Source organism: Paraburkholderia phosphatilytica (assembly GCF_003443895.1).
In the GTDB taxonomy this organism is placed as follows: domain Bacteria; phylum Pseudomonadota; class Gammaproteobacteria; order Burkholderiales; family Burkholderiaceae; genus Paraburkholderia; species Paraburkholderia phosphatilytica.
In genome coordinates, this window is sequence record NZ_QQOA01000021.1 from 57,087 (window position 1) to 114,757 (window position 57,671).

General features: G+C 66.6%; 50 protein-coding genes and 1 riboswitch (2 of these 51 cut by a window edge). Of the genes, 30 read left to right on the forward strand and 20 right to left on the reverse strand.

All coding sequences use genetic code 11. From position 1 onward, the window contains the following. The 4 genes from DVS29_RS21790 to DVS29_RS21805 form a co-directional block, all read left to right on the forward strand. Positions 1-433 carry the 3' portion of a CHRD domain-containing protein gene (locus DVS29_RS21790; protein ID WP_118182568.1) on the forward strand. The gene continues 2 nt to the left of window position 1, outside the view, so 433 of the gene's 435 nt are visible here — the last part of the coding sequence; the start codon is cut by the window's left edge — 1 of its three bases falls inside, at position 1; the stop codon is at positions 431-433. Positions 434-769: 336 nt separating this feature from the next. Continuing rightward, positions 770-2,161 (forward strand): cytochrome c, encoded by a 1,392-nt coding sequence (locus DVS29_RS21795; protein ID WP_118182631.1) that lies wholly within the window; start codon positions 770-772, stop codon positions 2,159-2,161. After that, positions 2,158-2,649 carry a (2Fe-2S)-binding protein gene (locus DVS29_RS21800; protein WP_118182569.1) on the forward strand — a complete coding sequence of 164 codons (492 nt, stop codon included), beginning with the start codon at positions 2,158-2,160 and terminating at the stop codon, positions 2,647-2,649. Before DVS29_RS21795 ends, DVS29_RS21800 begins: the two co-directional genes overlap by 4 nt. Next, positions 2,646-4,907: a xanthine dehydrogenase family protein molybdopterin-binding subunit gene (locus DVS29_RS21805; protein ID WP_240655731.1), complete on the forward strand. Its 2,262-nt coding sequence runs from the start codon at positions 2,646-2,648 to the stop codon at positions 4,905-4,907. The genes DVS29_RS21800 and DVS29_RS21805 overlap by 4 nt, the downstream gene beginning before the upstream one ends. Positions 4,908-4,924: 17 nt before the next feature. Here the strand turns inward: DVS29_RS21805 and DVS29_RS21810 are convergent, their stop codons facing one another. Further along, a complete protein-coding gene (locus DVS29_RS21810; protein ID WP_118182570.1) occupies positions 4,925-6,859 on the reverse strand; it encodes a potassium transporter Kup in 1,935 nt (644 codons plus the stop codon). 406 nt (positions 6,860-7,265) lie between these two features. Here DVS29_RS21810 and DVS29_RS21815 point away from each other — a divergent pair, with 406 nt between their 5' ends. From DVS29_RS21815 to DVS29_RS21830, 4 genes are read left to right on the forward strand one after another with little or no spacing between them, the layout of a single operon-like run. Then, complete coding sequence (locus DVS29_RS21815; protein WP_118182633.1) at positions 7,266-8,342, forward strand: LLM class flavin-dependent oxidoreductase; 1,077 nt, start codon at positions 7,266-7,268, stop codon at positions 8,340-8,342. 40 nt (positions 8,343-8,382) lie between these two features. Next, entirely contained in the window at positions 8,383-9,195 is an 813-nt protein-coding gene (locus tag DVS29_RS21820; protein WP_118182571.1) for a class II aldolase/adducin family protein, read from the forward strand. Further along, entirely contained in the window at positions 9,195-9,800 is a 606-nt protein-coding gene (locus tag DVS29_RS21825; RefSeq protein ID WP_118182572.1) for a cysteine dioxygenase family protein, read from the forward strand. The genes DVS29_RS21820 and DVS29_RS21825 overlap by 1 nt, the downstream gene beginning before the upstream one ends. Continuing rightward, positions 9,797-11,410: a rhodanese-related sulfurtransferase gene (locus DVS29_RS21830; RefSeq protein WP_118182573.1), complete on the forward strand. Its 1,614-nt coding sequence runs from the start codon at positions 9,797-9,799 to the stop codon at positions 11,408-11,410. Before DVS29_RS21825 ends, DVS29_RS21830 begins: the two co-directional genes overlap by 4 nt. Before the next feature lie 15 nt (positions 11,411-11,425). Here DVS29_RS21830 and DVS29_RS21835 read toward each other — a convergent pair whose 3' ends face one another. Continuing rightward, entirely contained in the window at positions 11,426-12,337 is a 912-nt protein-coding gene (locus DVS29_RS21835; RefSeq protein WP_118182574.1) for a LysR family transcriptional regulator, read from the reverse strand. 214 nt (positions 12,338-12,551) lie between these two features. Between DVS29_RS21835 and DVS29_RS21840 the strand changes: the two genes are divergently transcribed. From DVS29_RS21840 to DVS29_RS21850, 3 genes are read left to right on the forward strand one after another with little or no spacing between them, the layout of a single operon-like run. After that, positions 12,552-13,469 (forward strand): ABC transporter substrate-binding protein, encoded by a 918-nt coding sequence (locus DVS29_RS21840; RefSeq protein WP_118182575.1) that lies wholly within the window; start codon positions 12,552-12,554, stop codon positions 13,467-13,469. A 37-nt stretch (positions 13,470-13,506) separates the two neighbouring features. Next, the gene (locus DVS29_RS21845) at positions 13,507-14,739 is read left to right on the forward strand and encodes an acyl-CoA dehydrogenase family protein (protein WP_118182576.1); all 1,233 of its coding nucleotides are present in this window, start codon (positions 13,507-13,509) and stop codon (positions 14,737-14,739) included. Positions 14,740-14,755: 16 nt separating this feature from the next. Continuing rightward, positions 14,756-15,865, forward strand: coding sequence for an LLM class flavin-dependent oxidoreductase (locus tag DVS29_RS21850; protein ID WP_118182577.1), 1,110 nt, complete (start codon positions 14,756-14,758; stop codon positions 15,863-15,865). 59 nt (positions 15,866-15,924) lie between these two features. On the opposite strand, the gene DVS29_RS21855 is transcribed toward DVS29_RS21850, so the two are convergent. The 6 genes from DVS29_RS21855 to DVS29_RS21880 all read right to left on the reverse strand — a co-directional run bounded on the left by DVS29_RS21855 (position 15,925) and on the right by DVS29_RS21880 (position 21,875). Further along, positions 15,925-16,962, reverse strand: a complete 1,038-nt coding sequence (locus DVS29_RS21855) for an ABC transporter substrate-binding protein (protein WP_118182578.1) — start codon at positions 16,960-16,962, stop codon at positions 15,925-15,927. A gap of 117 nt (positions 16,963-17,079) precedes the next feature. Continuing rightward, positions 17,080-17,931 (reverse strand): ABC transporter ATP-binding protein, encoded by an 852-nt coding sequence (locus DVS29_RS21860; protein ID WP_118182579.1) that lies wholly within the window; start codon positions 17,929-17,931, stop codon positions 17,080-17,082. Further along, positions 17,925-18,989, reverse strand: coding sequence for an ABC transporter permease (locus DVS29_RS21865; RefSeq protein ID WP_118182580.1), 1,065 nt, complete (start codon positions 18,987-18,989; stop codon positions 17,925-17,927). The genes DVS29_RS21860 and DVS29_RS21865 overlap by 7 nt, the downstream gene beginning before the upstream one ends. 24 nt (positions 18,990-19,013) lie before the next feature. Then, a complete protein-coding gene (locus DVS29_RS21870; RefSeq protein WP_118182581.1) occupies positions 19,014-20,048 on the reverse strand; it encodes an ABC transporter substrate-binding protein in 1,035 nt (344 codons plus the stop codon). Between the two features lie 131 nt (positions 20,049-20,179). Next, on the reverse strand, positions 20,180-21,583 hold the full coding sequence (gene otsA / locus DVS29_RS21875) for an alpha,alpha-trehalose-phosphate synthase (UDP-forming) (protein ID WP_118182582.1): 1,404 nt from the start codon (positions 21,581-21,583) through the stop codon (positions 20,180-20,182). A 7-nt stretch (positions 21,584-21,590) separates the two neighbouring features. After that, on the reverse strand, positions 21,591-21,875 hold the full coding sequence (locus DVS29_RS21880) for an HU family DNA-binding protein (RefSeq protein WP_118182583.1): 285 nt from the start codon (positions 21,873-21,875) through the stop codon (positions 21,591-21,593). 247 nt (positions 21,876-22,122) lie between these two features. Here DVS29_RS21880 and DVS29_RS36955 point away from each other — a divergent pair, with 247 nt between their 5' ends. From DVS29_RS36955 to DVS29_RS21905, 6 genes are all read left to right on the forward strand, one after another. Beyond that, positions 22,123-22,581, forward strand: a complete 459-nt coding sequence (locus tag DVS29_RS36955; RefSeq protein ID WP_124800676.1) for a hypothetical protein — start codon at positions 22,123-22,125, stop codon at positions 22,579-22,581. A 155-nt stretch (positions 22,582-22,736) separates the two neighbouring features. Then, complete coding sequence (locus DVS29_RS21885; RefSeq protein WP_118182584.1) at positions 22,737-23,699, forward strand: TauD/TfdA dioxygenase family protein; 963 nt, start codon at positions 22,737-22,739, stop codon at positions 23,697-23,699. A 195-nt stretch (positions 23,700-23,894) separates the two neighbouring features. After that, entirely contained in the window at positions 23,895-24,293 is a 399-nt protein-coding gene (locus DVS29_RS21890; protein ID WP_118182585.1) for a VOC family protein, read from the forward strand. Between the two features lie 18 nt (positions 24,294-24,311). Beyond that, entirely contained in the window at positions 24,312-24,926 is a 615-nt protein-coding gene (locus tag DVS29_RS21895) for a twin-arginine translocation signal domain-containing protein (protein ID WP_118182586.1), read from the forward strand. 13 nt (positions 24,927-24,939) lie between these two features. Beyond that, on the forward strand, positions 24,940-26,520 hold the full coding sequence (locus DVS29_RS21900) for a GMC family oxidoreductase (RefSeq protein WP_118182587.1): 1,581 nt from the start codon (positions 24,940-24,942) through the stop codon (positions 26,518-26,520). 138 nt (positions 26,521-26,658) lie between these two features. Further along, positions 26,659-26,997, forward strand: coding sequence for a ribbon-helix-helix domain-containing protein (locus tag DVS29_RS21905; protein ID WP_118182588.1), 339 nt, complete (start codon positions 26,659-26,661; stop codon positions 26,995-26,997). Between the two features lie 3 nt (positions 26,998-27,000). Here the strand turns inward: DVS29_RS21905 and DVS29_RS21910 are convergent, their stop codons facing one another. The 4 genes from DVS29_RS21910 to DVS29_RS21925 form a co-directional block, all read right to left on the reverse strand. Then, positions 27,001-28,251: an SAM-dependent methyltransferase gene (locus DVS29_RS21910; protein WP_118182589.1), complete on the reverse strand. Its 1,251-nt coding sequence runs from the start codon at positions 28,249-28,251 to the stop codon at positions 27,001-27,003. Between the two features lie 108 nt (positions 28,252-28,359). After that, complete coding sequence (locus DVS29_RS21915; RefSeq protein ID WP_118182590.1) at positions 28,360-29,142, reverse strand: DUF1295 domain-containing protein; 783 nt, start codon at positions 29,140-29,142, stop codon at positions 28,360-28,362. A 66-nt stretch (positions 29,143-29,208) separates the two neighbouring features. Next, positions 29,209-29,979, reverse strand: a complete 771-nt coding sequence (locus DVS29_RS21920) for an anti-sigma factor (RefSeq protein ID WP_118182591.1) — start codon at positions 29,977-29,979, stop codon at positions 29,209-29,211. Then, positions 29,976-30,575, reverse strand: coding sequence for a sigma-70 family RNA polymerase sigma factor (locus DVS29_RS21925; RefSeq protein WP_118182592.1), 600 nt, complete (start codon positions 30,573-30,575; stop codon positions 29,976-29,978). Before DVS29_RS21925 ends, DVS29_RS21920 begins: the two co-directional genes overlap by 4 nt. Positions 30,576-30,899: 324 nt before the next feature. Here DVS29_RS21925 and DVS29_RS21930 point away from each other — a divergent pair, with 324 nt between their 5' ends. Beyond that, positions 30,900-31,730: a cation diffusion facilitator family transporter gene (locus DVS29_RS21930; RefSeq protein ID WP_118182593.1), complete on the forward strand. Its 831-nt coding sequence runs from the start codon at positions 30,900-30,902 to the stop codon at positions 31,728-31,730. Between the two features lie 84 nt (positions 31,731-31,814). On the opposite strand, the gene uvrA is transcribed toward DVS29_RS21930, so the two are convergent. Next, positions 31,815-37,772, reverse strand: coding sequence for an excinuclease ABC subunit UvrA (gene uvrA, locus DVS29_RS21935; protein WP_118182594.1), 5,958 nt, complete (start codon positions 37,770-37,772; stop codon positions 31,815-31,817). Positions 37,773-38,051: 279 nt separating this feature from the next. On the opposite strand from uvrA, the gene DVS29_RS21940 reads away from it, so the two are divergent. Then, positions 38,052-38,225, forward strand: a complete 174-nt coding sequence (locus DVS29_RS21940; RefSeq protein ID WP_118182595.1) for a type II toxin-antitoxin system HicA family toxin — start codon at positions 38,052-38,054, stop codon at positions 38,223-38,225. 66 nt (positions 38,226-38,291) lie between these two features. Continuing rightward, the gene (locus DVS29_RS21945) at positions 38,292-38,711 is read left to right on the forward strand and encodes a type II toxin-antitoxin system HicB family antitoxin (protein WP_118182634.1); all 420 of its coding nucleotides are present in this window, start codon (positions 38,292-38,294) and stop codon (positions 38,709-38,711) included. Between the two features lie 42 nt (positions 38,712-38,753). Here DVS29_RS21945 and DVS29_RS21950 read toward each other — a convergent pair whose 3' ends face one another. Continuing rightward, positions 38,754-39,689 carry a LysR family transcriptional regulator gene (locus DVS29_RS21950; RefSeq protein WP_118182596.1) on the reverse strand — a complete coding sequence of 312 codons (936 nt, stop codon included), beginning with the start codon at positions 39,687-39,689 and terminating at the stop codon, positions 38,754-38,756. Positions 39,690-39,818: 129 nt separating this feature from the next. On the opposite strand from DVS29_RS21950, the gene DVS29_RS21955 reads away from it, so the two are divergent. The 3 genes from DVS29_RS21955 to DVS29_RS21965 all read left to right on the forward strand — a co-directional run bounded on the left by DVS29_RS21955 (position 39,819) and on the right by DVS29_RS21965 (position 41,939). Continuing rightward, positions 39,819-40,559 carry an SDR family oxidoreductase gene (locus DVS29_RS21955; protein ID WP_118182597.1) on the forward strand — a complete coding sequence of 247 codons (741 nt, stop codon included), beginning with the start codon at positions 39,819-39,821 and terminating at the stop codon, positions 40,557-40,559. A gap of 58 nt (positions 40,560-40,617) precedes the next feature. Next, a complete protein-coding gene (locus DVS29_RS21960) occupies positions 40,618-40,830 on the forward strand; it encodes a tautomerase family protein (RefSeq protein WP_118182598.1) in 213 nt (70 codons plus the stop codon). A 134-nt stretch (positions 40,831-40,964) separates the two neighbouring features. Further along, on the forward strand, positions 40,965-41,939 hold the full coding sequence (locus tag DVS29_RS21965; protein WP_118182599.1) for an aldo/keto reductase: 975 nt from the start codon (positions 40,965-40,967) through the stop codon (positions 41,937-41,939). 31 nt (positions 41,940-41,970) lie between these two features. On the opposite strand, the gene DVS29_RS21970 is transcribed toward DVS29_RS21965, so the two are convergent. After that, entirely contained in the window at positions 41,971-42,648 is a 678-nt protein-coding gene (locus DVS29_RS21970; RefSeq protein ID WP_118182600.1) for a MarC family protein, read from the reverse strand. A 422-nt stretch (positions 42,649-43,070) separates the two neighbouring features. Between DVS29_RS21970 and DVS29_RS21975 the strand changes: the two genes are divergently transcribed. Next, positions 43,071-43,286: a DUF3311 domain-containing protein gene (locus DVS29_RS21975; RefSeq protein WP_118182601.1), complete on the forward strand. Its 216-nt coding sequence runs from the start codon at positions 43,071-43,073 to the stop codon at positions 43,284-43,286. Further along, on the forward strand, positions 43,283-44,752 hold the full coding sequence (locus tag DVS29_RS21980) for a sodium:solute symporter family protein (RefSeq protein ID WP_118182602.1): 1,470 nt from the start codon (positions 43,283-43,285) through the stop codon (positions 44,750-44,752). The genes DVS29_RS21975 and DVS29_RS21980 overlap by 4 nt, the downstream gene beginning before the upstream one ends. Positions 44,753-44,864: 112 nt before the next feature. Here DVS29_RS21980 and cobM read toward each other — a convergent pair whose 3' ends face one another. The 4 genes from cobM to cbiE are packed head-to-tail and all read right to left on the reverse strand — an operon-like array spanning position 44,865 to position 48,722. Beyond that, positions 44,865-45,590, reverse strand: a complete 726-nt coding sequence (gene cobM / locus DVS29_RS21985; protein WP_118182603.1) for a precorrin-4 C(11)-methyltransferase — start codon at positions 45,588-45,590, stop codon at positions 44,865-44,867. Further along, positions 45,591-46,349, reverse strand: a complete 759-nt coding sequence (locus DVS29_RS21990) for a cobalt-precorrin-6A reductase (protein ID WP_118182635.1) — start codon at positions 46,347-46,349, stop codon at positions 45,591-45,593. It abuts the gene before it with no gap. A gap of 29 nt (positions 46,350-46,378) precedes the next feature. After that, positions 46,379-47,479 (reverse strand): cobalt-precorrin-5B (C(1))-methyltransferase, encoded by a 1,101-nt coding sequence (locus DVS29_RS21995; protein WP_118182604.1) that lies wholly within the window; start codon positions 47,477-47,479, stop codon positions 46,379-46,381. 4 nt (positions 47,480-47,483) lie between these two features. Then, complete coding sequence (gene cbiE, locus DVS29_RS22000; protein ID WP_118182605.1) at positions 47,484-48,722, reverse strand: precorrin-6y C5,15-methyltransferase (decarboxylating) subunit CbiE; 1,239 nt, start codon at positions 48,720-48,722, stop codon at positions 47,484-47,486. A 94-nt stretch (positions 48,723-48,816) separates the two neighbouring features. Beyond that, a riboswitch (cobalamin riboswitch) is annotated at positions 48,817-48,993 on the forward strand. 24 nt (positions 48,994-49,017) lie between these two features. On the opposite strand from cbiE, the gene cobG reads away from it, so the two are divergent. The 4 genes from cobG to cobJ are packed head-to-tail and all read left to right on the forward strand — an operon-like array spanning position 49,018 to position 53,839. Continuing rightward, positions 49,018-50,586 (forward strand): precorrin-3B synthase, encoded by a 1,569-nt coding sequence (cobG, locus tag DVS29_RS22005; RefSeq protein WP_118182606.1) that lies wholly within the window; start codon positions 49,018-49,020, stop codon positions 50,584-50,586. A gap of 3 nt (positions 50,587-50,589) precedes the next feature. Beyond that, the gene (locus tag DVS29_RS22010) at positions 50,590-51,216 is read left to right on the forward strand and encodes a precorrin-8X methylmutase (RefSeq protein ID WP_118182607.1); all 627 of its coding nucleotides are present in this window, start codon (positions 50,590-50,592) and stop codon (positions 51,214-51,216) included. Then, entirely contained in the window at positions 51,213-51,983 is a 771-nt protein-coding gene (locus tag DVS29_RS22015) for a precorrin-2 C(20)-methyltransferase (protein WP_118182608.1), read from the forward strand. The genes DVS29_RS22010 and DVS29_RS22015 overlap by 4 nt, the downstream gene beginning before the upstream one ends. Then, complete coding sequence (gene cobJ, locus DVS29_RS22020; protein WP_118182636.1) at positions 51,980-53,839, forward strand: precorrin-3B C(17)-methyltransferase; 1,860 nt, start codon at positions 51,980-51,982, stop codon at positions 53,837-53,839. The genes DVS29_RS22015 and cobJ overlap by 4 nt, the downstream gene beginning before the upstream one ends. 90 nt (positions 53,840-53,929) lie before the next feature. On the opposite strand, the gene DVS29_RS22025 is transcribed toward cobJ, so the two are convergent. Further along, entirely contained in the window at positions 53,930-55,789 is a 1,860-nt protein-coding gene (locus tag DVS29_RS22025; RefSeq protein ID WP_118182609.1) for a methyl-accepting chemotaxis protein, read from the reverse strand. Between the two features lie 463 nt (positions 55,790-56,252). Between DVS29_RS22025 and DVS29_RS22030 the strand changes: the two genes are divergently transcribed. Beyond that, on the forward strand, positions 56,253-57,671 hold the 5' portion of the coding sequence (locus DVS29_RS22030; protein ID WP_118182610.1) for a sugar ABC transporter ATP-binding protein. 93 nt of this gene lie beyond the right edge of the window; 1,419 of the gene's 1,512 nt are visible here — the first part of the coding sequence; the start codon lies at positions 56,253-56,255; its stop codon lies off the right edge, out of view.

Sequence of the window (57,671 nt, forward strand, 5' to 3'; positions counted from 1 at the left end):
GAACCTGACAAGAACACTCGCCATCGTCACCGTCTCCCTCTCGCTCGCAGCGCCCGCGCTGGCATTCGCCGACACGGTGAATTTCAGCGCCGATCTGAAGGCATCGAGCGAAGTGCCGCCGAAGGACAGCCCGGGCACCGGCCAGTTCACGGCCACCTTCGACACCGCGACGAAACAGCTGCAGTACAAGGCCACCTATAGCGGCCTGAGCGGCCCCGCGACGATGGCGCACATCCATGGCCCGGCGCCTGCCGGCAAGAACGCGGGCGTGGTGGTGCCGGTGCCGAAGGACAAGGTCGCGAGCCCGATCGAAGGCACGGCAACCTTGACCGATGCGCAGGCCAAGGAGCTGATGGACGGCAACTACTACTTCAACGTGCACACCGCGAAGAACCCGGGCGGCGAGATTCGCGGCCAGATCGAGAAGCAGTAAGCGCGGCGGACGCGGCTGCATCGCGTAACGCGCGACGGGCGCAGAGCGCCTGGCGCGCGATACCGGTGCAGTTCGCGGCCGATGCGACGGGCGCGACGGGCGCGACCGACGTGACCGACGTGACAAATCGCAGCGGCGCTGCAAGGCATCCGCAAGGCAGCGCTGCGCGAGTCGTGCGTATAGTGAGCGCGCCGGAGGAACACGGCGGCGTCGAGGCGGTCTATCCAGCAATGGTCGACACGCCGCGACGGAGGACCCATGACAGGCAGATCGATCGCGATCGCTGCCGTCGTGGCACTTGCAGTGGCGGCCGGTGTCGGTGATCACGACGGCATCATGCCGGCGCGCCTGGCGTCGCTGGCGCCGCTCGCACCCGTGCTTGTACCCGCGCTTGTACCCGTTGCGCACGCAGCCGAATCGCCGGCCTCGCAGCACCCGTCGCCGCTGCCCAGTGACAACGCGGCCGCCACGCTGCATCGCGGCGCCGAACTCGCCGCGATCGGCGACTGCGCGGTGTGCCATACGGCGAGTCATGGCGCGCCGTTTGCTGGCGGCCGTCCGCTCGATACGCCGTTCGGGACGATCTGGTCGACCAACATCACGCCCGACCGCGACACCGGCATCGGCGCATGGTCGCTCGACGCGTTCACACGCGCGATGCGGCGCGGCATGTCGCGCGACGGCCATCTGCTGTACCCGGCCTTCCCTTATCCGCACTTCACGCATATGACCGACGCGGACATCGCCGCGGTCTACGCGTTCCTGATGTCGCGCGATCCCGTACGGGCGACGCCGCCCGCGAACCGGCTGGTGTTCCCGCTCGGCTTTCGTCCGCTGATCGCGGGCTGGAATCTGTTCTTTCTGCATCGCGGCGTCGAGCCGAACGGCGATGCCGCCGCGGACTTCGCAGCGGGCGCATCGGCTGCGGCGAGTAGCGACGCCGTCGAACTGGAACGCGGACGGTATCTGGTCGACGGCCCCGGCCATTGCGCCGCGTGCCACACGCCGCTCAATCTGCTCGGCGCGGAACAACGCGGCCATGCGTTGAGCGGCGCGGTGATCGAAGGCTGGCAGGCGCCTTCGCTTACTGCGTTGCTGAGCGCACCGAAACCGTGGACGCGCGATCAGCTCGTCGCGTATCTGCGTACGGGCTTCGCAAGCGACCATGGCGCGGCAGCGGGCCCGATGCGGCCCGTCACGCAATCGCTTGCGGACGCATCGGCACGCGACGTCACCGCGATGGCCGATTACCTGATGTCGCTGCAAATGACACCGGCCGCGGCAGGCGCAGTGCCTGCTTCTTCGCCATCGCAACAACACGCGTCGGCCGAAGCCGAGGCTGAAGCCGAAGCGAACGTCAATGCCAATGGCCATGCCGATGCAGTAACCGCACGGGTGCAAAACGGCGCGACGCTCTTCAACGGCGCGTGCGCGCAGTGCCACGCACCACACGCGCCGATGACGACGCTCGGCAACCGCCCTTCGCTCGCGCTCGGCAGCGCGTCGAACGCGAACACGCCGCGCAACGTGCTGCGCGCGATGCTCGACGGCATCCGCGCTCAACCCGGCGCGAGCGGCCCGTCGATGCCGGCGTTCCGCAACGTGTTCACCGACGCGCAGATCGCCGACCTCGCGGCGTTCCTGCGGGCGCGCTTCAGCAGCCAGCCCGCATGGAGCGTGGATGAAGCGAGCGTCGCGAAGCTGCGCAAGGAGGCAGGCAATCCATGATTACGCTGACCGTCAATGGCGTCTCGCATCGGCTCGATCTCGATCCGTCGACGCCGCTGCTCTACGCGCTGCGCAACCAGCTCGGCCTGCACGGTGCGAAGTTCGGCTGCGGGCTCGGGCAATGCGGCGCGTGCACGGTGATCGTCGGCGACGAGCCGGTGTTTTCGTGTCTGCTGCCCGTGGTCGCGGTCGGTACGCGCAATGTGCGGACTATCGAAGGGCTCGGCACCGCGGCGCATCCCGGCCGGTTGCAACAGGCGTTCATCGACCGCCAGGCCGCGCAGTGCGGCTACTGTATCGCCGGCATGGTGATGCGCGCGCAGGCCCTGCTCGATCGCGTGCCTGCACCCAGCGAACAGCAGATTCGCGAGCATATGGAGCCGAACCTGTGCCGCTGCGGCACGCACATGCGGATCCTCGCGGCGATCCGCGAAGCGGCACAGCAGGCAGAGAACGCACAGCAGCGCCCGCAGGGACAGCCCGCATGAGCGGCGAGCGTCCAGTCAGCATCGATACCGGCCGCCGCCGCTTTCTCGCGGCGGGCAGCGTGATGGTCGGCTTCACGCTGCTGCCCGCCGCGCGCGCGCTCGCGCAGACCACCACCGAAGCCGGCACGTTCAACGCATCGGCGCCGAAGCTGCCCGGCAGTCTGAAGACGACGCCGTCGCTCGACGCGTGGGTCAGGATCGACGAAGCGAGCCGTATCACCATCTTCACCGGCAAGGCGGAACTCGGCACCGGGATCCGCACGGCGTTCATGCAGATCGCCGCCGAGGAACTCGGCGTGCCGCCGCAGCGCATCGCGCTCGTCACCGCGGATACCGGCCTGACGCCGAACGAAGGCTACACCGCGGGCAGCCATTCCACCGCCGACAGCGGCACCGCGATCCTCAACGCGACCGCGCAGGTGCGCGTGCTGCTGCTCGACGCGGCCGCCGCGAAACTGGGCGTGGATGCGGCTACGCTCGTGGTTCGCGATGGCGCGATCGCGAGCAGCGACGGACGCACGCTCAGCTTCGGCGAGGCGGTCAGCGGCGTGAACCTGCATCAGGATGCGCAGCCCGGCGTGCCGACGCGCGCGCCGCAGTCGTACACGACGATCGGCACGTCGTGGCCGCGCGTCGACATTCCCGGCAAGGTGACGGGCGGCGTGAGCTATGTGCAGGATCTCCAGCTGCCCGGCATGCTGCATGCGCGCGCGGTGCGCCCGCCTTCATATGGCGCGACGCTCGCGGGCGTGGATGCCGATGCGGTGCGACGCATGCCGGGCGTCGTCGCGGTGGTCGTGGATGGCAGCTATCTCGCCGTCGCGGCGGACGACGAATGGCGCGCGATTCTTGCAATGCGCGCGCTCGCGGCCAGCGCCCAATGGCGCGACGGTCCGCCGCTGCCGCAGCAGGCGACGATTCACGACACGCTGATGGAGCTGCCCGCGCAGGACATCGCCGTCGCGAACACGACCGCCGCGGCCGCGCCGCCCGTGACGACGCTGCACGCGGAGTATCGCAAGCCGTACCTCACACATGGCTCGATCGGTCCGTCATGCGCGGTTGCGTGGCTCGATCAGGGCACGATGACGGTATGGACGCACACGCAGGGCGTGTTTCCGCTGCGCAAGGGTCTCGCGGAGATGCTGTCGATGCCGCCCGAGCGCATCCGCTGCATCCATCTGGAAGGCTCCGGGTGCTATGGCCACAACGCCGCCGACGATGTGGCCGCCGACGCCGCGCTGATCGCCCGCGCGGTGCCGGGCAAGCCGGTCCGCGTGCAATGGATGCGCGAGCAGGAACACACGTGGGAGCCGTTCGGCCCGGCGATGACGACCGAAGTGAGCGCGGCGCTCGACGCCTCCGGGCAGATCGTCGACTGGCAATACCGGATCTGGAGCAACACGCACAACAATCGCATCGAAAACGCGGGACGGCTGATGCCCGCATGGTTCCTCGCGAAACCATTCACGCCCGCGCCGCCGAAGCCGATTCCGATGCCGGAGGGCGGCGGCGACCGCAACAGCATTCCGTTGTACAGGATTCCGAACGTATCGGTGCTGTATCACTTCATTCCCGACATGCCGGTTCGCGTGTCGGCCATGCGCTCGCTCGGCGCGTATCACAACATCTTCACGATCGAGAGCTTCGTCGACGAACTCGCGTTCGCGGCGCACGCGGATCCGGTCGCGTTCCGTCTGCGGCATCTCGACGATCCGCGCGCACGCGCCGTGATCGAACGCGCGGCGCAGCGTTTCGGCTGGCACGTGGACCCTGCGACGCGCACGCATCCGCACGGCGTCGGCTTCGCGTTCGCGATGTACAAGAACCTGATGGCGTACTGTGCGATCGCGGTGGAAATCGCGTTCGACCGCGACACCGGTCACGTGACGATCGAACGCGTGGTAAGCGCGGTGGATTGCGGGCAGATCGTGAATCCGGATGGCGTTCGCAATCAGGTCGAGGGCGGCATCATCCAGTCGTCGAGCTGGACGCTGTTCGAAGCCACCACCTTCGACACGCACAACATCACGAGCTACGACTGGAGCACCTATCCGATCCTGCGGTTTTCGTCGGTGCCGAAGACGCTCGACGTCGAACTGATCGACCGGCCGGGCATGCCGTTTCTCGGCGTCGGCGAAGCGTCGCAGGGACCGATGTCCGCCGCGCTCGCGAATGCGATCGCTAATGCGACCGGCCAGCGGTTCCGCGAACTGCCGCTGTCGCCGGAACGGTTGCGCAAGGCGTTGCGGGTGTAGGCGAGGAAAAAAGCGCGCTAGATCTCCACCCGCGCGCCCAGTTCGATCACGCGGTTCGCCGGCAGCTTCATATACGCTGCCACATTGCCGACGTTATGCAGCATCACCGCGAAGAGCCGCTCCCGCCATAACGCCATGCCCTTGCCGGCAGTCGGCACCACCGTCGCGCGGCTCAGGAAGTAGGACGTCTGCGTCGGATCGACGACGAGCCCCGCCGACGAACAGGTTTCGAGCGCACGCGGCAGGTCCACTTCGTCCTTGAAGCCGTAGGTGATCGTCACCTGATAGCAGCCCTCGCCGAGCGGATGCACGGCCACCTGCTCGCGTCGCGGCACGTACGGCACTTCCTTCGTGTTGACGGTCAGGAATGCGACACATTCGTGAAAGACGCGGTTGTGCATCAGATTGTTGATCAGCGCATGCGGCACGCCGTTCGGGTCGGGAGACAGGAAGATCGCGGTGCCGCCCACCCGCACCGGGCAATGCGCGAACAGCTTGTCGAGGAACGGCTTCAACGGCGTCGCACCCGCCCGCACCCGTGCCTCGGCCACCATCATCTGCCAGCCGCGTCCCCACGTCGCCATGACCGTGAAGATGAAGAGCCCGATCGCGAGCGGGAACCAGCCGCCCTGCACGATCTTCATCAGGTTCGCGGAGAAGAACGTCGCGTCGATCACGAAGAAGAACGCCGTTGCGCCGACGCACAGCGCCCAGTTGTAGCGCCAGGCATAACGGATCACGAAGAACGTCAGGAAGGTCGTGATCAGCATCGTGCCAGTCACGGCGATGCCGTACGCGGAGCCGAGCGCCGCCGACGAACCGAAGCCGACCACGGCCGCGACGACGGCGAGCAGCAGCGTCCAGTTGATGCCAGGCACGTACACCTGCCCCATCTCCTTCTCCGACGTGTAGATCACGCTCATACGCGGCAGAAAGCCGAGCTGCATCGCCTGCTTCGTCATCGAATAGGTGCCGGAGATCACGGCCTGCGAAGCGATCACGGTCGAGATCGTCGCGAGCACGATCATCGGGTACAGCGCCCAGGTGGGAAACAGCAGATAGAACGGGTTTTGCACTGCAGCGGGCCGCGCAAGCAGCAGCGCGCCCTGGCCGAGATAGTTGAGCGCGAGCGCCGGGTACACGAGCCCGAACCACGTGACGCGGATCGGCTGCGCGCCGAAGTGCCCCATGTCCGCGTACAGCGCCTCGGCGCCCGTCAGCGACAGCACCACCGCCCCCAGCGCGACGAACGCGAGCCAGCGGTGACGTACGCAGAATGCGAGGCCCTCGAACGGATCGAGCGACATCAGGATCGCCGGCGAATCGGCGATGTTCAACAGGCCGATCACGCCGATCACGACGAACCACAGCACCATCACCGGCCCGAACACCACGCCGATCCCGGCTGTGCCGTGCTTCTGCATCACGAAGAGCGTGATCAGCGCGGCAAGCGTGATCGGGATCACATAGGTCTTCAGCACGGGCGCCGCGACCTCGAGCCCTTCCACCGCGCTCAGCACGGAAATGGCCGGTGTAATCACGCTGTCGCCGTAGAACAGCGCCGCTCCCATGATGCCGACGACGAGCAGCGCATGCCGCAGCTTCGGCCGGTTCGTTACCGACGAGGCCGCGAGCGCGAGCAGCGCCATGATGCCGCCTTCGCCGTGGTTGTTCGCGCGCAGGATCAGCGCAACGTATTTCAGCGACACGACGATCGTCAGCGACCAGACGATCAGCGAGACGATGCCGCGCACGTTCGCCGCGTTCATCGGCAGGCCGTTGGCCGGATCGAACACGGTCTGCAGCGTGTACAGCGGGCTCGTGCCGATGTCGCCGTACACGACGCCGAGCGCGGCCAGCGCGAGCGCGGGCAATGCGCGGCGGTGCGGGGTGGGATCGCCGGCTCCCGAGGTGGCCGATGGGTGCGGCGCATCCGATGTCTGCTCGCTCATCTCTGTCTCCCTGACGGACGTCTCCTGCCGCGCGGCCCGAGTGGCGGGCATCGCGCGCGGATGCAGGCCGCCAGCACGGGCGGCCCTTCGATCGTTGCGGGCCGGCAGCCTGCTGAAAGCCTGTGCCCAGAATATTGAACGTCGTGTCTCGTCGATTGAACGAAGTATAGGAAAGCAAGCGCGCGAGCGTGTGGCCGGCGCTGAACCAGACACGTCGCGCCGTATGTGCGAACGCACAATGAATGGCACAGCGACTCGTTCAGCGCGGATTCAAACATGCAATTCCGATATGTTTATCGACAATCAATATTTAAGCGTTGCATGGCCCGGTGTTAACCTGCACGTCACCCGGAAGGCCTCCTGCGCCTTCCCTTCCGTATCCGACATGCGTCCACCGGGAGCCATCGTGAGCGTCGAATTCATCGGCATGATCCAGCCGCAGAAAGTATCCGAGACCCACCTCGCACAGGGACCGGCAATCGACATCGGCTATCTGCGCCGCTTTGCGCAGGCGCACGAAGCGGCCGGCTTCGACCGGGTTCTCGTGCCCTACCATTCGACGAGCCCCGACGCGATGCTGACGGTCGCCTATGCGGCGAGCGTCACGTCGAGAGTGCATTTCATGCTCGCGCATCGGCCCGGCTTCGTTGCGCCGACGCTGGCCGCGCGTCAGATCGCCACACTCGACCAGCTGTCGGGCGGGCGCCTCGCGGTGCACTTCATTTCGGGCGGCAGCGACAGCGAGCAGCGGCGCGATGGCGATTTTCTGTCACATGACGAACGCTATGCCCGTACCGACGAATATCTGCACGTGCTGCGCCGCGTCTGGACGGAATCGCGTCCATTCGATCACGACGGTCGCTTCTATCGCTTCGAGCAGGCATTCTCCGAAGTGAAGCCGAAGCAGACGCCGCATGTGCCGATCTACTTCGGCGGCGCGTCGGCGCCTGCGATCGAAGTGGCCGGCAAACACGCGGACGTCTACGCGCTATGGGGCGAATCGAAGCAGCAGGTGCTCGAACAGGTGACGCGCGTACGCGCCGAGGCCGCGAAACACGGCCGCAGCGTGCGCTTCTCGGTGTCGTTCCGGCCCATCCTTGCCGACACCGAACAGGCCGCGTGGGAACGCGCCGAACACATCCTGGACGAGACGCGGCGCCTGCGCGCTGAACAGGGGCTTGATACCGGTGCGCCGCAGCAAAGCGAAGGCGCGCGCCGGTTGCTGGCCGCGGCCGGCGACGGCGTGCGCGCCGACGAGCGCCTGTGGACCGCGGTCGCGAAGGAGATTGGCGGGCGCTCGAATTCGACCGCGCTGGTCGGTACGCCCGCGCAGGTTGCAGAGACGCTCGCCGACTATCACGCGCTGGGTGTGACGACCTTCCTGATCCGCGGCTTCGATCCGCTCGAAGATGCGATCGACTATGGCCGCGAGCTGATTCCCGCCACGCGCGAACTGACTTCGCAGGCGCGCCGCGCTGCATGAACGCTCACGCCGCCACGACACACTGCCGAGGACCCGCATCATGAGCACCACGCTTGCCGCACCGCGCGCCGTCGCGCTGCGCGATACGCCGATCCGCAAGTTCTGGTTCGACGAGACGCCGCCGCGCGGCAGCATCGCGGACGAACGCCGTCATCGGCAGACCCGTCTTGCCGCCGCGTTTCGTCTGTTCGCGCAGCGCGGTTTCGACCAGGGACTGGCCGGCCACATCACCGCGCGCGATCCCGAATGGACCGACCACTTCTGGGTCAATCCGCTCGGCAAACATTTCTCGCGCATTCGCGTATCGGATCTGCTGCTCGTCAATCATCGCGGCGAGATCGTCGTCGGCGAAGGGCCGCTGAATCAGGCCGCGTTCGCGATCCATGCCGCGATTCACGCGGCACGCCCCGACGTGATCGCCGCCGCGCACACGCATTCGCTGTACGGCAAGGCCTGGTCGACGCTGGGCCGCACGCTCGATCCGCTGACCCAGGATGCGTGCTCGTTCTATGAAGACCACGCGCTCTTCGACGACTTCCAGGGCGTCGTGCTCGACACCAGCGAAGGCGCGCGCATCGCCGATGCGCTCGGCGACCGCAAGGCCGCGATCCTGAAGAACCACGGCATCCTGACGGTCGGCCCGACGGTCGAAGCGGCGGCATGGTGGTATATCGCGCTCGACAACGCGTGCCACACGCAACTGCTCGCCGAGAGCGCGGGCACGCCGCAACGTATCCCGCACGATATCGCCGCGGACACGCACGAGCGCGTCGGACGCCCAGGCGGCGCGCTGCATGCGTTCGAGAGCCTGTACGAAGGGCTCGTCGAAGCGGAACCGGACCTGCTCGACTGATGGGCGTCGATGCATTGCAGCGCCTGCGCGGCTTCATCGGCGAAATCGCGACGCTCGTCGATACCGCGCCGGACGAAACGACGCTGATCGAACAGGGCAAGGCTTCGCTCGCGCAACTCGTCGCCGTCGATGACTGGCTGCCCGCTGCGTACGCGCAACCGTCGCCCGAGCGCTACCAGCAATTCCTGCTGTACGCGGATGCGCGGCAGCGCTTTTCGGTGGTGAGCTTCGTCTGGGGGCCCGGGCAGCGCACGCCGGTCCACGATCACACCGTGTGGGGATTGATCGGCGTGCTGCGCGGCGCGGAACGCGCGCAGGCGTATCGTCGCGACGAACACGGCGCGCTCCTCGCCGCGGGCCCGGAAGCGCTGCTCGAACGCGGCGACGTCGAAGCCGTATCGCCCGCGCTCGGCGACGTGCACCGCGTGAGCAACGCGTACGACGACCGCGTGTCGATCAGCATCCACGTGTATGGTGCAAACATCGGCGCGGTGGAGCGCTACGTCTATCCTGAAGACGGCCCGCCGAAACGCTTCATCTCCGGCTACTCGAACGATACGCTTCCCAATCTCTGGCATTTCCCCAAGGACCATCGGCAGTCATGAGCTCATTTCCCCTGCGTACGTTCGCCGACGTGCGCGACGCGCTGCTCGCGAAACGCGAAATCGCACTGCTCGACGTGCGCGAAGAAGATCCGCACGCGCAATCGCATCCGCTGTTCGCCGCTAACCTGCCGCTGGCAAAGCTCGAACTCGAAGCATGGACGCGCCTGCCGCGTCGCAGCGTGCCGATCGTGCTGCTCGATGCGGGCGAAGGCTTCGCCGAGCGCGCGGCCGTGAAGCTCGTCGAGCTTGGCTATAGCGACGTCTCGTTGCTCGAAGGCGGCCTCGACGGCTGGATCCGCGCGGGCGGCGAAACGTTTCGCGACGTCAACGTGCCGAGCAAGGCGTTCGGCGAATTCGTCGAAGCGCAACGTCACACGCCGTCGCTGTCCGCCGAAGCGGTCGATGCGCTGCTCGCGAGCGGCGACGACATCGTGGTGCTCGACGCTCGCCGCTTCGACGAGTATCGGACGATGAACATTCCCGGCAGCGTCAGCGTGCCAGGCGGCGAACTCGTGCTGCGCGCCCGCGCGCTCGCGCCGGACCCTGCCACACGCGTGATCGTGAACTGCGCGGGCCGTACGCGCAGCATCATCGGCGCGCAATCGCTCGTGAACGCAGGTCTGCCGAATCCGGTCGCGGCGCTGCGCAACGGCACGATCGGCTGGACGCTCGCGGGGCAAACGCTCGAACACGGCAGCGCACGGCAGTTCGATCTTTCGGCGGGACGCGACGATCGCACGCTCGCGCAGTCGCGCGACCACGCGCACGCGCTCGCCGCGCGCGCCGGCGTCAAACGCACGACGCTCGACGAAGCGGCGCGCTGGGCGAGCGATCCGTCCCGCACCACGTATCGCTTCGACGTCCGCACGCCGGCCGAGTACGAACGCGCGCACGCACCCGGTTTTCAGGGCGCGCCAGGCGGCCAGCTCGTGCAGGAAACGGAGATGTTCGCGCCGGTACGCGGCGCGCGCATCGTGCTGTTCGACGACGACGGCGTGCGCGCGAACATGACGGCATCATGGCTCGCGCAGATGAATATCGAAGCGTACGTGATCGGCGAAGACGTGCCGGCGTCCGCGCTTCGAGAGACGGGTCCGTGGCGCGGTCCTCGCCCACCTGCGCCAGCAGGGCAGCAGACCGTCGATGCTCCGGCGCTTGCTTCGCTCCTCGCCGATCCGGCGCATGGCGTGCTGGTGCTCGACGTGACGTCGAGCGCGAATCACGTGAAGGCGCATATACCCGGCGCGCACTGGATTCTCCGTTCGCGCCTGCGCCATGCATTCGACGACCTGCGCGCGCTGCCCGACGCAAAGCGCTACGTGCTGACCTGTGCGAGCAGCGCGCTCGCCGCGTACGTCGCGCCCGAACTGGCGGCGTTGACGGGCAAGCCCGTGCAGGTGCTGGAAGGCGGCACGGCGGCGTGGATAGCCGCGGGACAGCCGGTGGAAAGCGGCGACACGCATCTCGCGTCACCGCGCATCGATCGCTATCGCCGGCCGTATGAGGGCACCGACAACGCGCGCGAAGCGATGAATGCGTACCTGGAGTGGGAATACGGGCTCGTCGCGCAACTGGAGCGCGACGGCACGCACGGGTTCTTCGTGATCTGAAGCGGCGCGCGAGACTTACGCGGCGCGTGCCGCGCGTGCCGTATCGAAGCTCGACGCGATGCTCGCGGACAGCACCGCGAGCGCCTGCTGCAGCTTGCCGAGCGTGCGCGAGTGCAGCATCCACACCGCGATCTCCGGGCGAAAGTCGCTGACGTTTACGACGTCGAGCGCGGCCGTGTGCTGACTGGTCCTGAGGAGCGGTACCGGCACGAGGCCAAGCCCGGCGCCCTGCGCGACGAGCGCGAGCTGCAGGTCCGTGCCGAACGTTTCGAGGTTCAGCTTCAGTGCGAGCCCGTTCGCCGCGAGCGCATGCTGCAGCCCCGCGCGAAAACCGCAGCCGTCCGGATTGAGCACCCAGCCATAAGGCTCGCACTCGGCAAGCGAGTACGGCCTGCGCTTCATGCTGCCCTTGCGCGCGACGACCGCCAGCTTCAGCGCGCCGAGCGCCTGCGACCCGATCGATTCGGCAAACGAACGGTTGCCGGGCATCAGCGCGACGGCAGCGTCGAGCATGCCGTCCTGCAACTGTTGCAGCAACTGCGCGCCCCACCCCGTCGACACACGCATCTGCAACGCGGGATGCGTGTGCTTCACTTCGCCGAGCGCATCGACGAGCGCGACGTCCGCCACGGTCTGCGCGACGCCGATACGCAACGTGCCGGCGAGCGGCGCATCGGTTGCGACCAGATCGCGCAGCGCATCGACCTCGCGCACGATCTCGCAGCACTGCCGGTACACAGCGAGGCCCATCGGCGTCGCACGCAGCGGCTTCGTGTTGCGATCGAGCAGCTCGACGCCCAACGCCTCCTCGAAGTTCTGCACGCGACGCGTAACCGCGGGCTGCGTCAGACCGAGCGTGTCGGCGGCCTGGCTTAGCGACTGCGCGCGCACGACAGCGACGAACGCCTCGACTTCATCGAATTTCATCGAACGGTCTGCTCCTTCCTGATGGGTCACACTGTGCGACATCTGCATGCGCGATGCCGGCAAAGGTAGCGCAGAAACCGGGTTATCGTCCAGCGCGTTTCGCTCGCCGCGTGCATTTCCTTTTCGCATATTTGCATAGAAGAACAATGCGTTTGATTAATGACAGCGCGCTGCGTATCGTGGACTTTCTTCAGTCTTTCATGCCGTCCTGCCGATGCGTTTATCTCTCGCTCTTCTCGTTGCCCTCGCCCTCTCTCACGCCGCGTTCGCGCAGACCACCTTGAAGGTCGGCGACCAGCAGTTCCAGACGCGCGGCATCCTCGAAGCGTCCGGTCAGCTGAAGGATCTGCCGTACAAGGTGGAGTGGTACAACTTCCCTGCCGCGCAGCCGCTCGGCGAAGCGCTGAATGCCGGCGCAATCGATCTCGGCGGCCTCGGCGATGCGCCGCTGATCTTTGCGTATGCCGCTGGAGCACGCGTGCGCGCGGTGGCCGCCACGCGCACGCAGCCGGTCGATCTCGCGATCATCGTGCCGCCGGACTCGCCGATCCATAGCGCCGCGGATCTCAAGGGCAAACGCATCGCGACGACGCGCGGCTCGATCGGCCACTACCTGCTGATCTCGACGCTCGAACGCGCGCATCTGAAGCCGTCCGACGTGTCGGTGCACTTCATGCAGCCCGCGGACGCCAAGGCCGCACTCGCGACTGGCGACGTCGACGCGTGGTCCACCTGGGACCCGTACGTCGCGCTGGGTGAACTGCGCGACCACGACCGCAGCATCGCGAACGGCGTCGGCGTGTCGTCGGGTCTCAGCTTCGAAGCCGCCACCGACGATTCCATCCAGCATCATCGCGCGGAGATCGCCGACTTTCTGAAGCGTGTGGCAGCTGGACAGCGCTGGGCGCTCGATCATCCGGACGAGGTGGCCGCGATGCAGTCGCGCGTCACCGGCCTGCCGGTGGACGTGCTGAAGGTCGTCTACCAGCGCGGCAACATTCATCCGGTCGCGATCGACGACAGTGTGATCGCCGAGCAGCAGAAGACCGCCGACACCTACCACCGCGCGGACGTGATCCGGACGCCGCTCGATGTCACGCCGAGCTTCGACAAGGAGTTCAGCGCGCAGTGATGCAGCGCGGAGAACTCGACCACAGAGAACCGACACGATGAACAGCCGTCATCCCGCGATCGGGTCCGGCGCGCAGCCCGACGAAGCCGCGCTCGACGCCCTCGCCGATCTCGACAGCCCTGCGGCCGACACATGGCTCGCCGCGCTCACCGCGTCGTTCGCGCAAAGCGCGGGCGAACTCGATCGCGCCGCGCTGTTCCCACATGCGAATCTCGCGCGCCTGCAGTCGGCCGGACTGCTTGCGCTAACCGTACCGCGCGCGCTGGGCGGACGCGAAGCCACGCTGCCGCAGACGCTTAAAGTGGTGCGTGCGGTCGCGCGCGGCGAGCCTTCTACAGCGCTGATCCTCGTCATGCAATACCTGTATCACCTGCGACTCCAGCTGAATCCGAACTGGCCGACCGCGCTGAAGGAGCGCGTTGCGCACGATGCGGTCGAGCACGGCGCGCTGATCAACTCGCTGCGCGTCGAGCCGGAACTCGGTTCGCCATCGCGCGGCGGCTTGCCCGCGACGGTCGGCGCGCGCGATACGAGCGGCTGGGTGCTGAACGGCCGCAAGATCTATTCGACCGGCAGCCCGGGGCTGACGTGGTACGCCGTCTGGGGACGCACCGATGAAGCCGTACCGCGCGTCGGCACGTTCCTCGTTCATCGCGACACGCCGGGCATTCATTTTGGTGAACCCTGGAATCATCTGGGTATGCGAGCCACCGGCAGCCATGAAGTCGTGTTCGAGAAAGTGCATATCCCCGCTGAACATGCGGTGGACCTGCAACCGCCGGAAACGTCGGTCGCCAACAGCATCGATCCGCAGACGGCGCAGTGGATGAGCGTGCTGCTGCCGTCGATCTACGACAGCGTCGCGCGATCCGCACGCGACTGGTTCGCCGTCTGGGCGGCCGAACGCACGCCTTCCGCGCTCGGCACGCCGCTCGCGAGCCTCGACTTGTTCCAGCAGACGCTCGGCAGGATCGACGCATTGCTGCTCAGCAACCGGCTGCTGCTCGATGCCGGCGCGCGCGGCGACGTCGCGCCAGCCGAGGCGCCTGCGATCAAGTATCTCGTCAGCCGCGACGCAATCGCGGCCGTCGAACTCGCGCTCGAAGCGAGCGGTAATCCGGGCCTGTCGCGCAACCATCCGCTCGAGCGCCACTATCGCGACGTGCTGTGCGCGCGCATCCACACGCCGCAGAACGACACCGTGCTGCGCAATCTGGGGCGCGCCGGTTTCGCGTCCATCCCGTCCACTTCTTCCATCCCAGCACGCTGACACAGGAGCGAGCGCCATGAGCGTCGAATTCATCGGTTATGTGAGTCATCAGGAACAGAGCGAAATCCATCTGCTGCACGGCCCCACGCTGAATCCGCCGTATATCGCGGCGGTTGCGCAGGCGCACGAATATGCGGGCTTCGATCGCGCGCTGATCGCGCATTCGAGCGCATCGCCGGATGGCTTCCAGATCGCGTCGTACGTTGCGCAGCAGACGAAGCGCCTTGGCATCCTGCTCGCGCATCGTCCCGGTTTCGTTGCGCCGACGCTTGCCGCGCGCCAGCTCGCGACGCTCGACCACTTCAGCGCCGGCCGCCTCGCGGTGCACATCATTTCCGGAGGCGACGATGCCGAGCAGCAGCGCGATGGCGACTATCTGCAGCACGATGCGCGTTATCGCCGCACGAGCGAGTATCTCGACGTGGTGAAGCGCGCATGGACCAGCGCGCAGCCCTTCGATCACACGGGGGAGTACTACCGCGTCACGGGCCATCAATCGCAGATTCGCCCGTTGCAGCAGCCGCATCTGCCGGTGTATTTCGGCGGCTCGTCCGATGCCGCGATCGCGGTCGCCGGCCGGCACGCGGACGTCTACGCGCTATGGGGCGAATCGCTCGCGCAGGTCGCCGACACGATCGCACGTGTGCGCGCATCCGCCGCGAAACACGGCCGCGAACAGGAAATCCGCTTCAGCCTGTCGCTGCGGCCGATCATCGCGTCGACCGAGGACGCCGCGTGGGCGCGCGCCGAGGCGATCCTCGAACGCGCGAAAGACGTGGTGACGCGTTCACCAAAATTCACGGTGCGCCCTAAAGATCCGAAGAACGTCGGCTCGCAGCGACTGCTTGCCGAAGCCGCGAAGGGACCGGTGGTCGATCAGCGCCTGTGGACCGGTATCGCCGCGTTGACGCACGCGGCGGGAAACTCGACGTCGCTCGTCGGCACGCCGCGGCAGGTGGCCGATGCGCTGCTCGAATATCGCAGGCTCGGCGTGTCGACTTTCCTGATTCGCGGCTTCGATCCGCTGGAAGACGCGCTCGCGTATGGCCGTGATCTGATTCCGCTCGTGCGTGCGGCAGTGGCGGAGGAAGAAGGACAACAGGCTGAAGCCGCAGCACTGGTTTGATGGCGCGCCGCCGGGCGTTCACTGAACGATGTGAAATCATTCACTGAACGCCCCCGCGTTCAAACCAGCACGTCGGAAAACACCCGGTTCGCAAAGCGGTCCGAATCCGTCCCGCTGTTCAATACCCCTACCGATTTCAGATCGTCCGCATAGAGCGCGATCTCTTTCCTGAACGCATCGCCGGTTGGATGATGGTGATCGGTGTGGCTCTTCAGCATCGCCGTGAGCTGACCCACGTCGGCCTGCGGCGCATGCTCCGCGAAAATCGCTGCCGCCTGCGCCGGGTTGTTCGCGGTCCATTCGGTTGCTTCGAGCAGCGCCTGCGTCAACGCCTGCGCGGTCGCGCGGTCCTTGCGGATCAGCGAGCCGCGTACGCCCAGCACGCAGCAGACGCGATGCTCGTACTCGCCGCACAGGTTGTTCGACACCTCGTACAGATGGTCCGATTCGCGCAGCTGCCAGATGGTCGGATCGCCGTCCGCAATCGCGTGTACCTCGCCCTTCTTCAGTGCCTCGCCAAGCAGGTTCGCCGGATACTGGCGCCAGTGCACGTCGTTGTCCGGATCGACGCCGATCTTCTTCAGCGTGATCGCGAAGAAATTCTTCGTCGGGCTCGCCATGTCGCTGACGCCCACCGTGCGCCCCTTCAGGCCGGCGAGATCGACGATGCCGGACGCGCGCGTCGCGAGCAGACGCATGCAGCCGCCGTGAATGCCGGCCGTCAGCTTCACGTCGAAGCCCTGCTCCAGCGGCTTGATCCAGCGCAGCGCCATGCCGACGCCCGCGTCGGACTTGCCGGTCGCGATCGCCTCGAGCAGCTGGTCGGTGGAGCCCGCGAAGTTGACGAGCTCGACCTGCAGGCCATGCTTACGGAAGAAGCCCTGTCTGTCCGCAACGGGAACCGGCGCGGTGCAGATCGCGCCCGCGTTCCACGACAGTTTCAGGTTGCGCGTGGTGTCGTCCGCGTAGACGCGCGGCGTCGTGAAGCCGAGCGGCAAGCCGCCGCCAAGCGCCGCCGCGCTGACAGCCCAGGTGGCGTTGCGCAGCCACATGCGGCGCGCCATGTCGACACGCGGCGTGTCGTCACTGGTGTTCATCGTGTGGATTCCCCGTATGCTGGATTGAACTGCATGAATTGAATGAACTGGTCGAGCTGGCTAAATGAGTTGCCTGAAGATGAACGCTTCACTGACGTGGCCGTGACGAAAGCATCGTCATGCGTCGATGCCCAGCTGTGCCAGCACCTCGCGCCGCAGCGCGACGAAGCGCGGATCGTCGCGATGTCGCGGACGTGCCGCATCGTTGCGTACCTGCGCGACGATGCGCGCCGGCCGCCCACTGAACACGATCACGCGATCCGCGAGATACAACGCCTCCTCGACGTCATGCGTGACGAACAGCACCGAGAAACGCGCTGCCTGCCACAACCGCACCAGTTCGCCCTGCATCCGCAGGCGCGTCAGCGAATCGAGCTTGCCGAACGGCTCGTCGAGAATCAGCAGCGACGGATCGTTGACGAGCGCCCGCGCAAGCGCCGCGCGCTGCGCCATGCCGCCCGACAGCTGATGCGGAAACGCACTGGCGAATTCGCCAAGACCGACGAGATCGAGTGCGGCATCAATGCGCTCGTCGGCGCTGCGTGCTGTGTCGCGTGTGCCGCCCTTCGCTCGACGCGCACCGCGCTGCGCTTCCAGCCCGAGACTTACATTGCGGCGCACCGTGCGCCACGGATAGAGCGTCGGGTCCTGAAACACGACGACGCGCGACGGATCCGGGCCCGCGACTGCCTCGCCGTTCGCCGACACGGTGCCTTGCCACGGCAGATCGAGTCCGGCGACAAGCCTCAGCAGCGTCGACTTGCCGCAACCGCTCGGCCCGAGCAACGCGACGAACTCGCCCGGCTCGACCGTGAGATCGACCGCCTCCAGCACCGGCAGCACCGTGCCGCCCAACGCAAAGCGATGACTGACATGACGGATGTCGATGCGCGCACCGTTGCGCTGCACATTCGATGCCGCCGCCTCGCGACGTTCCGCGGACGCGACGCCTTGCGTGACCGTTACCATTTGAGCAATCCTCTTTGCCACGCGAGCAGATGGTCGCGCAGCCTGAAGAGCAGCGTGATCAGGCCGGAGCACATCAGCGCCATCACCAGCAGCGCGGCGTACATGTTCGAATACGCGGCCCAGCCCTGCGCCCATTGCAGATACCAGCCAAGCCCCGCTTTCACGCCCATCATTTCCGCGACGATCAGCACGGAAAACGACGCGCCGAGTCCCATGAACAGCCCGACGAACACCGACGGCAACGCGGCCGGTATCGCGACCCGCAGGATCAGGAACGACGGCCGCGCCCCGAGTGTGCGCGCGACGTCGTAGTACGCGGAGCTGACGCCCGCGACACCTGACCACGTCAGCACCGCGACCGGGAACGCAGTGGCGAGCGCGATCAGGAACACGCTCGCGCTGAAGCTCGACGGAAAGAAAAAGAACGCGAGCGGCAGCCATGCGGTTGCCGGCAGCGGCCCGATCAGCCGCAGCACCGGATGCAGCCAGTACCCGACCGCGCGCGACCAGCCGATGCTTACGCCGACGACAAAACCCGTTGCCGCACCGATTGCGTAGCCATAAGCAAGCAGACCGAACGAATGCACGACGCTCGATGCGAGGCGCGGAGCATCGTCGAAGAACACCGCAATCAACGCCTGAGGCGGCGCAAAGAACGGCCGCGGCAGCCATTCGAGCTTCGCGGTCAGCACCTCCCATAGCGAGATGCCGATCGCGAGCGCGAGCAGCCACGGTGCGGTGCCGAGCCAGAGTTCGACGCTTCCTTTCGCGCGCCGATCCTGGTCCGCGTCCACGAGTGCAGCAGAACCGGTCGCGCGCCAGCCCGCCACCGCGAGCAGCACAGACCACGCTGCAAGCATCAGCTTCAGCACGATCAGCCCGTGGGTGTACGGCCAGTCGTCGAGGTCAGGCCACCAGCGCGTCAGCGCCGCGCCCGCGAACCACGCGAATGCAGCTGCCGCGGCGACCAGCACACGACGTGCGTCTCCCCGGGGCCATGCGAAACGCCCACGCTCGCCCGCTGCGCGCGAAGCGAGCAGATCCGATTGCGTCGACATGTCAGCGTTCTCCTTGCATGCGCGTCATGCGTTGACCAGCTGGGTGTCGGAGATCGCCCGCACATCGATGCGGCGCGGCAGGATCGCATCGCGATACGACACGTCCGCGACCTTCTGCAACGCGACGATGTCGGCGTCCGTGACGAAGCGCTGCCTGAGCGCGCTACGACGGGTGATCTGCCGCGCCGTATCGAGCGGCGTGCGGGTGAGCGACGCATAGATCTGCGCGTAGTCGTCGGGATGCGCGAGCGCCCAGTCGGCGGCGCGCTGCAGACGCCGCAACACGTCTGCAATCGCTGCGCGTTTGGCCGGGTCGGTCACGGCGGTGCCGGATGCGGTGAAAAAGCCGAGCCCGCTGTTGATGCCGCTGCCGTCTCTCAGCACCCGGCCGCCGCGCTGCACCGCGATGCCGAAGTACGGATCGAAGGTGGCCCACACGTCAATCGCGCCGGATTCGAACGCGGCGAACGCATCGACGGGCAGCACGAAGCGCACGTTCACGTCGTTGCGCGACAGGCCCGCTTCGGCGAGCGCGCCGTACAGCTGGTATTGGGAGATGCTGCCGCGCGCCGACGATACGCACACCGTACGGCCTTTCAGGTCCGCGACGCTTTTGATCGGCGAAGCGGCCTGCACGACAATGCCGAGCCCCGCCGCGGAGCCGACGCGCGTCGCGACGATCTTCAGGTCCGGATCGCCGATCGCCGCGGCGAGCACGGGCAGATCACCCGCCGGCGCGAGGTCGACCGCGCCCGAGCGCTGCGCTTCGAAGAGCGGCGCCGCGCCCTGGAAATTGGCCCAGCGATACGCATAAGGCGCACCGTCGAGCACTTTCGCCGCTTCGGCAAGCGCGCGCGTGCCGCCCGCCTGATCGCCGAGTACCACGGTAACGGAATGAAGGTCGATAGTCGCGGCCGCTGCCTGGGCCGCGCGCGCGTTCAACGCAATGAACGACGCGAATGAAGCTGAGAGCGCGGCGGCGGGCGTCGCACCAAGGAGACGCAACGCGCGGCGGCGGCGCTGAAGGACGTCTTCAGTATCGTGAAGAGAGGTGATCATGGATTCTCGCAGGCAATGTCATCGCAAGCGTAGCGATGCGCAATGCCGTTGAGAATGATTCAATTTCGATATGTTTATGCCGCGACACTATTTATGCTTTGCATGATTTGTCGCATGCGTGAACGAGTGGACTAAGGCGATGCGACAGCAGTCGTTTCGGTGCCCTTCAACGCGTCGAGAAACGCGTTGCACCACCAGTGCACATCCTGCTTGCGGATACGATCGAGCAGCGCCGCATGACGGTTTACGCGCTCTTCCTGCGACATCGTCAGCGCGCGTTCAATGGCCTGTGCGGTGCCTTGCGCGTCGTACGGATTGACGAGCAACGCCTCTTTCAATTGCTCGGCCGCGCCCGCGAAACGCGACAGCACGAGCATGCCCGGATCGGCCGGATCCTGCGCGGCGATGTATTCCTTTGCGACGAGATTCATGCCGTCGCGCAGCGGCGTGACGAGCGCGACGCGGCTTGCGCGATAGAGCCCGGGCAGACGCTTGCGTGCGACATTGCGATGGATATAGCGCACCGGCATCCAGTCGAGCTCGCCGTAATCGCCGTTGATCGCACCGCAGAGACTATCCATCTGCCTGCGCAGATTGTCGTACGCATCGACGTCTTCACGGCTCGGCGACGCGATCTGGATCAGCGTCGCGCTGTTGCGGTTCTCCGGATACTGCGCGAGCAGTTCGCGAAATGCATGCACGCGCTGCGGCAAACCCTTCGAATAGTCGAGCCGGTCGACGCCGATCAGAAGACGCCGCCGCGAATACTCCTCGCGCATGGCCTCGAACGTCTCGCGGCCTTCCTTGCCGTTCGCGAGATTCACGAACTCGTCGACGTCGATACCGATCGGGTAAGCGGCCACGTGCAGCGTCCGGTTGAACGCGCGCAGATGATTGCGGTCGAGCCGCTCGGCCTGCGCTTCGGATTCGACGTAAGCGGCAAAGTGCGTGACGTCCAGCTCGCACTGGAAGCCGACCAGGTCGTAGGCGAACAGCGAGCGCATCAGCCACTCGTGCTCGGGAATCGCGGCCATGATGGGCGGCGGCGGCATCGGGATATGCAGAAAGAACCCAATGCGGTTCGTGCAGCCCATTGCACGCAGCTCGGCCGCGAGGGGAATCAGGTGGTAGTCGTGAACCCAGATGAGATCATCGGGTTTGAGAAGCGGCATCAGCTTGCGCGCGAACAGCTGGTTCACGCGCCGGTAGCCGGCCGCGAACTGCACGTCGAACTTCGCGAGGTCGAGGCGGTAGTGAAACACCGGCCACAGCACGCCGTTCGCGTAGCCGAGGTAGTACGTGTCGTGATCGTGCTGGTCGAGATCCAGCGTAGCCAGGGTCACGCGGCCGACGGTCTGCCGGCGCAGATCCTGGCTGCCTTCGGCCGCGTCCGTCTCGCTGCGTATCTTGCCGCTCCAGCCGAACCAGAGGCCGCCGGTCTGCTGCAGGCTCTCCTTGACGGCGACTGCCAGACCGCCGGCCGCGCTCTTGCGGGGATCGGCGGTGCGGTTCGATACGACAACCAGACGACTCATCGGCGCCTCAGGACTGCGCGCCGTTCACCGCGTCCTTGAATGCCTTGCCAGCCGTGAACTTGACGGTCTTCGCCGCGGCGATGTTGATGGTCTCGCCGGTGGCCGGGTTGCGGCCGGTGCGCGCCGCGCGCGAACCCTGGCTGAACGAGCCGAAGCCGACGAGCTGCACGCCGTCGCCCTTCGCGACCGCCTTCGTGATCGTGTCGATCAGCGCGTCGATGGTTTCGCCCGTCGCTGCCTTGCTTGCACCGGTGGACGATGCCACTGCATCGATCAGTTCCTGTTTGTTCATAAGCGGATATCCCGTGTCGTAGTTGTGTTGCGTTGTTGAATGGACCGGCGCTTGCGCACTTGCCGCAAACATGACAAATGCGCCCCGGCCGCTCGGGCCTGAAGCGCGCACCCTTCGTACCGTAACCTATCCGGCGCCGGTTGCACAAGTGCGGGGCTCGCCCGCGAAGGGCCTGCAGCGGGGCTGCGGGCGGTTCGTGGGGCATCGATCCTACCGCATTCGCGGCAGGCGGGCCGCATTTCCGCGCATGGCGAACTACCGTTCGCAGCGCTTCCGCGCACCTGTCCAGATGCTGCGCCAATGCGCAAATCGCGTGAAATTTCCGCTAAAACAGCCCTTAAAAGCGCCTAAACAACGCTTTTTCGCCGCACATCACAATCTGAAACGGGTGCCAGGCATCCGACAAATCATTCGTTTTCAGTACGCGATGCTTTCCGTATCGTTCGTACCGCACCCGCATCTTCACCCCGGAAATAAAAATGAAACCAATTGTTCTGCCGGCGCTGATTGCGGGCTTTGCGGTCGCGGCCGCCGCTCAGGCGCGGCGCAGCGTGATGCTCCATGTGGCTTGTCGGCCAGCCGCTGGGGACTGACGGGCACTGAAGTCCCGGCGGCGATCTGGCGGCAATCTTTCAGCTCGAAACCGGCTTCAACGTCAGCTCCGTCACGCCCGGATGCCGGAACGATCCGCCCGTCGTTCCCGTGAAGGAACTCACGGAAGCGGGTGCTGGCCGCGCGACCGGCCGGCGTCTGCTCGATTTATGGGCCTGTGAAAAATACTTAGCTTTCCAGAAAATCTCATTTCGCTTTGCTATGCAATCCTGATTCAATGAGATTTTCCCTTTCCGACAGGAGACTCCAATGTCCGATGCGCAGCTCGTTTCGTCGTCCGCTCATGCGACGGCTCACTCCGCTCAGGCTGCATCCCGCCAGGCCGGGCAAGCGCTCGATCTGCACCGCGTAGCGGGGCGCATCGGCGCGGAAATCCGCAACGTGCGGCTCTCCGCGACGCTCGACGATGCCGCCTTCGATGCGATCAACGCTGCGCTGCTCGAGCACAAGGTGCTATTCTTCCGCGGCCAGCATCATCTCGACGACGCTACGCAGGAAGCCTTCGCGCGACGCTTCGGCGAACTCGTCGCGCATCCGACGCTCGCAAAATCCGACGGTTCCAGCTCTCTGCTCGAACTCGATTCGCTGCACGGCGCGCGTGCGAACTCCTGGCATACGGACGTCACGTTTGTCGATGCGTATCCTAAGGTCTCGATCCTGCGCGCGGTGGTGATTCCGGATGTGGGCGGCGACACCGTATGGGCGAACACCGCGGCCGCCTACGCGAATCTGCCTCCCGCGCTGCGCGAACTGGCGGACACCTTGTGGGCATTGCACACGAACGCGTACGACTATGCATCGACCCATGTGAATGCCGACAGCACGCAACTGAAGCGCTATCGCGAATCGTTCATTTCGACCATCTACGAAACTGAACATCCCGTAGTGCGCGTACATCCCGAAACCGGCGAGCGTACGCTCGTGCTCGGTCATTTCGTCCAGCGCCTGAAGGGTCTCTCCGCGCAGGACTCCGCTCATCTGCTGCAGGTTCTGCATGAGCACGTTACGCGCCTTGAAAACACCGTGCGCTGGAACTGGACTCAGGGCGACGTCGCGATCTGGGACAATCGCGCGACGCAGCACTATGCAATCAACGACTACGGCGACGCGCATCGGGTCGTGCGACGCGCGACCGTGCACGGCGACGTGCCGGTCGGTGTCGATGGCCGTCGCAGCGTGACGATCAAAGGTCCCAACGCGACCCTGCAGTAAGCGCGGCATTGCTGCGTCGCAACCCACCACCGCGCGTACCGATGCCGATCGGCATCGGCGCCGCCGCATCAGGGCAAATCCCGAGCCCGATTTAGCCCGCCATTACCTCCCCTCCGCTCGCCTGCATAAACTGGCATCACAGCAGACAACGACGCAGACCCGCACTGCGCGCGTCGCTGGGAGAGGAGACAACGCATGCCCAAGCTCATCCACACGATGATCCGTGTGCGGGACCTGTCGCGCTCGCTCGATTTCTACGACAAGGTCTTCGGTTTCAAGGTCTCGCACCGGCTCGACTTTCCCGATTTCACGCTGGCCTATCTGCGTAACGACGAGGCCGACACGGAGATCGAACTCACCTGGAACAAAGGACGCGACGAGCCCTATTCGCACGGCGATGGCTACGGACACGTCGCCTTCGTCGTCGATGACGCGAAAGCCGATCGACAGCGCGTGATCGACATGGGCCTCGCACCGAACGACCTGCGCGAATTCCGCGCGGACGACGGCGCGCTGATCGCCCGCTATTACTTCATTCAGGACCCGGACGGCTACAAGATCGAAGTACTCGAGCGTCACGGCCATTATCGCTAACGACGCGAGGAGACAAACATGAATCCCACGATCATTCCGATTGCGCACGAGGCCGCCGGTCCCGCGGTCGAAGCCGCGATGCGCGTCAAGCTCACGCGTCGCGAGCTGCTGAAAGGCACCGGTTTGCTGACGGGCACGCTCGCGCTGTCGTCGACGCTTGCAATGCTCGCGCCCAGCCGCGTGTGGGCGCTCGAACTGCAGGGTCTCGATACGCATCAGGGCGAAGTGCTGCTCGCCTTCACGCGCCAGCTCTATCCGCATCCAACGCTCGACGACGCCGTCTATGCGCTCGTCGTCAAGGACCTCGACGCGAAAGCGAAGAAAGATCCGGCCACGCGCCAGCAGCTTGCCGACGGCGTCAAACAGCTCGACGCGAACGCCGGCGGCGACTGGTCGAAACGCGACAGCGCCGCGCAGGCGCACGACGTCGCGGCCATCGCCGGCACGCCGTTCTTCACGACGGTGCGCACGACCGCAATCGTCTCGCTGTACAGCAACACGATGGCGTATCAGCACTTCGGCTATGGCGCGGCGGATGGCGACGGCGGCTATCTGTACAAGGGATTCAACAGCCTGTCGTGGCTGCCCGATCCGCCCGCCGCCGCAAGCGGTCCGATTCCGAAAGACAGCTAAGGGGCACACGATCATGGATCAGAACCAGAAGCGCTTCTCGCATAACGACAGCCACGTCGTCGTGATCGTCGGCTCGGGTGCGGGCGGCGGCACGCTCGCGAACGAACTCGCGCAGAAAGGCATCGACGTCGTCGTGCTCGAAGCCGGCGCACTGCATACACAGGGCGACTACCTGACCGACGAATGGGGCTCGTTCCAGCAGCTCGCTTGGCTCGACAAGCGCACGACGTCCGGCAACTGGCGCATCGCGAAAGACTTCCCCAATCTGCCCGCGTGGATCTGCAAGACCGTGGGCGGCACGTCGACGCACTGGGCCGGCGCGAGCCTGCGTATCCAGCCGCACGAATTCAAGGCGCGCACCACCTATGGCGACATTCAGAACGCGTCGCTGCTCGACTGGCCCGTTACGCGCGAAGAACTCGACCCGTACTACGACCGCGCCGAAAAGAAGCTCGGCGTCACGCGTACCAACGGGTTGCCGGGGCTGCCCGGCAACAACAATTTCAAGGTGATGTCCGCGGGCGCGACGAAGGTCGGCTATACGCAGTGCAACACCGGACACATGGCGATCAACAGCATCGTGCGCGACGATCGCAGCCACTGCTTTCAGCGCGGCTTCTGTTTTCAGGGCTGCCGCACGGGCGCAAAGTGGTCGACGCTCTATACCGAACTGCCGCGCGGGCAGGCCACCGGACATCTGGAGCTGCGCACCCAGGCGCACGTGGTGCGCGTCGAGCACGATGCGCGCGGCAAGGCATCTGGCGTCGTCTATTACGATGCGCAAGGCAAGCTGCAGCGGCAGAAAGCGCGCGCCGTGGCGATTGCCGGCAACTCGATCGAAACGCCGCGCCTGCTGCTCAACTCGCATTCCGGCAAGTTCGCCGACGGGCTCGCGAATGCTTCGGGACAGGTGGGCCGGAACTATATGCGGCACACCACCGGGTCCGTCTACGCGACGTTCGATCAGAAGGTGGAGATGTACAAAGGTACGACGATGGCCGGGATCATCGAGGACGAGGCGCGCAACGATCCGAAGCGCGGCTTCGTCGGCGGCTATCACATGGAAACGATTTCGCTCGGGCTGCCGTTCTATGCGGCGTTCCTGAATCCCGGCGCGTGGGGCCCGGCGTTCACGCAGGCGATGGATCAGTATGCGAACACGGCCGGCATGTGGATCGTCGGCGAAGACATGCCGCGCGCGACGAACCGCGTGACGCTCAACAACGACGTGAAGGACCAGTACGGGCAGCCCGTCGCGAACGTGCATTTCGACGACCACCCGAACGACGAGGCGATGCGCGAGCACGCGTTCAAGCAGGGATCGGCAGTGTACGAAGCGGTCGGCGCAAAGACGGTGTATCGCGTACCACCCTACCCGTCGACACACAATCTCGGCACCTGCCGGATGAGCGCGCGGCCGGAAGACGGCGTGTGCAATGCGCACGGACAGACGCACGACATCCCGAACCTGTTCGTGTCCGACGGCAGCCAGTTCACGACCGGCGCCGCCGAAAACCCGACGCTCACGATCGTCGCGCTCGCGATCCGCCAGTCGGACTACATCGCCGGTCAGATGCAGCGGCGGGCGTTATGACGGTACGTGGCGCGCGCCGCGGTGTGACGGTCCCTGCGTCCATCCTGCACGATGAGCGCGGGACGGCAGTCAGCGTTTGCCCGCCGCCGCGCGCACGCGTATGTTTAGCGAAACGGCACGTTCAATGGAGACAGCGCCATGTGCGGAATCTACGTCAACGCGGACCCGATCCTGTATGAATCTCGCACGCGGTCGCTGCGCATCCACGGCGTGATTACGACCGTGAGGCTGGAGAACCTGTTCTGGGACGTGCTGCAGGAAATCGCGGCGCGCGAGAACCTGACGACGAGCCAGTTCGCCGTGAAGCTGTATGACGAACTGATTGCGTTGCGCGGCGAGCCGCCCACCAATTTCGCGTCGTTCCTGCGCGTCTGCTGCCTGCGCTACCTGTCATTACAAACCGCGAAAGAAGAGCCGCCGATCACCGCCGCGGTATCCGGCAGCGACCTGCGTCCCAGAATACTGAAGACGGTCTGAACGTCATTCACTGCGCGCGAGCAGGAACTGGTACACGTCTGTGCGTCCTTCATCGAAGCCCGCTTCGCAGTACGCGAAGTAGAGCCGCCACGTCCGGATGAACAGCTCGTCGAAGCCGAGCGCGCGTACGAACTCGATGCGCGCCTCGAACTTCGCACGCCATAGCCGCAGCGTCTGCGCGTAGTCGCGGCCGAACGCGAGCGTCGGTGCCGCGCGCAGGCCGCCCTCGCTCGCCGCGGCGATGAAGCGCTCCGGGCTCGGCAGCATGCCGCCCGGGAAAATGAATTCCCGGATGAAATCGCTCGACGACCGGTATGCAGCAAACTGCCGGTCGGCGATCGTGATCGACTGCACCAGCGCGCGGCCACCCGCTTTCAGACACCGGCGCAGCATCGCGAAGTAGCCCGGCCAGAAGCGTTCGCCGACCGCCTCGAACATCTCGATCGACACAATCGCATCGTACTGGCCATCGAGGTCGCGGTAGTCCCGCAGCTCGAATCGAACCGCCGGCGACAGCGGCTGCGTGGTGGCGCGGGCCCGCGCCAGTGCAAGCTGCTCCGGCGAAATCGTCACCGCATGCATTTCAATGCCGCGTTCGGCCGCGAAGGTGGCGAAGCCGCCCCAGCCGCAGCCGACCTCCAGCACTTTCATGCCGACCCGCAGCCCCAGTGTGTCGAAGATGCACTGGTATTTCGCGAGCTGTGCCGCTTCGAGCGAGCGCTGCATGTCGCCTTCGAACAGCGCGCTCGAATACGCGAAGGTCGGATCGAGCCACAGCGCATAGAAGTCGTTGCCCAGATCGTAGTGCGCGTGAATGTTGCGGCGGCTGCCGGCGCGTGTGTTCGGGCGCAGCCGGTGACGCAGGCCGTACCAGAGCTGCGCAAGCCGGCCGCCGGCGATCGTCGCGGGCAATGCGCGTTCGTTCGCGATCGCGAGGCGCAGGAGCGCGGTCAGGTCCGGCGAGTCGAGCCAGTTCGCGCGATACGCCTCGGCAAAGCCGATGTCGCCGGCGCGCAGGATCGCGCGACACGCACGCCAGTCATGCAGATGCAGGGTTGCAGCGGGGGCGTTGTCGTCAGTCTTGCCGTGCGTGACGCCACGCGTGTTGCCACGCATCTTCCCAAACAGGCAGCGATCCCCGTCCGGTGTCACGAGCGCCAGGCTGCCGGTCTGGATACGGCCGAGCAACGCGAGAAACATCCGCGCGGAAGGCGGTATCCAGCCGGGAACGGACAACATCCGAAGCATCGTCATGGCAAGCCTTTATCTGTCTTGTTGACCGCGTGGCAGCAGCGGGACCATGACCCGGATACGTCGTGAACCGGCATTCGGATGCACGCGAGATGCAGTGTCGTGCCGTTGTCAGGAGGAACGCCTGGGCGGCCACGGAATCAGCGCGCTCGTGGTCCGCATGTACTCGGCGTAGCCGGCGCGCGTTTTCGCGGACCGCGCCTCGACCATCGGGATGCCGGACACCTTCATCAGCAGCAGTCCCATCAGCACCGGCGGCATCAGCGTGAGCCATCCCCACCCGCTGCCGGGCGACAGCGGAATGTAGGCGAGCCAGTGCACGCATTCGAAGAAGTAGTTGGGGTGTCGCGAATAGCGCCACAGTCCGGCACGGCAGACCTGGCCGTCGTTCGCCGGGTTGGACTTGAATCGCCGCAGTTGCCCGTCGGCAATCGCTTCGCCCACCACCGACGTCAGCCAAAGCACGACGGCCGCGATCACCCAGCCGGGTGCCGGAGGCGCGTCGCGAAAAGCCGGCACGAAGAACGCCACCGACAGCAGCATCGAGATCGCCACCTGCAGCTGGAAGAACCAGAACATCCTCCGATTCGCCGCGGCGCCCCATTCGTCGCGCAGCTGACGGTAGCGCGCATCTTCGGGAGCGCCGAAGTTTCGCCGCCACAGGTGTACGCACAGACGCCCGCCCCACAGCAGGCCACCGCCCGCAACGAGAATGCGATTCAGCGCTGCGCCGGTACCGAGCACGCCGCACAGCAGCGCGACGACCCCGAGCGACCCGGCCCAGACCGGATCGACCATGCCGGCATTGCGTGTCTTCAGTTGCCACGCCCAGACGATCGCAAACGTCCAGACGAGTCCGACGAAGGCGATCACGACCACCGGTATGACAGGCATAGGCACTCCGCTGCTGCTGGCGATACACCGGGTACGATGCAGTGCCCGCGATGGATGCAGTGGATTTCAGGTCGTCTGCAATGCACCGGTGGCGAGTACCGGCCCCGTCGGCTGTCCAGTCGGCGAGCCGCCATGCGGCTCCAGCGACACCGCCAGAATGGCACTCGAATTCATGCGCGCGACGATCTCGTCGGGCAGTCGCATCTTCGCCGGTTGATCCGATGGGAACACGCCGAGCGGAATCGGCTTCGCGTTTGGCGGGATGAGCCAGAGTTCGGTCGCGCGGTCCGCGGCGACAACCGGATGGACCGCCGGCACGACCACCATTTCCTTGCGCCGCAGATCGACCGTCGCGGTCCAGTGCGCGACACCGTCGGAGCGCGCGATCGTCGCGACCAGATAGCCGGTCGCCGCCGGCGCCGATGCGGACGGAGCCACCGGCGCGACCGGTGCCGTCGGTGCCTGAGCCGCCTGTCGTTCGCGCACGAGGTTCAGGTTCACTGCGACGAGCACGACCGCCGCGACGCTCGCGCATACGCCCAGCCAGCGCCACAGCCCGAGGTTGTTCCACAGGCCGCCGCGCGGCGCACCGGCTTCGTCGCGCAGCAGCCCGAGATCGAAGCGAATGCGCGTCCACACACGAGCAGGCGGCACGATCGCGCGAACGTCTTCGGCGAGCGGCATCAGGCGCGCCTCCCAGCTCGCGACATCGGCCCGCAGCGCGGCGTTGCCGGTCATCTCGCGCTCGAGCGCGCTGCGTTCGGCGGCGTCGAGCACGCCGAGCACGTACTCGGCGCCGCGCGGATCGTCACGGGAGAAATCGGCTGGCGTATTCATCGCTCGAGACAGGCCTTGAGCTGCAGCAGACTGCGCCGGATCCAGCTTTTCATCGTGCCCAGCGGCACTTTCAGGCGCTCTGCAAGTTCGTTGTAGGTATCGCCGCTGAAGAAAGCGTCGCGGATCGCGCGGCGTTGCTGCGGCCCCAGCGCTTCCAGACACAGTTCGAGCCGACGCCGCTCCTGGCTGCGCTCGGCGAGCACGGCGGGCGTCGGGTCTTCATCGACGAGCTCCGCCTCGCGCGCTTCGTCGAGCGGGTCTTCGCGGTGCTGACGAATGCGATCGATCGCGCGGTTGCGCGCCAGCGCCATCAGCCAGGTCATCGCACCGCCACGGGCGGGGTCGAAACTGTCCGCGCGGCGCCAGACGGTCGTGTAGACGTCCTGCAGCACATCCTCGGCCTCGCCGCGGTCGCGCAGCATCCGAACGACGACGCCGAACGCCTTCGGCGAAGTCAGCTGGTAGAACTCGGCAAACGCGCGTTCGTCGCCTTGCCCGACCCGGCTTAGCGTGCGGTTCAGATGCTCGCTGCGTTCGCTGTCGCGGTCGTTCGGCGCAGCGTCGGCGCGTCCTGCATTACCGTCGATCGTTGTCATCTGCGGAATCGGGTGAGCCTGCACTCGCCAAGGATTTCCGCCGAAATATAGCACTGACCGCGCGCTCGTCCGCATGGGGATCCTGTTGCGCGTGCATCGGCACGCATCGGAGTGGATGAAACCGGATGCATCGCACCTGACAATCTGCAATGCAGGTCGGCGAGTGCGTGCTTTCATTCTCTTATACGCACTGCAGGTCGCCCGGGATGCAGAAAGATGAATCAAATTTCCGGTTCATCGCAATGCGGCGGATGCACGGACGCCTGTCACGGCATCGCAATCTGGCGCCGGTAACGTGCGTCATCCCCACTTACCATGGCTAACATGGCGACCCCGTTGCACGGCGGCAGTTCGACCGCGCAGGCAGCACGCGCGACGACCGCTTCGGACACAACGGTTTCGACGGCGCTCGTCGCGAGCATCGCGTTGAACCTGGTGTTGATGACGTTGCAGGCGATTGCCGGCAACGCGGCGCACTCGTCCGGGATGCTCGCCGACGCATTGCATTCGGGCATCGACCTGCTCGCCGATGCGCTGATCCTGCTCGCGTGCCGGATCGACGCGCGCGCGCAGATCGACGATCCGGCACGCGTGAAAGCGCGTTGCGAACCGTTCGCGCTCGTCGGGCTTGGCATCGTGCTGGTGGTGACTGGCGTGGGAATGACGTGGCATGCCGCGATACGCTTCGGCGCGGCGCCCGTCGTTCATCCTGACGGCGTCACGCTCGGCGTGCTGTTGTTCACGCTCGCCAGCAAGGAAGCGATGTTCCGCTGGATGTCGCGGATCGCGCGCCGTGCCGAATCCGCATTGCTGATGGCGAACGCGTGGCACGTGCGCGCCGACGCCTGTTCTTCGCTGTTCGCGACGCTCGCGATCGGCGGGACGCTCGCCGGATTTGCGAGGCTCGATGACGTGGCCGCGGCACTCATCGGCCTGATGATTGCGAAGACGGGTATCGACTCCGGCCAACGCGGCGTGGCCGATCTACGCGCGCAATGGCGTGTGACGGCCGTACTGCGGCGCGCACGCAGGCAATCTGCGACAGCGTGCGCCACTAGCCGCGCGTCCGACGCGATTGACCCGATCGACGTCATCGCCCATCAACCGCTGCTGCATGCCGCAGTCGGCGCCGGTTCGATCGAACCGGAAGCGTGACTGTTCGGCGCGCAATCGAAGCATGAGCGGCAAATGAGCAGCGCATCGCCGCGTGCTTGCGCGGTTACCCGCGCAAGCACCTCCTCAACGCCCGCTGCCCGCCATCTGCAACGCGTTCGCAACAGCGGCATCGCCCTCGGGCCGATGCTCGCGCGCGAGCACCGGCGCCAGCGCCGCTCCCGTGTGGCTCGCCTTCACCTTCACGAGCGCTTCCGGGTCCGCCGCCGCGACGATCATGCCGCCGCCCGCGCCGCCTTCCGGACCGAGATCGATGATCCAGTCCGCTTCGGCGATCACGTCGAGGTCATGTTCGATCACCACGACGCTATGGCCGCCGTCGGCAAGACGATGCAGCACGTGGATCAGCTTCGCGACGTCGGCCATATGCAGGCCGACCGTCGGTTCGTCGAGCACGTACAGCGTATGCGGCGCCTTGCGGCCGCGCCGCGTGATGTCGTCGCGCACCTTGCTCAGTTCGGTGACGAGCTTGATGCGCTGCGCCTCGCCGCCCGATAAAGTCGGCGACGGCTGGCCGAGCGCGAGATAACCGAGCCCGACGTCCTTCATCAGCTGCAACGGATGCGCGATGTTCGACAGCGGCGCGAAGAATTCGACCGCCTCGTCGATCTCCATGGTCAGCACGTCGCCGATATTGCGGCCGCGCCACGTCACCGCGAGCGTTTCCGGATTGAAGCGCTGGCCGTGGCAGACGTCGCACGGCACCTTCACGTCCGGCAGGAAGCTCATGCCGATGGTGCGCACGCCTTGGCCTTCGCAGGCCGGGCAGCGCCCGTCGCCGGTGTTGAACGAGAACCGCGACGCGGTGTAGCCGCGCGCCCGCGCTTCGAGCGTATCGGCGAACAGCTTGCGGATCGCGTCCCACACGCCGATGTAGGTGGCCGGACACGACCGCGGCGTCTTGCCGATCGGCGTCTGGTCGACTTCGAGCACGCGGTCGATCGACTCCCAGCCGGTGACCGAATCGCAGCCTTGCCAGTTGTGCACGACGTCGAGCTTCGGCCGCGCGGCAGAACGCGCGAGCACGCTGCTGCGGCGCTCCGCAGCGGAGGCCGAGGCAACGCCGCCGCTATCCGCCGCCTTGCGCGCGCGCCGCGTGGCCGGCGACGACAGCACCGAACGGCCGACCGCGTCGAGCAGGTTCGTCATCAGCACGTCGCGCGCGAGCGTCGACTTGCCGGAGCCGCTCACACCCGTCACCGCGACGAGGCGTCCAAGCGGAATCTGCGCGGTCACGTTCCGCAGGTTGTGCAGCTTGCCGCCGTGCACCGTCAGCCAGTTCTCCGGCATCGCAGCGGCCTTGCGGCCCGGCGCCACGACCGGACGGCGCGGCTGCAGCGGATGCACGATCGGCTGCGAAAGAAACTGCCCCGTCAGCGAACCGGGCTGCGCGGACAGATCCGCGACGCTGCCCTGTGCGATCAGATTGCCGCCACGTTTGCCGGCGCCCGGCCCGATGTCGATGATGTGATCCGCGCGGCGGATCGTATCTTCGTCGTGCTCGACGACGACGAGCGTATTGCCCTTGTCGCCGAGCTTGCGCAGCGCGGACAGCAGGATCTGGTTGTCGCGCGGATGCAGGCCGATGGTCGGCTCGTCGAGCACGTAGCAGACGCCCTGCAGGTTGCTGCCGAGTTGCGCCGCGAGGCGGATACGCTGCGCTTCGCCGCCCGACAGGCTCGGCGCCGCGCGGTCGAGGCTCAGGTAGCCGAGCCCCACCTCTTCGAGGAACTGCAGCCGGCTGCGGATTTCGCTGATCACGTCGCGCGCGATATCCGCCTCGCGGCCCGTGAGGCGCATGCCGTCGATCCATTGACGCGTATCGCTGACCGTCCAGCGCGCGACGTCGGTAATCGGCTGCGTCTCGAACGTGACCGCGCGCGCGACGTCGTTCAGACGGCTGCCGTGACAGTCCGGACACGGCTCGTCGGCGAGACCTTCCGGCTCCTGCTCCTCGGATGGCAGCGTCTGCTCGCGGCCGCGATCGTCGTCGGCCGGCAGCGAATCGTCGTACGCGGCGCGTTGCTCGCGCGTCAGCGCGAGGCCCGTGCCGACGCACGTCGTGCACCAGCCGTGTTTGCTGTTGTACGAGAACATCCGCGGATCGAGTTCGGGGTAGCTCGTGCCGCACACCGGACACGCGCGCTTCGTCGAAAACACGGTGACCGTGCCGATGCGGCGTGTGGAGTTGCCGTTCGCCGACGCTTCATGCAGACCGTCGAGCGGCGACAGCAGATGCATCACGCCTTTGCCGGCCTCGAGCGTCTGGTCGAGCAGCGCGCGCAGTTGCGCTTCGTTGTCCGGCGACACCACGATATCGCCCACCGGCAGCTCGATCGTGTGCTCGCGGAAGCGGTCGAGCTTCGGCCACGGGTTCACCGGCACGAATTCGCCGTCCACCCGCAGATGCGTGTTGCCGCGCGCCTTCGCCCACTTCGCGAGGTCTGTATACACGCCCTTGCGGTTCACGACGAGCGGCGCGAGCAGCCCAACGTGCTGGCCGCGATAGTCGCGCATCAGCTGCGCGGCGATCGACTCGACGCTTTGCGACGTGACCGGCGTGCCGTCGTGAATGCAGTGCTGGACGCCGAGCTTCACGTAGAGCAGACGCAGGAAGTGCCAGACTTCGGAGGTCGTGGCGACCGTGCTTTTACGGCCGCCGCGCGACAGACGCTGCTCGATCGCGACGGTTGGCGGGATGCCGTACACCGCGTCCACTTCGCGGCGGCCGGCCGGCTGCACAATGGAGCGCGCGTACGCGTTCAGCGACTCGAGATAGCGGCGCTGGCCTTCGTGGAACAGGATGTCGAACGCAAGCGTCGACTTGCCCGAACCGGACACGCCCGTGATCACGTTGAAGCGGCCGTGCGGAATGTCGACGTCGAGCGCCTTCAGGTTATGTTCGCGCGCGTTGACGATGCGTACCACGCCGTCGCCTTCGACTTCACGACGCGCCCGCGCCGCGCTCAGCGCGCGCTGCAGCGGCATGCCGTGCCCGGCGCGGCCTTGAGCCTCGCCATCTGCGTGTGCTTCCACCTTTACTGCCACCGCGGCGTCCGCGCCCTGTTCCGCCGCGCCCAGCGCGCGGTCGTATTGCAGCAGCGCCTGGCCGGTATGGGACGCGGCGCAGCCCTTCACGTCTTCCGGCGTGCCGGTGCAGATCACTTCGCCGCCGCCGTCGCCGCCTTCCGGACCGAGGTCGACGATCCAGTCCGCCGCGCGAATCACATCCAGGTTGTGCTCGATCACGATCAGCGAATGGCCGCCCGCGAGCAGCTTGCCGAACGCGCGCATCAGCTTCGCGATGTCGTCGAAATGCAGGCCGGTGGTGGGTTCGTCGAACATGAAGAGCCGTCCGCCCACCGTTTTTACGCTGCCGCGTTTCGCGTCGGCCGCCTGCGCGGTTTCCGCCAGATAGCCGGCAAGCTTCAGACGCTGCGCCTCGCCACCGGACAGCGTCGGCACCGGCTGGCCCAGCTTCACGTATTCGAGGCCCACGTCGACGATCGGCTGCAGCACGCGCAGCACGCCCGCGTCGCCGGCAAACAGCTGCACCGCTTCGCTGACCGTCAACTCCAGCACATCCGCAATGTTCAACGTGCGGGCCGGCTCGCCGCGCGCGATGGTCACCTCGAGCAGTTCCGGCCGGTAGCGACGGCCGTCGCAATCCGGGCAGCGCAGGTACACGTCGCTCAGGAACTGCATCTCGATGTGCTCGAAGCCGGAACCGCCGCAGGTCGGGCAGCGCCCGTCACCCGAATTGAAGCTGAACATGCCCGGGCCGTAGCCGCGCTGCAGCGCGAGCGGCGCCTTTGCGAACAGCTTGCGGATCTCGTCGAACGCGCCGACGTAGCTCGCCGGGTTCGAGCGCGCCGTCTTGCCGATCGGCGACTGGTCGACGAACACCACTTCGCTCACCTGGTCGGCGCCGTGCAGCGCGCGGTACGCGCCTGGCGATTCCGTCGCAACGCCGAAATGGCGCGCGAGCGCCGGATACAGCACGTCCTGCAGCAGCGTCGATTTGCCGGAACCCGACACGCCCGTCACGCACACCAGACGTTGCAGCGGAATCTCGACCGTCACGTCGCGCAGATTGTGTTCGCTCGCACCTTCGAGCGTGATGCGCGGCGTGGCGGCGTCGACCGGCCGGCGCGCCCAGTGCGACGCGTCCGCAACATGCCGCCGGCCGCCCAGGTACTCGCCCGTCAGCGTCCCGGCATTGCGGATGTTGTCAGGCGTGCCGTCGAAGATGATCGAGCCGCCGCGTTCGCCGGGGCCCGGACCCATGTCGATCAGCCGGTCTGCCGCGAGCATCACCGACGGGTCGTGTTCGACCACGACGAGTGTATTGCCCGCGTCGCGCAGCCGGTGCATCGCTTCGACGATCCGGTTCAGGTCGCGCGGATGCAGACCGATGCTGGGCTCATCCAGCACGAACAGCGTCTTGGTGAGCGACGTGCCGAGCGCGGTGGTCAGGTTGATCCGCTGCACCTCGCCGCCTGACAGCGTGCGGCTTTGCCGGTCCAGTGTCAGATAGCCCAGGCCGACGTCGCACAGATACTTGAGGCGTGTGCGCACCTCCGCGAGCAGCAGCTTCAGCGCGTCGTCGTGCAGCGCGCTCGGCAGTTCGATACTGTCGAAGAAGCGGCGGATGCGCTCGATCGGCAGCAGCATCAGGTCGTGCACCGTCAGGCCCGGCAGCGCTTCGAGCTGCGTGCGGTTCCAGTCGACACCGCGCGGCAGGAAACGCCGCGCGGGCTGCAGCACCGCGTCCGCATTCGCTTTGGTGCCGAGGCGCCACAGCAGCGATTCGGTTTTCAGGCGCGCGCCGCCGCAGACTTCACAGGGCGTGTAGCTGCGGTACTTCGACAGCAGCACGCGGATGTGCATCTTGTACGCCTTCGACTCCAGATAGCCGAAGAAGCGCTTAACGCCGTACCACTGGGTCTGCCACTTGCCGTTCCAGTCCGGCGAGCCGTCGATCACCCAGCGGCGCTCGTCGTCGCTCAGGTCCGACCACGGCGTATCGCGCGCGATACCGGCCTTCGCGGCATAGCGCATCAGGTCGTCCTGGCATTCCTTCCAAGCGGGCGTCTGCATCGGCTTGATCGCGCCGCCGCGCAGCGTCTTGCGGGCATCCGGAATCACCAGGCCCATGTCGACGCCGATCACCCGGCCAAAGCCGCGACAGGTCTCGCAGGCGCCGTACGCCGAGTTGAACGAGAACAGCGCGGGCTGCGGGTCCGCATAGCGCAGGTCGCTTTCCGGCGAATGCAGGCCCGTGGAGAAGCGCCATATTTCAGGCTCGCCTTCATCGGCGAGCACATAGACGTTCACGCGACCGCCGCCGCGTTTCAGCGACGCCTCGATCGCCTCGACGACGCGCGATTTCTCCACGTTGCGCAGCCGGAAGCGGTCCGCAACCACGTCGAGCAGTTTGCGCGTGCCGGTGGGCGACGCGACCTCGCGCTGCGCCTGCACGCGCGTGTAGCCGCTTGCCGACAGCCACTGGCCGACTTCGTCTTCGGTAGTGCTTTCGGGCAGCTCGACGGGAAACGTGACGGCAAGGCGCGGATCGTCTTTCGCGGTGCGCTCGAAGAGTTCCGTGTAGATCGTCTCGGGCGTGTCGTGCCGCACGGGCCGCGCGGTCTGCCGGTCGAACAGCTCCGCCGCGCGCGCGTACAGCAGCTTCAGGTGATCGTTCAGCTCGGTCATCGTGCCGACCGTGGAGCGCGAGCTGCGCACCGGATTGGTCTGGTCGATCGCGATGGCGGGCGGCACGCCGTCCACCCGCTCCACCTGCGGCCGGTCCATCCGGTCGAGGAACTGCCGCGCGTACGCGCTGAAGGTCTCGACGTAACGCCGCTGCCCTTCTGCGTACAGCGTGTCGAACACGAGACTCGACTTGCCGGAACCCGACGGACCCGTGACGACGGTCATCTCGCCTGTGCGCAGATCGAGGTCGACGTTCTTCAGGTTGTGCTGGCGGGCGCCGCGGATGCGGATGAGGTTGTTGGCTGACAATTTGGCTTTTAAATCAGTTGATTAAGCGACATGACCCGGGATGCCACGGGCCGTAGTTGTTCGCAAACTTCAGCGCGAAAATTCTGAACCCTTCGACCGTGTCTTGAACCACTTTGCAGCGAAAGCCATACTGTACACGCATACAGTATTTGCCGCTCGACACGGCGAGTCTACTCCAGCGTCGGGCTATCTCGAAATAAACAAAAAAGTTTAAATTTGCGCTTGCATGAATAAACGTTTTTGTTTACTCTAGGTTCATGTCAACGTTATGGAGGATCGGTGAAGCAGGGAGAGTTCAAACGGTGGCTTGAAGAGCAAGGCGCTCGCGTGGAAGACGGTACGAATCACTGGAAGGTCTACTGCAACGGCAAGCAATCCACCGTGCCAAGGCACCCGTCGAAGGAACTGAAGGAAGGCACCCGGCGGGCAATTCTGAAGCAACTCGGTCTGTAATGAGGAGAGGCCCCGAAAGGGGCCGTCCCGGCACCGTTTCTCAAGATTCACGAACCAGGAGTCATGATGTTCAGATATCCAGCCCGGTTTGAACCGGCTGAAGAAGGCGGATACGTGGTGACGTTCCGCGATATCCCGGAGGCGATTACCCAGGGCGACACGCTGGAAGAAACACGCGAGATGGCGGCAGACGCCCTCCTCACCGCTATGGACTTCTACTTTGAAGACAAGCGAAAAGTGCCGTCTCCATCAAAAGCAGTCGAAGGCGAAGAACTGGTCGGTCTGCCGGTCAGCGCCTCGGCAAAAGTCCTGCTGCTCAACGAGATGATCGAACAGAAGGTGACCGCGGCCGATCTGGCGCGTCGCCTCAACACGCGCCCGCAGGACGTACAGCGAATCGTCGATCTCGGGCATACCACCAAGATCGACACGATCGCCGAAGCGCTCGGCGTGCTCGGCAAGCGTCTCGAAGTAACGGCGGCGTAGACGGCATCGCCGCCGGTCTGAAAGCGTTAGTCCAGCGTCAGGTCAGCGGCGTTTCGGCCGCGCCGTGGCCGTAGCACTCGCCCCGAACTTCTCCGCATATAGTTGGCTCGCCCACTCGATGAACACACGCACCCGCGGCGCGAGCTGCCGGTGCTGCGGGTACAGGATGTTCATCGGCATGCCCGGGCTCTCCCACTCGTTCATTACTTCGATCAGCCGGCCATCGGCCAGCTCGTCTTCGACGTGAAAACGAGGCAACTGGATCAGCCCGCAGCCGCGCAGCGCGCAGACCACGTAGTTCTCGGCATCGCTCACCGAGATCCACTTGCGCAGCTTGAACTCCACCACCTTGCGGTCAATGCACAGCTCGATCGCATACGAAGACTGGCTGGTGCTCGAGAAGAACCCGACCGCGTCATGGCGGGCGAGATCGTCCGGATGGCGAGGGATGCCGGCGCGCGCGAGATACGCGGGGCTCGCGCAGACAATCTGCGGAATCACCGCGACTGGCCGCGCGATCAGCGACGAATCGCGCGGATGCCCGGCGCGGATCACCGCATCGACGCCTTCGCGCACAAGGTCCACCAGCCGGTCGCCGCTGCTCACCACCAGGTCGATGTTCGGATAACGCGCGCGGAATTCGTCGATGCGCGGCAGCACGATGCGCGTCGCGTGCGTGCCGTGCAGATCGATCCGCAGCACGCCGCGCGGGTTGCTGGTCTGATGCGAAAACGCCGACTCGGCGTCGTCGAGCTCGCCGAGAATCCGCACGCAGCGGTCGTAGAACGCCTGGCCGTCGAGCGTGGGCCGCACGTGGCGCGTCGTGCGTTCCAGCAGGCGCGTCGAGAGCCGCGCTTCGAGCTCCTTGATCGCATACGTCGCGGTAGCGCGCGGCACGTCCAGCATGGCAGCACCCTTCGTGAAGCTGCCCTGCTCCACGATCTTCACGAACAGTTGCAGCGTGTCGAAACGGTCCACGGAGATCGCCCCTGATTAGTTTCGTCCATTGAATAGTGCTGGCAATTTAGCACCATTTATCCAACCCGCGTCAACGCGAATAATGACTTCCAACGCAGTCACCGGACTGCCACTCTCAAGGAGTCAGACATGGAACAGAACTATTCGCGCGTCGTCATCGTCACGGGCGGTTCGCGCGGTATCGGGCGGGCGATCGCGCTGCGCCTGGCGAAGGACGGATTCTCCGTGGTCGTCAACTACGCAGGCAACGAAGCGAGCGCAACGGCAGTGGTCAGCGCAATCCGCGAAGCGGGCGGCACGGCCATCGCGGTGCGCGCGAACGTAGCAGAGCCCGCCGAAGTGGAAAACCTGTACGCCGAGGCGCGCCACGCGTTCGGGCGCGTCGACGTGGTCGTGAACAGCGCGGGCGTGATGTCGATGGCGCCGATCGCGGAAAACGACCTGGACAGCTTCGACAGCATGATCGCGATCAATCTGCGCGGCACCTATCTGCTGATGGCGCAGGCCGCCCAGGTGCTGCCCGACGGTGGACGCTTCATCGCGCTGTCGTCGAGCGTGATCGCGAAGAACTTTCCGGGCTACGGTCCGTATATCGCGAGCAAGGCGGGCGTCGAAGGTCTCGTGCGGACCTTCGCGAACGAACTGCGAGGCCGCAACATCACCGTGAACGCGGTCGCGCCGGGGCCGGTCGGCACGGAGCTGTTTCTTGCCGGCAAGTCGGACGCGCTGATCGCGCAGATCGCCAGCCAGTCGCCGCTCGAACGCCTGGGCGAACCCGACGATATCGCCAACGCCGTGTCGTTCCTCGCCGGACCCGACGGCGGCTGGATCAACGGCCAGGTGCTGCGCGCGAACGGCGGCTTCGCCTGAGCGCGGGCGGATGCTATCCACCCGGATCCCCCACCACTGGAAACGAAAAGGAACCACCATGCCATTCGCCAACTTCAAATTCCCCGAAGGCACGCTCGACGCGGCCAGAAAGGAAGCAATCATCCATCGCACGACCGATATGTTCGCCGAGTTCTTCGGCGAAGGCGTGCGGCCGTATTCGATGGTCCTCGTCGATGAAGTCGCCGACGGCGGCTGGGGCCGCGCCGACGAAGTCCTGACGATGGAGAAGATGGGCATCCCACGCGGCTGATAACGGCGGGCCCACTGCCCGCCACCCTGCACATGGCGATGAGATCGGTTAGGCTGATTCGATCCTGCCTGTATGGCAAATGAGCGGCACTCACCCGCTCATGCGCCACCTCATCCCGCAAGGAGAAAGCCCCGATGGAATACGTGAAATTCGGCCCGACCGGGCTCGAAGTCTCGAAGCTGGCGCTCGGCTGCATGAGTTTCGGCGCGCCGGACCGCGGCAACCACACCTGGACGCTGCCCGACGATGCGAGCCGTGCCGTCATCAAGCAGGCGCTCGAAGCCGGCATCAACTTCTTCGATACCGCGAACATGTATTCGGATGGCACGTCGGAGGAGATCGTCGGCCGCGCGCTGCGCGATTTCGCGAAACGCGACGACGTGGTGATCGCGACCAAGGTGTACAACCGGATGCGCCCCGGCCCCAACGGCGCCGGCCTGTCGCGCAAGGCGATCATGACCGAGATCGACAACAGCCTGCGCCGCCTCGGCACCGACTACGTCGATCTGTATCAGACGCACCGCTGGGACTACGGCACGCCGATCGAAGAGACGCTCGAAGCGCTGCACGACGTCGTGAAGGCCGGCAAGGCGCGCTACATCGGCGCGTCGTCGATGCATGCGTACCAGTTCAGCCGCGCGCTCTATACGTCGCGCCTGAACGGCTGGACCGAGTTCATCAGCATGCAGAACCACGTGAACCTGCTCTATCGCGAGGAAGAACGCGAGATGCTGCCGCTCTGCGAAGAGGAAGGCATCGCGGTCATGCCGTGGAGTCCGCTCGCGCGCGGCCGCCTCACGCGCGACTGGAACGAGACGAGCGAACGCCAGCAGACCGACAACTACGCCCGCACGCTGTACGACGCGACGCTCGATGCGGACCGCAAGGTCGTCGAAGCGGTGAAGCGCATTGCGGAAGCGCGCGGCGTGTCGCGCGCGCAGGTGGCGCTCGCGTGGGTCGCGCAGAAGGTGACGACGCCGATCGTCGGCGTGTCGAAGCCGCATCATCTGACCGACGCGATCGCCGCGGTCTCGCTCGATCTCACTGCGGATGAAATCGCGACGCTCGAAGAACCGTACGTGCCGCACGCGGTGGTGGGCTTCGTGTGATGTGATACACGGGCCGCCCCGCCGCCGTCGATCAGTTCGGCAGCACGTGCCCGCTCGCCAGCGGCTGGAGAAACTCGGAGAGCCCGGTCAGGATGATCTGCACGCCGATACACAGCAGCAGGAACGCGGACACGCGCAGCGCCACCTTCGTCCCTTCCACGCCGAGGTAGCGCGCGAGCAGCATCGCGCGGCTGTACACCAGATAGATCACGATCGCGACCAGCACCGAGGTCACGATCGAGCCGATCGACGACAGCAGGAACTCCGACAGCTTGTGCGTGCGGTTCGCCGACAGCGCGATCGCGGTGGCGATCGTGCCGGGCCCCGTCGTCAGCGGCACCGTCAACGGAAAAAACGCACGCCCCTTCGCACGCTCGGGGTCGAGTTCGAGCGCGCCCTGTGGCTCCGGCGGCTGCGTATCGGGCGCGTTCAGCATGCGCCAGCCGCCCACCGCCACCGCGAGGCCGCCGCCGATGCGCAGCGCCTCGATCGAGATGCCGAAGAAATGCAGCACCGGCGTCCCCAGAAAATACGCGACCAGCAGCACGCACAGCGAGTTGATCGCGACCCGCCGCGCGACCGCGACGCGTTCGTCGTGCGTGAGCGACTCGGTGCGGTCGACGAACACGAACGCCATGCCGACCGGATTGATGATGCTGATGAGGCCTGTGAAGCCGAACAGGATGTCGGAGATCAGGTTGTCGATCATGGCGAGTTGTGCGTGTTATCGAAGATCGAAGCGGATTATCCGACGGCCAGCCGAAGTTCGAAAGGCGGGTCCACTCGTTGCCCAGTAGAAGAACTCAAGACGGGCAACGCGTGTGCACACGCAGCACGACCCGCGCCCGAACGGGCGCCCAGTGTAACGGCAAGCGGCGTGATGCAGACGGCGGTTCGCATGCCTGCTCGTTCTGCGCATGGCGGTCGCGCAGGCGCTTCCGCAACGCCGCTGGATCGCAGTGCAATAACGCGCCACGAAACACCTTTCGATTGCCCTTCATCTTTTTTGATCGACTTGGCCGCGGTGTCATATCCGGCATACATTCATCGGCAGGATGCTCGGCAGGCCTTTCGGGGAGCCCGTTCGGCAAGGCTTGCTGCACGATAATTTCACCACCACGAGGAGTGCCCATGCCTTTTCGCGTGCTCGCTGTCCTGCCGTTCATCGGTATTCTGTTAGGCGTCCCCTTCGTCAACCGCGTCGAACCGCTCGTGCTCGGCATGCCGTTCGTGCTCGCATGGATCGTGATGTGGGTCGTGCTGACGTCGGTGATCATGGCGATCATCTACCGGCTCGATCCGACCAACCACACGTCCGACAGTCAAGACGGCGAGGTGCAACCGTGAGCGCCCTCGTCATCATCGCGATCGTCACCGCGTTCGCGCTCTGGCTCGGCGTGCGCGCCCGCCACGGGCACGACATGGATCTCGAGCAGTGGACGGTGGGCGGCCGCAGCTTCGGCACCGCGTTCGTGTTCCTGCTGATGGCGGGCGAGATCTACACGACCTTCACCTTCCTCGGCGGCAGCGGCTTCGCGTATGGCAAGGGCGCGCCGGTCTACTACATCCTGTCGTATGCGACGCTCGCCTACGTGCTGTCGTACTGGATGCTGCCGCCCATCTGGCGCTACGCGAAGAACAACCGGCTCGTGTCCCAGCCGCACTTCTTCATGCACAAGTACCGCAGCCCGGCGCTCGGCACGCTGGTCGCGCTCGTCGGCGTCGCGGCGCTGATTCCGTATCTCGTGCTGCAGCTGAAGGGCCTCGGCATCATCGTCGCGACCGCGTCGTACGGCGCGATTTCGTCGACGGCGGCGATCTGGATCGGCGCAATCGTCGTGACCGCCTACGTGACGGTGTCCGGCGTGCGCGGCTCGGCATGGAACTCGTGCGTGAAGGACACGCTGATTCTCGCGATCGTGCTGTTCCTCGGCATCTATCTGCCGATCCATCACTACGGCAGCCTGTCCGACATGTTCCATGCGATCGACACCGCGCGTCCCGGCTTCCTGACCTTCCCCGCGAAAGGCCAGAGCGTGACGTGGTTCCAGTCGACCGTGCTGCTGACGTCGCTCGGCTTCTTCATGTGGCCGCACACGTTCGGCTCGGTCTACACCGCGCGCGACGAACGCATCTTCCGCCGCAACGCGATCGTGCTGCCGCTCTACCAGCTGATCCTGCTGTTCGTGTTCTTCGTCGGCTTCGCGGCCGTGCTGAAGGTGCCGGGCCTCAAGGGCGGCGACATCGACCTGTCGCTCTTCAAGCTGTCGCTGCAGACGTTCGATCCGTGGTTCATCGGCGTGATCGGCGCGGCGGGCGTGCTGACCGCGCTCGTGCCGGGCTCGATGATTCTCACCACGGCTTCGACGCTGCTCGCGAACGACGTCTACCGCGGCGCGATGAACCGCAATGCGTCGGACGAAACCGTCGCGCGGATCGCGCGCTGGCTCGTGCCGGTCGTCGCGCTGGTCGCGATCTTCTTCACGCTGCATGGTGGCGACACGATCGTCGCGCTGCTGCTGATGGGCTACAACTTCGTCACGCAGCTGTTCCCGGCGCTCGTCTGCAGTCTGCGGCTGCACAACCGCGCGACCAAGCAGGGGGCGATGTGCGGGATCATCGTCGGCGTGGCCGTGGTGATCTGGACGACGGTGACGAAGGCGAGCGTCGGTCAGCTGTTCCCGTTCCTGCCGGACGCGATGAAGGACATGAACATCGGCTTCGTCGCGCTCGCGCTGAACGTGATCGTGTTCGTGATCGTCAGCGCGGTGACGCAGCCGCGCGGTGCAGGCGAGGAAGCGACCGCGCATTGAGTTTTATCTTGCAACTCGCCTGACGCGCGGCTCCGGTTTCATCGCGCGATGTTTCCAGCGAGGCGGCGTTCGAAAGGACGCCGCCTTTTTGTTTCGCGCTCATTTTTCCCGCTCACTCCGCCGCGTACAGCGTCGAATCCGCGAACCCTTCCGCCGCCAGCGCCCGCCCCACCAGAATCAGCGCGGTCTTCTCGATCCCCGCCGCGCGCACCTGCGCGGCGATCGTCTCGAGCGTGCCGGTCACCTTCGCTTCGTCGGGCCAGCTCGCGCGCCAGACCACCGCGACCGGGCAGTCCGCGCCGTAGTGCGGCAGCAGTTCGTCGACGATCCGCTCGATATGCCGCACGCCGAGATGGATCGCCATCGACGCGCGATGCCGCGCCAGATCCGCCAGCGCCTCGCCGTCCGGCATCGCGGTTTTCGTCGCGAAGCGCGTGAGGATCAGCGTCTGCGAGACGCCCGGCAACGTGAGCTCGCGGCGGAGCGTCGCGGCGCACGCGGCCGTCGCCGTGACGCCCGGCACGATCTCGAACGGAATGCCAAGCACGTTGAGGCGACGGATCTGCTCGCCGATCGCGCCGAACAGCGACGGATCGCCGGAATGCAGCCGCGCGACGTCCTTGCCTTGCCGATGCGCATCGACCAGCAGCGCGACGATCTGTTCGAGATCGAGTTCGGCGGTGTTGACGACCTGTTCCGCGCGATGCCCGTCGAGCACCGCTTCGGGAATCAGCGAACCCGCGTACAGGATCACCGGGCAGGTCCGCACGAGGCGTTGCCCCTTTACGGTGATCAGATCGGGATCGCCCGGACCCGCGCCGATGAAGAAGACCGTCATTCACTGACTCCGTGATTCGTTGATCGCTGAGCACTCACGCAGCGCGGCGACGAGTGCCGCGGGTTCATCGAACGTGCGGTCCGCGTCGGGCAGCATGGGACGCCGCAGCGTCACCACCGGCAGGCCACGTTCGCGCGCGACCGCGAGCTTCGCTTCGGTCGCGCTGCCGCCGCTGTTCTTGCTGACCACCACGTCGATACGTTGCAGCGCGAACAGCGCGCGTTCGCCGTCGACATCGAACGGGCCGCGCGCATCGATCACGCGCGCGCGATGATTGCCTTCGTGCGCGTCGAGGCAGCGGATGAACCAGAACTGGTGTGGCGGGATTTCGTCGAGATGCGCGAGCGGCTCGCGGCCCAGCGTGAAGAGCGGCCGCGCGAACGGCGCGAGCGCATCGACGATGCCGCTCCAGCCGTCGACGAAGCGCCAGTCGTCGCCGGCTTGTGGCTGCCATGGCGCGCGGCGCAGCGCCCAGTACGGCACGCCAGTCGCGTGGCACGCTTGCGCGGCGTTCGCGCTGATCTGCGCAGCGTACGGATGCGTCGCGTCAACCACCACGCCGATGCGCGCGTCGCGCAGATAGTTTGCGAGCCCTTCGGCGCCGCCGAAGCCCCCCACCCGCACTTCGCACGCGAGATCCGTCGGCACGCGGCCGATGCCGGCGAGGCTGTAGACGTGCGACGCATCAAGTTGTCGCGCGATCTTCAGCGCGTCGCCGGTACCACCGAGCAGCAGCACGCGCGGTGCGGCTGCGTTCATGTTTGTGTTTGTGTTCAAAACGGCATCGCTCATCGCGCGGCTCCGACGATGTTGCCTTGCCGGTCGATCGCGTACATCTCGACATGAACGCTCGCGGGCACGATGTCGCGCGCCACCGTCAGCGCGCGCTCGCAGACGATATCGCCGAGCGGCACCCCCGCATCGAGCGCCAGCGCGAGCGCCTGCTGGCTCGTATTCGCCGCCAGCATCGCGGCCCGCAGCGCTTCGCTTGCGCCACGCTGCGCGGCCCACCCGGTGAGCAGCGGCAGATCGATGCTCGAGTTGCGGCTATGCAGATCGAGATGGCCGGCCGCGAGCTTGCTGAGCTTGCCGAAACCGCCGCACACGGACACCCGTTCGATCGGCGCGCGCCGCAGGTGCTTGAGCACCGCGCCCGCGAAATCGCCCATCTCGATCAGCGCGATGTCGGGCAGCGCGAAGCGCGCGCGCATCGCGTCCTCGCTTGCGTTGCCGGTGCACGCGGCGATATGCGCGCAGCCGTTCGCGCGCGCGACGTCGATACCCTGATGGATCGACGCGATATACGCCGAGCACGAGAACGGCCGCACGATGCCGGTGGTGCCGAGAATCGACAGCCCACCGGCAATGCCCAGCCGCGGGTTCATCGTCTTCAGCGCGAGCTCCGCGCCGCCTTCCACGCCGATCGTCACGTCGAAACCGCCTCCGTAGCCGTACTCCGCGGCGAGCTCGGTCAGGTGCGCGGTCATCATCTGGCGCGGCACCGGGTTGATCGCCGGCTCGCCGACGGGCAGCGTGAGCCCCGGCCGCGTGACGGTGCCGACGCCCTCGCCCGCATGAAAACGCACGCCCGCTTCGGCGGCGAGGCGCACGCGCGCGAACACCAGCGCGCCGTGCGTAACGTCGGGATCGTCGCCGGCGTCCTTGATGGTGCCCGCTTCCGCGCCGCCGCCTTCGTGCGCCGCGACCATGCGGCAGAACACGAGCGGCATCGGCACGCGCTGCCCTTTCGGCAGCACGATCTCCGCGACGTCGCTCGCGATTCCGCCCAGCAGCAGCCGCGCCGCCGCGAGCGACGTCGCGGTCGCGCAGCTGCCGGTTGTGTAGCCGGAGCGCAGCGGGCGGTTGTCTTCGGCGGTTTCGTCGCGCATCGCGTTACGGCTTGACGGCGTCGTAGAGCGTGACGGGCAACGCGGGACGCCACGTGTCGAAGCGGCCGAGCGGCTCGGCTTCGGACACCGCGATGCGCGTCAGCGTGCCGCCGTGCTGCCCGCGCCACGCGGCGAGCGCGGCTTCGCCTTGCAGCGTGACCGCGTTCGCGACCAGCCGGCCGCCGGGACGCAGCGCGTGCCAGCACGTGTCGAGCACGCCGTCGTGGGTCACGCCGCCGCCGATGAACACCGCGTCCGGCGTGAGCAGCCCCGCGAGCGCCTCAGGCGCCCGGCCCGCGACCAGTTGCAGCGACGGTACGCCAAGCGCGTCGCGATTACGTCCGATGAAGCGCTGCCGCGCGTCATGCACTTCGATCGCGATCGCGCGGCACGCGGGGTGCGCGCGCATCCATTCGATACCGATCGAGCCGCAGCCCGCGCCAACGTCCCACAGCAATTCGCCCGGCGCGGGTGCCAGCCGCGCGAGCGTGATCGCGCGGATATCGCGCTTGGTCAGCTGGCCGTCGTGCTCAAAGGCGTCGTCAGGCAGACCTGATGTGAGCGCGATACGCGGCGACGCGGCGCGTCCCTCGCCGTCGCTTGCGGAGGAAGCACGGCATTCGAGCGCGACGAGATTCAGGTTCGCGACTTCCGCGGTGGTCCATGCTTCGGCGGTGGCTTCGATCCGGTGTTCGAGCTGGCCGCCGAGATGTTCTAGCACGATCATCCGGCTCGCGCCGAAGCCGCGTTCGGCAAGCAGCTGCGCGATCGCGGCAGGCGTGCGGCCGTCGGCGCTCAGCGCGAAGAGACGCGCGCCGGGGTGCAGGTGCGCGTTGAGCGTCGCGAGCGGCCGGCCGACCAGCGACACCGTCGCGACCTCCTGCAACGCCCAGCCGAGCCGCGCAGCCGCCAGCGACATCGACGACGGCGCGGGCAGCACGCGCAGCTCGCCCGCGGGCAGACGCCGCGCGAGCGTCGCGCCGACGCCGTACAGCATCGGATCGCCGCTCGCGAGCACGCAGACGGGCGCGTGCGATGCGTCGTCGCGTTGCGCGAGCAGCGGCGCGACGTCGAACGGCTGCGGCCACGGCTCGCGCCGCGCGGGAAGACGCGCGGGCAGCATCGCGAGATGCCGCTCGCCGCCATAGACGACGGCCGCGTCGAGGAGCGCGCGTTTCGCGCTGCGGCCGAGACCGGCGAACCCGTCGTCGCCGATTCCGACGATGGTCAGCCATGCCGGCATGCGAGGCCCTCACACTTCATTCGAAACTGTCCTGAAAACCGGGCGGGAGCCGGATGATAAAAGACTGGCGCGGGGGCGCGCTATCGAAAAAAGGCATAATAACGCGTCCGCCGGCGTCCTTCGGGACCGAAGAGGGAACTCAGCAAGACTGGGCTGCCCACGCAACTGTACGCAGCGAGTCCGCATCGCTCCATGCCACTGGCTTTGCCGGGAAGGCCGATGCGGACCGCGACCTGCGAGCCAGGAAACCTGCCGGCGGTTCGTTCGCGCCAGCTGCATCGGACGTGGTGTTCCGATGCCGCCGCCCTGTCCTTCCCGACCGGCGCGGCCGCCGCGCCGTTCTTCCGGTGAACCGTTGAATCACGCTCCTGGCTCCGCTGCCGCATCTGCTGCTTCTGTTGTATTGCCCATCGCGCCTGCTCGCTCTGCTGACGCGCGCGTATCGGTATGCCCGGGGCTCGCGCGGATCGTCGCCGCGCGCGACGGCGGGCTGTGCCGGATCCGGTTGCCGGGCGGCGTGCTGCGTATCGACGAAGTGCTGACGATTGCCGACGTGGCGGAGCGCCACGCATCCGGCACGATCGAGCTCACGAATCGCGCGAATCTCCAGTTGCGCGGCGTGCGGGCCGGCGATGAGCATGCATTGACCGAGGCGCTCGTCGCGAGTGAGCTCGGACCGTCGGCAGAAACGCCCACCCATGCCGCCGCCGACGACACCCGCAATCTGATGCTGAGCCCGCTCGCGGGACGCGACCCGCATGCGCTTTTCGATACGCGAGAACTGGCCGCGCAACTGCTGACGCTGCTGCAGACGGATGCGCATTGCGCGGCGCTTTCGCCGAAGTTCGCGCTGCTGCTCGACGGCGGCGAACGGCTCGCGATGACGATGCATCCGCACGATATCTGGCTCGCGGCGATGTCCGACGCTACTGACGACAGCGCAGCATCGTCCGGCTGGTTCGCATGGGGCCTTGCAGGTTGTCCTGCGATCTATCCGGGCTGCGACGCACGTGTTGAAGCGCCGAATGCAATCGGCGTGGTGCCATCTCGGCAGGTGCCCGAACTCGTTCGCGCGCTGATCGCGGCCTTCACGGCGCTCGCGTTGCCCGACGAGCCGCGGATGCGCGACCTGCTGGCGCGCGTGCCGCTCGATACGATGCTCGACGCCGTGCAGATGCGATTGCCGTTCGCGCTCGAACGCGATGCGCGAATCGCGACGTGGCGCCGCGCGCCTGCCGACCCATCGCTGCGCTTCGGTGTGCACGCGCAGCGCGACGGCCGCGTCTATGCCGGCGGCGAGCCGCCGCTCGGCCGCGTCAATGCGCGGACGCTTCGCGCGCTCACGTTGCTGGCCAGCGAAGCCGGCGTCGACGCGCTGCATCTGACGCCGTGGCAAGGCATTCTGCTGCCCGATCTCGCGCCTCACGACGCGCCCGCCGTGCTGCAACGGATGACTGCGGCCGGCCTGATCTGCGACGCGCGTGAACCGCTTGCCCACGTGATCGCGTGCGCGGGCTCGACCGGCTGCGCGAAAAGCCTCGCCGATACCAAAGCCGATGCGCGCCGTCTCGCGGCGTCGCTGCATGAGCCGCGCGACGTGCATCTGAGCGGTTGCCTGCGCTCATGCGCGTCGGCGTTTTCGCACGAATGGACGCTGCTCGCCGTCGCGCCCGACCGCTACGACCTCTACCGGCGCGACGCTGCCGGGTCACCGGCATTCGCCCCGGCCGCGGTATCCGCAATACCTGCGCCACATTCGGCCGATGCAAGACCACCCGCCGCGCGCTTCGGCACACGCGTCGCGACCGCCCTCACCCTCGAACAGGCGGCCGCGCAGATCGACGCGGCCGCCCGGAGCCTTTGACCGATGCAGCACTACCTTCGCGACGGCCGCGAGATCTACCGACAGTCGTTCGCGACGATCCGCGCGGAAGCCGACCTCTCGCGCATCCCCGCCGATCTCGACAAGCTCGCCGTGCGCGTGATCCACGCGTGCGGAATGGTCGACATCGTCGACGACCTGCACTTCTCTGCTGGTGCCGGAACCGCGGGACGCACCGCGCTGGCGAGCGGCGCGCCGATCCTGTGCGACGCGAAGATGGTGGCCGAGGGCATCACCCGCTCGCGGCTGCCCGCGCGCAACGACGTGATCTGCACGCTCGGCGACCCGCGCGTGCCTGATCTCGCGGCGCAGCTGAACAACACGCGTTCGGCGGCCGCGCTGGAACTGTGGCGGCCGCATCTCGCGGGCAGCGTCGTCGTGATCGGCAATGCGCCGACCGCGCTGTTCCATCTGCTCGACCTGCTCGCCGCCGGCGCGCCGAAGCCGGCGCTGGTGCTCGGCTTTCCGGTCGGCTTCGTCGGCGCGGCGGAGTCGAAGGACGCGCTCGCCGACAGCGGCTGGGGCGTGCCCTGGGTGATCGTGCGCGGCCGGCGCGGCGGCAGCGCGATGGCCGCGGCCGCCGTGAACGCGCTCGCGACGGAGGAAGAATGACGATCGCCCACGCCTCATTTTCATCCGCTTCCGGCGGTTCGGCGCGCGGGCGTCTGTTCGGCATCGGCGTCGGCCCCGGCGACCCCGAACTCGTGACGCTGAAAGCCTTGCGCCTGTTGCGCGCGGCGCCGGTGGTCGCGTACTTCGTCGCGAAGGGCAAGCGCGGCAACGCGTTCGGCATCATCGAGGACCAGTTGCACGACGCGCAGACGCGGCTGCCGCTCGTCTACCCGGTGACGACCGAAGCGCTGGAGCCGCCGTTGTCGTACGAAGCGGTGATCGCGGATTTCTACGACACCGCGAGCGAAGTGATCGCCGCGCATCTCGATGCAGGCCGCGACGTCGCGGTGATCTGCGAAGGCGATCCGTTTTTCTACGGCTCGTACATGTATCTGCATGATCGTCTGGCCGAGCGCTTCGACGCGGAAGTGGTGCCCGGCGTCTGCTCGATACTCGGCGGCACCGCGGTGCTCGGCGTACCGCTCGTGTACCGCAACCAGACGCTGTCGGTGCTGTCCGGCGTGCTGCCCGAGGACGAACTGAAGCGCCGCCTCGCCGATGCCGATGCGGCGGTCGTGATGAAGCTCGGCCGCAACTTCGACAAGGTGCGGCGCGTACTCGGCGAGCTCGGACTCGCGGATCGCGCGCTGTACGTGGAGCGCGCGACGATGGCGAACCAGCGCATCGTGCCGCTCGACGACGTCGATCCGATGGCGTCGCCGTATTTCTCGCTGCTCGTCGTGCCGGGGACGCCATGGCGCGGATGAGCGACGCGGTTTCCACAAACGGGCGCGCGGATGGCAGACCGCCTGCGATCGTCGTGCTCGGCGCCGGTGCGCTGGTCACCGCGCGCCGCGTGCGGGCGCTGTATGCAGGCGCGCAGGTGCACGGCTTGCAAGGCCGCATCGACGTGAGTCCGGGTGCGGCCGACGTCAGCTTCAGCGAACTCGGCGAACATCTGCGCGCGCTCTATGCGAGCGGCACGCCGGTCGTCGCGCTGTGCGCGGCCGGCATCGTGATCCGCTGCGTGGCGCCGCTGCTCGCGAACAAGGGCGCGGAGCCGCCGGTGCTCGCGCTTGCGGAAGACGGCAGCGCCGTCGTGCCGCTGCTGGGCGGCCTCGCGGGCGTCAACGCGATGGCGCGCGAGATCGCGGCGGCGCTCGGCATTGCGCCGGCCATCACGACGAGCGGCGAACTGCGCTTCGGCACCTGTCTGCTGAATCCGCCCGAAGGCTATGTGCTCGCAAGTCTCGAGCACGGCAAGCGCTTCGTGTCCGACCTGCTCGCGGGGCAGACGACCCGCATCGATGGCGACGCGCCGTGGCTCGACGCCGCGCAACTGCCGCGCGCTGCGGATGCGCGACTGTCGATCGGCGTTTCGGCGCGTGAGTGGGATGGCAATCGGGACGAGCTCAGGATTTATCCGCGTAGCGTGGTGGTTGCCGTTTCGGTGGCTGAAAGCGATAGCGCCGATTCGTTGGCGCAGCGGGTGCGTGACGCGCTGGCTGCGCGCGGATTGTCAGAGCGCGCGCTCGCGGCTCTGCTCGCGGCGGAAGATGCGATGGATTCGGTCGCGCTGGCCGATGCGGCGCGGCTGCTGGAAGTGCCGCTGCGGTTTGTGTCGGCAGCTGCGGCTGAGGGTTCGACGGCTGCGTTGCTGGGATCCGTGGCTATGTCGGCGGAGGTGGCTGAGGTGGCTGACGTGGGCGCTTCGTCTCCAGCCATCGCGTCGCCTCGATCGCTACTGGCCAACGCAGTCCCCGCAGGCGTCGCTCACGAAATCGTCCACGACGAACCCGCTCTTGCGATCGCACTCGGCGCTGCGCCGATCGATCCGCTTCAGCTCGGCCGCGCGCGCGGCTCGCTGACCGTGATCGGCCTTGGTCCCGGCGCCGCCGAACTGCTGACGCCGGCCGCGCGTGCCGCGCTCGACGACGCGACGGACATCCTCGGCTATGCGACCTACGTCGCGATGGCGGGCCCGTTGCGCGCGGGCCAGCAGGTGCACGCGTCGGACAACCGCGAGGAATTGCAGCGCGCGCGGCACGCGTTCGAGCTTGCCGCGGCCGGCCGGCGCGCGGTGGTCGTGTCGTCTGGTGATCCAGGCGTGTTCGCGATGGCCGCGGCGGTGCTCGAAGCGCTCGATACCCGCAGCGATCCGCGCTGGGAGAAAGTCGAGCTGCACATCGTGCCGGGCGTGTCGGCGGCGATGGCGACGGCGGCCGTCGCGGGCGCGCCGCTCGGCCACGACTTCTGCATGCTGTCGCTGTCGGACAACCTGAAACCGTGGGACGTGATCGAGCGGCGGCTGCGCGCCGCGGCGGAGGCGGATCTGGTGATGGCGTTCTACAACCCGGTTTCGAAGGCGCGGCCGTGGCAGCTCGATCAGGCGCTCGACATCGTGCGGTCGATTCGTTCGGCGGACACCTGCGTGGTGCTGGGGCGCAACGTCGGGCGCCCAGGCGCGACGCTCAGGAACACGACGCTCGGCGCGCTGCGTTCGAGCGACGTCGATATGCGGACGATGGTGATCGTCGGTTCGTCGACGACGCGGGTGGTGCCGCGCGCCGGCAAACGCGACGGCGACGCGGATTGGGTTTATACGCCGAGGTGGTATCGGTGAGTTGTGAGGCGGCGCTGCCTGGATGGCCGGGCGGTGCTCGCGTCGACTACGAGATTACGTAGTTCAGCTTCCGAGCCGCGACGGCCCCGGTTAGAAGGTTTCCCACTCGTCAGATGATGCGGCGGCAGCGGTCGTACGCTCGATGCGCGGCGCTGGAACTGGCTTTACTGTCGGCTTCGATGCTAGCGTCGATGCCGGCTTCACTTCCGGTTTAGATGCCGCCTTCGTCTTTGCCGGCGCCGTTACCGTCGTTGCTGCGGGCGTACGCGCGCGCTTCGAAGCAACCGCTACGTTCGCCTTGTCCTTGACGACAGCCGCCCGCGGCGCCATCGCGGCACGCGGAGCGACGACCGTCGTGCTGCGCGTGACCGGCGCAACCGGCGCGCCCTGCACGTCGTCATGCCCCGTGCGGAACGCCGAAATGGCCTGAGCGAGCTGGCTGCCCTGCTCCTCGAGCGCCTTCGACGCGGCCGCCGCCTGCTCGACGAGCGCCGCGTTCTGCTGCGTGACTTCGTCCATCTGCGTAACGGCGGTGCCGATCTGCTCGATACCGCGGCTCTGTTCCGACGAGGCCGCCGCGATTTCGCCGACGATATCCGTCACGCGCGCCACCGCCTGCGTCACCTCGACCATCGTGCGGCCCGCTTCGTCGGCGAGCTGCGAGCCGTCCTGCACCTTCTGCACGGACGCCGCGATCAGTTCCTTGATCTCCTTCGCCGCCGTCGACGAGCGCTGCGCCAGATTGCGCACTTCGGTCGCGACGACCGCGAAGCCGCGGCCCTCCTCGCCCGCGCGCGCCGCTTCCACCGCCGCGTTCAGCGCGAGGATGTTGGTCTGGAACGCGATGCCCTCGATGATGCCCGTGATGTCCGCGATTCGCGACGAGCTGTCGCTGATCTCGCCGATCGTGCCGACCACGCGGCCCACCACCTCGCTGCCGCGCCGCGCGATGTCCGATGCGTTCACCGACAGCGCGCTCGCCTGCTGCGCGTTCTCGGCGTTCTGCCGGACCGTCGAGGTCAGCTCGTCCATGCTCGCAGCAGTCTCCTGCAGCGATGCAGCCTGCTGCTCCGTGCGCGCCGACAGATCGGCGTTGCCCGTGGCGATTTCCCGCGCGCCCGTCGCGATACCGTCTGCGACGCCGCGCACCTTGCCGACCAGATCGACGAGACTGCCCTGCATGCGCGCCATCGAAGCGAGCACGCTGCCTTCCGACGCCCGCGCGACGCTCGGCGTGTGTGCGAGATCGCCCGCGGCGATACGCGCCGTCGCCGCCGACAGCACCGCCGGATCGGCGCCGAGCGCGCGCAGGATGCTGCGCGACGTCGCAACCGTCAGCAGCGTGACGACTGCGCCGAGCAGCAGCAACGCGCCGAGCGAACGCGCGAGCATGCTGTGGAAGTCCGCGCTGATGTCGTCCTGATACGCGCCCGCGATCATGTCCCAGCCCCACGGCGCGTAGCGCTGAACGTAGCCGAGCTTCGCGCTCGGCGCGGTTTCGTTCGGTTTCGGCCACCAGTATTCGAGGTAGCCGCTGCCTGCCGGCGACGAGCCGGCCGCCGCGATCCCCTTGTAAAGCTCGAAGCCCTTCGCGTCCTTCCAGGCCGACATGTCCTTGCCGTCCAGCGTCGGAATGGTCGGGTGCATCACCATCACCGAATTCGCATCGACGATCGTCACGTAGCCGTTGCCGCCGTAGCGCAGATCGCCGATCCGCGCGATTGCCTCGCGGCGCGCCGCCTGCGCGTCGATCTTGCCGGCCTGCACTTCGCGATCGAGCCCTTGTGCAATTGAAATCGACATCTGCACCAGGTTGCGCAGGTCCGCGCGGCGTTCCTGAAGCTGGAGATCGCGCGCCTGCAGCGCATTCCAGACGGTGAGCGAAAGCAGTCCCAGCCAGGCCAGCGCGAGGGGCAGCCAGAGCTTTTGGCGAAGCGTCAGATTTTGCATGGCAATGTGAGTAAATGAAGCGGCCGCAGCGAATGACTCGTACGCGCCTCATCGTGCTAACGGCAGGACTCCGGAAAACGTTAGCGAGCTTTTGTGGGCAAGGCCGTCAAGGTTTTCTTGACGGAGCCTGCAGCGATCGACAAGCCTCATCCGGGCGCCGGTTTTGAGGTATTTTTGCTGCATTGCACACCTGTTTTGCCGCGCGCGACATCTCATCGTGGCGACACGAGCGAGGCCGCTTTTGCGTTCGCGTACTAAGGGAATGCCTAATCTTGAGCCTCCGCCATTCCGGGACGTAGAATCGTTGCACATCGGTTTGCGGGGCTCTGGAGATGCGTCTGGCTTCTCGTTGCGCTTTCAACCGCGGTCTGCACCACGACACCCGGCGCGCGCCGGCCCCCATTCACGCAGCTTCTTCCGACGAAGCCCGCGGCGGTCGGCGGCCGGTCGTCAAGCCTGCGCCATGACTCCACTCATTTCCGTGAAAAAGCTCAGCAAGAGCTTTCCCGGCGTGCGGGCGCTTCACGACGTCCAGTTCGAACTGATGGCTGGTGAAGTGCATACCGTGATGGGTGAAAACGGCGCCGGCAAGTCGACGCTGATGAAAATCCTCGCGGGCGTCTATACCCGCGATTCAGGCGAAATCCTGCTGGACGGCCAGCCCGTCGATTTCCAGCATCCGCGCGACGCGCAGGCCGTCGGCGTCGGCATCATTCATCAGGAACTCCAGCTGATGAATCACCTCACGGTCGCGCAGAACATGTTCATCGGCCGCGAGCCGCGCGGGCGCCTTGGCCTCTTTCTCGACGAAGACCGGCTCAATGCCAACGCGCGCGACATCCTGCAGCGCATGCACGTGAAGCTCGATCCTCGCGCGATGGTCGGCACGCTCACAGTCGCAAAGCAGCAGATGGTCGAGATCGCGAAGGCGTTGTCGTTCGATTCGCGCGTGCTGATCATGGACGAACCCACATCGGCGCTCAACGACGCGGAAATCGCGGAGCTGTTTCGCATCATCCGTGAGCTGAAGAGCCGCGGCGTCGGCATCGTCTATATCTCGCACAAGATGGACGAGCTGAAGCAGATCTCCGACCGCGTGACCGTGCTGCGCGACGGCGAATATGTCGCCACCGTGTCCGCGGCGGACACCAGCGTGGAAGCGATCATCGGCATGATGGTCGGACGCACGCTGGCCGACATCGAACCGTCTCCTCATGACACGCACAAGGCCGCCGTAGCGCTCGAAGTGAGGCACCTGAACGCGGGCCCGCTCGTGAAGGACGTGAGCTTCACGCTGCACAAGGGCGAAATTCTCGGCTTTGCCGGACTGATGGGCGCCGGCCGCACCGAGGTGGCGCGTGCGGTGTTCGGCGCCGATCCCGTTCAATCCGGCGACATTATCGTGAACGGCGCGAAAACGACCATCAAAAAACCGAGCGATGCGGTAGCGCGCGGCATCGGCTATCTGTCGGAAGATCGAAAGCGGTTCGGGCTCGCCACCGGGATGGACGTCGAATCGAACATCGTGATGTCGAACCTGCGCAAGTTCCTGTCGTTCAACTTCTTCCTGCGTCGCGCGCAGATGCGCAAGACCGCGGCGCACTTCATCCATCTGCTGTCGATCCGCACGCCGTCTGCTACGCAAGCCGTGCGGCTGCTGTCCGGCGGCAACCAGCAGAAGATCGTGATCGCGAAGTGGCTTGAACGCGACTGCGACGTGCTGTTTTTCGACGAGCCGACGCGCGGCATCGACGTGGGCGCGAAAAGCGAGATCTACAAGCTGCTGCGATCGCTTGCCGCGCAAGGCAAGGCGATCGTGATGATCTCGTCGGAACTGCCGGAGATTCTGCGGATGAGCGACCGTATCGTCGTGATGTGCGAG

Coding starts and splice junctions, on each gene's coding strand:
- DVS29_RS21795 (WP_118182631.1), top strand. CDS start 770: ATGCCGGCGCGCCTGGCGTCGCTGGCGCCGCTCGCACCCGTGCTTGTA.
- DVS29_RS21800 (WP_118182569.1), top strand. CDS start 2,158: ATGATTACGCTGACCGTCAATGGCGTCTCGCATCGGCTCGATCTCGAT.
- DVS29_RS21805 (WP_240655731.1), top strand. CDS start 2,646: ATGAGCGGCGAGCGTCCAGTCAGCATCGATACCGGCCGCCGCCGCTTT.
- DVS29_RS21810 (WP_118182570.1), bottom strand. CDS start 6,859: ATGAGCGAGCAGACATCGGATGCGCCGCACCCATCGGCCACCTCGGGA.
- DVS29_RS21820 (WP_118182571.1), top strand. CDS start 8,383: ATGAGCACCACGCTTGCCGCACCGCGCGCCGTCGCGCTGCGCGATACG.
- DVS29_RS21825 (WP_118182572.1), top strand. CDS start 9,195: ATGGGCGTCGATGCATTGCAGCGCCTGCGCGGCTTCATCGGCGAAATC.
- DVS29_RS21830 (WP_118182573.1), top strand. CDS start 9,797: ATGAGCTCATTTCCCCTGCGTACGTTCGCCGACGTGCGCGACGCGCTG.
- DVS29_RS21835 (WP_118182574.1), bottom strand. CDS start 12,337: ATGAAATTCGATGAAGTCGAGGCGTTCGTCGCTGTCGTGCGCGCGCAG.
- DVS29_RS21840 (WP_118182575.1), top strand. CDS start 12,552: ATGCGTTTATCTCTCGCTCTTCTCGTTGCCCTCGCCCTCTCTCACGCC.
- DVS29_RS21845 (WP_118182576.1), top strand. CDS start 13,507: ATGAACAGCCGTCATCCCGCGATCGGGTCCGGCGCGCAGCCCGACGAA.
- DVS29_RS21850 (WP_118182577.1), top strand. CDS start 14,756: ATGAGCGTCGAATTCATCGGTTATGTGAGTCATCAGGAACAGAGCGAA.
- DVS29_RS21855 (WP_118182578.1), bottom strand. CDS start 16,962: ATGAACACCAGTGACGACACGCCGCGTGTCGACATGGCGCGCCGCATG.
- DVS29_RS21860 (WP_118182579.1), bottom strand. CDS start 17,931: ATGGTAACGGTCACGCAAGGCGTCGCGTCCGCGGAACGTCGCGAGGCG.
- DVS29_RS21865 (WP_118182580.1), bottom strand. CDS start 18,989: ATGTCGACGCAATCGGATCTGCTCGCTTCGCGCGCAGCGGGCGAGCGT.
- DVS29_RS21870 (WP_118182581.1), bottom strand. CDS start 20,048: ATGATCACCTCTCTTCACGATACTGAAGACGTCCTTCAGCGCCGCCGC.
- otsA (WP_118182582.1), bottom strand. CDS start 21,583: ATGAGTCGTCTGGTTGTCGTATCGAACCGCACCGCCGATCCCCGCAAG.
- DVS29_RS21880 (WP_118182583.1), bottom strand. CDS start 21,875: ATGAACAAACAGGAACTGATCGATGCAGTGGCATCGTCCACCGGTGCA.
- DVS29_RS36955 (WP_124800676.1), top strand. CDS start 22,123: ATGGCGAACTACCGTTCGCAGCGCTTCCGCGCACCTGTCCAGATGCTG.
- DVS29_RS21885 (WP_118182584.1), top strand. CDS start 22,737: ATGTCCGATGCGCAGCTCGTTTCGTCGTCCGCTCATGCGACGGCTCAC.
- DVS29_RS21890 (WP_118182585.1), top strand. CDS start 23,895: ATGCCCAAGCTCATCCACACGATGATCCGTGTGCGGGACCTGTCGCGC.
- DVS29_RS21895 (WP_118182586.1), top strand. CDS start 24,312: ATGAATCCCACGATCATTCCGATTGCGCACGAGGCCGCCGGTCCCGCG.
- DVS29_RS21900 (WP_118182587.1), top strand. CDS start 24,940: ATGGATCAGAACCAGAAGCGCTTCTCGCATAACGACAGCCACGTCGTC.
- DVS29_RS21905 (WP_118182588.1), top strand. CDS start 26,659: ATGTGCGGAATCTACGTCAACGCGGACCCGATCCTGTATGAATCTCGC.
- DVS29_RS21910 (WP_118182589.1), bottom strand. CDS start 28,251: ATGACGATGCTTCGGATGTTGTCCGTTCCCGGCTGGATACCGCCTTCC.
- DVS29_RS21915 (WP_118182590.1), bottom strand. CDS start 29,142: ATGCCTGTCATACCGGTGGTCGTGATCGCCTTCGTCGGACTCGTCTGG.
- DVS29_RS21920 (WP_118182591.1), bottom strand. CDS start 29,979: ATGAATACGCCAGCCGATTTCTCCCGTGACGATCCGCGCGGCGCCGAG.
- DVS29_RS21925 (WP_118182592.1), bottom strand. CDS start 30,575: ATGACAACGATCGACGGTAATGCAGGACGCGCCGACGCTGCGCCGAAC.
- DVS29_RS21930 (WP_118182593.1), top strand. CDS start 30,900: ATGGCGACCCCGTTGCACGGCGGCAGTTCGACCGCGCAGGCAGCACGC.
- DVS29_RS21945 (WP_118182634.1), top strand. CDS start 38,292: ATGTTCAGATATCCAGCCCGGTTTGAACCGGCTGAAGAAGGCGGATAC.
- DVS29_RS21955 (WP_118182597.1), top strand. CDS start 39,819: ATGGAACAGAACTATTCGCGCGTCGTCATCGTCACGGGCGGTTCGCGC.
- DVS29_RS21960 (WP_118182598.1), top strand. CDS start 40,618: ATGCCATTCGCCAACTTCAAATTCCCCGAAGGCACGCTCGACGCGGCC.
- DVS29_RS21965 (WP_118182599.1), top strand. CDS start 40,965: ATGGAATACGTGAAATTCGGCCCGACCGGGCTCGAAGTCTCGAAGCTG.
- DVS29_RS21970 (WP_118182600.1), bottom strand. CDS start 42,648: ATGATCGACAACCTGATCTCCGACATCCTGTTCGGCTTCACAGGCCTC.
- DVS29_RS21975 (WP_118182601.1), top strand. CDS start 43,071: ATGCCTTTTCGCGTGCTCGCTGTCCTGCCGTTCATCGGTATTCTGTTA.
- cobM (WP_118182603.1), bottom strand. CDS start 45,590: ATGACGGTCTTCTTCATCGGCGCGGGTCCGGGCGATCCCGATCTGATC.
- DVS29_RS21990 (WP_118182635.1), bottom strand. CDS start 46,349: ATGAACGCAGCCGCACCGCGCGTGCTGCTGCTCGGTGGTACCGGCGAC.
- DVS29_RS21995 (WP_118182604.1), bottom strand. CDS start 47,479: ATGCGCGACGAAACCGCCGAAGACAACCGCCCGCTGCGCTCCGGCTAC.
- cbiE (WP_118182605.1), bottom strand. CDS start 48,722: ATGCCGGCATGGCTGACCATCGTCGGAATCGGCGACGACGGGTTCGCC.
- cobG (WP_118182606.1), top strand. CDS start 49,018: ATGCCGCCGCCCTGTCCTTCCCGACCGGCGCGGCCGCCGCGCCGTTCT.
- DVS29_RS22010 (WP_118182607.1), top strand. CDS start 50,590: ATGCAGCACTACCTTCGCGACGGCCGCGAGATCTACCGACAGTCGTTC.
- DVS29_RS22015 (WP_118182608.1), top strand. CDS start 51,213: ATGACGATCGCCCACGCCTCATTTTCATCCGCTTCCGGCGGTTCGGCG.
- cobJ (WP_118182636.1), top strand. CDS start 51,980: ATGAGCGACGCGGTTTCCACAAACGGGCGCGCGGATGGCAGACCGCCT.
- DVS29_RS22025 (WP_118182609.1), bottom strand. CDS start 55,789: ATGCAAAATCTGACGCTTCGCCAAAAGCTCTGGCTGCCCCTCGCGCTG.